We start from the raw sequence: 56,419 nt of genomic DNA, 5'->3' as shown, positions 1-56,419 counted from the left end.
CGATGCGGGCAGGAGCGGGCGGGGCGGGACGTTGGCTACGAAGTCGCTCGGCGCTGCGGCGGCGCGGCTTGCGCGGCGGGCGCGGGCGCACCTCCGACAGCAGCGTCGCCAGCACGCCGGCGTCGATGTTGCCACCGGACACCACCGCGCACTTGCGCTTGCCGGCGACGCGGCGCCCGGCCGCCAGGGCCAGCGCGCCGGCGCCCTCGGCGATGACGTGCTCCTCCAGCGCCAGGCGGACCAGCGTTTCGCGCAGTTCCGCCTCGCGCACGATCACCACATCGTCGAGCAGGCTGGCGCACAGCCGGCGGGTGATGAACCCGGGGATTTTAACCTTGACGCCGTCGGCCAGGGTGGGCACCGGATCCACGGCGCGGACGTCGCCGCGGATCGCCCGCGCCATCGAGTCCACGCCTTCGACCTGGGCGCCGACCACGCGCACGCCCTGCGAGCGCAGCGCCAGGGCCACGCCGGAGGCCAGGCCGCCGCCGCCGATCGGCACGATCACCACGTCCGGGGCGTGCGCGGCCAGCTCGATGCCGACGGTGCCCTGGCCGGCGATCACGTCCGGGTCGTCGAAGGCGGACAGGAAGCGGTAGCCGTTCTGTTCGGCCAGCTCGCGGGCGAAGGCGAAGGCCTCGTCGTAGCTGTTGCCGTGCTGGCGCACCGTGGCGCCCCAGTGCGCGACGCCGGCGATCTTGGTCTGCGGTGCGCCATGCGGCATCACCGTGATCGCCTGCACGCCCAGGCGGTGCGCCGCCCAGGCCACGCCTTGCGCGTGGTTGCCGGCGGAGGCGCAGATCACCGCGCGCTCGTCGCCGCGTTCCAGCCCGGCCAGCAGCGCATTGAGCGCACCGCGGACCTTGTAGGAGCCGGTGCGCTGCAGGTTTTCCAGTTTCAGCCAGACGCCGAAGCGCTCGGCGTAATGCACCGGCGTCGGCGGCAGATAGCGGCGCAGCCGCGCCTGCGCGGCCAGTACGTCGGCCACGCTGACCGCGACATGGCCTACGTCCGGGTCCTGCGGGGCGGGGATGTTAGACATGCGCTCGGGACCCGGGAAAAGCGGGTTCCCGGAGAAGCGACCTCCGTGGAAGAAGACACCTCCGCGCAGTCCTGGCTTTCGCGCGTCTCGCGCTGCGCCTGACGTCCGCGGCGACCGCCACGGGTCCCGAGTCCCGGGCCCCGGGTCCCGACCGCCTCATACCACCCCATCCAGCGCGGTCACGCGCACCGATTCGCAGTCGTAGACCTTCTCCATCTGCAAGCGCAAGGTCTCGCCGGGGCGGTTGCCGTCCACCACCAGCTGCAGGTGCCAGCGGCCGGCGTCCTCGGCCACCGGCGCGCCGCTGATCGAAATCGGCGCGAAGCCGCGGCGTTCGGCCATGCCGATCGCGCGCAGCAGGGCGCCGTCGATCGGTTTCAGCACCAGGTCAAGCTGGTAACGCATGTGTCGTCTCCTGGCGCTGGGCAGCGGGATTGCTTTCCAGCATGGTGCTGTTGGCGGTGTTCGGCGGCACCAGCGGCCACACGTTGGCGCGGGCGTCGATGGCCACGTGCAGCAGCGCCGGGCCCGGCTGCGCCAGCAGCTCGGCCAGCGCGTCGTCGACCTGGCCGCGCGCGGTGATGCGCTTGGCCGGGATGCCGAACACCTGCGCCAGCGCGGCGAAATCCGGGTTGTCCGAGAGGTCGATCTCGCTGTAGCGCTCGGCGAAGAACAGTTCCTGCCACTGCCGCACCATGCCCAGCGAGCTGTTGTCCAGCAGCACGATCTTCACCGGCAGCTTGCAGCGGGCGATGGTGACCAGCTCCTGCACGTTCATCATGAAGCTGCCGTCGCCGCTGACCAGCACCACGGTGCGGTCGGGGCAGGCGAACTGCGCGCCCATCGCCGCCGGCAGGCCGAAGCCCATTGTGCCCAGCGCGCCGCTGGTCAGGTGGTTGCGCGGGTGGTTGAAGCGGCAGTGCTGGGCGACCCACATCTGGTGCTGGCCGACGTCGCAGGCGATCACGGTGTCGGCCGGGGCCAGTTCGCTCAGCCGCTTCAGCAGGCCGGGCGCATAGATGTCCTGCCCGGGCGCGTCGTAGCGCGCGCCGAACTTCTCGCGATGGCCGACGCAGCGGGCGTGCCAGGCCTCGCAGGTGCTGGTCGCCGCGGACAGCGCACGCAGCGCCTGCGCCACGTCGCCGGGCACGGCGATGTCGGCCTGGCGCAGCTTGGAGATCTCGCAGGCGTCGGCGTCCAGGTGGATGACCCGTGCGAACGGCGCGAACTCGGCCAGCTTGCCGGTGGCACGGTCGTCGAAGCGCGCGCCGACCACGATCAGCAGATCCGACTCCTGCACCGCCATGTTGGCGGCGCGGGTGCCGTGCATGCCGAGCATGCCCAGGTAATGCGGGTGCGCGTGCGGCAATGCGCCCAGGCCGCGCAGGGTCAGCACGGTGGGGATGCGGGTGGCGTCGACGAACGCGCGGAACGCGTCCACCGCATCGCCCAGGGCGATGCCGCCGCCGCCGTAGATCACCGGCTTCTCGGCGCCGGCGATCGCCGCCAGCGCCTCGGCCAGCACCGCATCCTGCGGCGCCGGCGGGGTCGGCACCGCCGCTGGCACGTGCGCCGGCAGATGCGCGGCATCGGCCAGCTGCACGTCCTTGGGCAGGTCGATCAGCACCGGCCCCGGCCGCCCTTCGCGGGCGATGCGGAACGCGTCGCGCAGCACCTGCGGCAGGTCGTCCACGTGCCGCACCAGGAAGCTGTGCTTGACGATCGGCAGGGTCAGCCCGAACACGTCCAGTTCCTGGAACGCGTCGGTACCCAGCAGCGGCGTGGCGACCTGCCCGGTCAGGCAGATCATCGGCACCGAGTCGAGCATCGCATCGGCGATGCCGGTGACCAGGTTGGACGCGCCCGGACCGGACGTGGCGACGCACACGCCGACCCGTCCGCTGGCGCGGGCGTAGCCGTTGGCGGCCAGCGCCGCGCCCTGTTCGTGGCGGACCAGGATGTGCTTGAGCTGGCTGTCTACCAGCGCGTCGTAGAACGGCATGATGGTGCCGCCCGGATAGCCGAACAGCGTGTCCACGCCTTCGGCTTCCAGGGCCTGCGTCAGCCAGCGCGCGCCGTTGCGGGGCGTGCCGTGAGCGGAGGAGTTCATACGGTGGCGACCTTTCGGTGGAAGCGGGTGGGGGAGCCGCGGATTACGCGGCCTTGGTGCCGCCGGCGGCCGGTGCGGCAGCGGCGTCGCCGTTGAGCCACACCATCTTGGCGCGCAGCTGCTTGCCGACCGTTTCGATCGGGTGGTCCAGGTCGGCCTGCTTGAACTTCTTGTAGTTCGGCAGGCCGGCGTCGTATTCGGCCACCCAGTTCTTGGTGAAGGTGCCGTTCTGGATGTCGGTCAGCACGTCGCGCATGCGCTCCTTGGTGGCCGCGTCGATGACCCGCGGGCCGCTGACGTAGTCGCCGTACTGCGCGGTTTCGGAGACGAACTCGAGCATGCGGGTGATGCCGCCTTCGTAGAACAGGTCGACGATCAGCTTCAGTTCGTGCAGCACTTCGTAATAGGCGATTTCCGGCTGGTAGCCGGCTTCCACCAGCACTTCGAAGCCGGCCTGCACCAGCGACGAGGCGCCGCCGCACAGCACCGCCTGCTCGCCGAACAGATCGGTCTCGGTCTCTTCCTTGAAGGTGGTCTTGATCAGGTTGGCGCGCGCGCCGCCCAGGCCGGCGGCGTACTCCAGCGCGAACTGCTCGGCCTTGCCGCTCTTGTCCTGGTACACCGCCCAGATGCACGGCACGCCTCGGCCGATCTCGTACTCGCGGCGCACCAGCGCGCCCGGGCCCTTCGGCGCGACCAGCACCACGTCCAGGTCGGCGCGCGGCTTGATCATGTCGAAGTGCACGTTCAGGCCGTGCGCGAACAGCAGGCAGGCGCCCTGCTTCATGTTCGGCGCCAGCACTTCTTCGTACAGCTTCTTCTGCACCATGTCCGGGGTCAGCACCGCGACCAGGTCGGCGTCCTTGACCGCCTCGGCGGGGCTCTTCACCACGAAGCCGTCGGCCTGCGCCTTGGCTTCGGTCGGGCCGCCGGCACGCAGGCCGATGGTGACGTCGAAGCCGGACTCGCGCAGGTTCAGCGCGTGCGCGCGGCCCTGGCTGCCGTAACCGACGATGGCGATCTTGGTGGTGGGCTGGGCGGAACTGGTCATTGTGCGGATGTCCTTGAACGGTGTTGGAGTGGAGAGGGGTCTTGCATTCGTGGTCACTGAAACGAAAAACCCCGCGCCGTTGCCGGTGCGGGGTCTGATCGAATCCTGGCTGCTTGTCGCTTACACGCCGGTTCGTCCCGCACTTGTGGGCGAGGTAATAAGCACGAGTACGAGGAGCGACGCAGCAGCGTCCGCGCGCAACGCGGCGGGCTGGCGGGTCGACTTCGGGCGGGTGTGGCGCTGCAACATGCAGCGAGATAACCATGGGCTTTGCGCGACTGTCAACTGTGTTGCGGGCCTCCGCGGGCGAATGTGCCAAAAGCCGCGCCAGCACTGCATGGTTACGCATGAAACGGAGGTGGGGCAGGCGACGAATGGCGCCAATTGCGCGGAAATCCGGCCTTTGCGATGGCGCGATGTGAGCGCCTGCGCGGCGGCACCCGCCGCACTCGGGTACGGTGGGCGTCCCCTGTTCTCCGGAGAGCCGCGCATGTCCGTTTCGCTTCCTTCCCTGGCGCGCCTGGCGCTCGCGCTGGCACTGGCGACGTCGGTGCCGGCGCAGGCCGCCGACCGCATCACCGGCCAGCCGTTCGCCACGCGCTCGGAAGTGATCGCCCCGCACGCCATGGCCGCCACCTCACAGCCGCTGGCCACGCAGATCGCACTGGAGACCATGCGTGAGGGCGGCTCGGCGGTGGATGCGGCGATCGCCGCCAATGCCGCGCTGGGGCTGATGGAGCCGACCGGCAACGGCGTCGGTGGCGACCTGTTCGCCATCGTCTGGGATCCGAAGACGCAGAAGCTGTACGGCTACAACGGCTCCGGCCGTTCGCCGAAGGCGCTGACCCTGGCCGAGTTCCAGCGCCGCGGGTTGAAGGAGATCCCGGCCACCGGTCCGCTGCCGGTCTCGGTGCCCGGTGCGGTCGATGGCTGGTTCGCGCTGCACGAACGTTTCGGGCGCAGGACGATGGCGCAGAACCTGGCGCCGGCGATCCGCTACGCCCGCGACGGCCATCCGGTGGCCGAGACCATCGCCTACTACTGGGATCGCTCGGTGCCGCGGCTGTCGCAGTACCCTGGCTTCAAGGAGCAGTTCACCATCGACGGCCACGCCCCGCGCAAGGGCGAGCTGTGGAAGAACCCGAACCTGGCCGACACCCTGCAGCAGATCGCCGACGGCGGCCGCGACGCGTTCTACAAGGGCCCGATCGCGCGCACCATCGATGCCTACTTCAAGGCCAACGGCGGCTTCCTGCGCTACGAGGATCTGGCCAGCCACCACGGCGAATGGGTCGAGCCGGTGTCCACCAACTACCGCGGCTACGACGTGTGGGAACTGCCGCCCAACAGCCAGGGCATCGCCGCGCTGCAGATGCTTAACATCCTGGAGGGCTACGACTTCTCCAAGATCCCGTTCGGCTCGGCCGAGCACGTGCACCTGTTCACCGAAGCGAAGAAGCTGGCCTTCGCCGATCGTGCGCGCTTCTACGCCGACCCGGCGTTCCAGCCGGCGCCGCTGGCGCGGCTGATCTCCAAGGACTACGCCGCGCAGCGGCGCGCGCTGATCTCGATGGACCGCGCGCTGAAGGAAGTGCAGCCGGGCACGCCGAAGCAGTTGGAAGAGGGCGACACCATCTACCTGACCGTCGCCGATGCCGACGGCATGATGGTGTCGCTGATCCAGTCCAACTACCGCGGCATGGGCAGCGGCATGGCGCCGCCGGGGCTGGGCTTCATCCTGCAGGACCGCGGCGAGATGTTCGTGCTGCAGAAGGACCATCCCAACGGCTACGCGCCGCGCAAGCGTCCGTTCCAGACCATCATCCCCGCGTTCGTGACCAAGGACGGCAAGCCGTGGCTGAGCTTCGGGGTGATGGGCGGGGCGATGCAGCCGCAGGGCCACGTGCAGATCCTGATGAACCTGATCGACTTTCACATGAACCTGCAGGAGGCCGGCGACGCGCCGCGGATCCAGCACGACGGCTCCACCGAGCCGACCGGGCAGGCCACGGCGATGCGCGACGGCGGCGAACTGAACCTGGAAACCGGCTTCGCCTACGACACCATCCGCGAACTGATGCGCAAGGGCCATCGGGTGATCTTCGCCGACGGGCCGTACGGCGGTTACCAGGCCATCGCGCGCGACCCGGACAGCGGCGTGTACTACGGCGCTTCGGAAAGCCGCAAGGACGGGCAGGCTGCCGGTTATTGAGGGACGCCGCGCGCGGCGGCGTTCATTCCTGTGCGCGGGGCGCCGCCGCGTCTGCGTCGTCCCGCGCCGCCTGTTCGCGCGCGATCCAGGCCTCGATCATGTGCCTGGCGCGCTGCGCCTGGCGGCGTTGGCGGTTGGACTCGGCATCGAGCACGCGGTACAGCGATACGATCACCAGCACCATCAGCAAGGCGAACGGCAGCGCCGCGATGGTGATCACGCCCTGCAGCGCATCCAGGCCGCCGGCCAGCAACAGCACCGCGGCGATCAGCGCCACCGCCACGCCCCACACCAGCTTGCGCGCCAGCGGCGGGTCGCCGGCCTCGTCGGTGGACATGCTGGCCAGCACCAGCACCGCCGAATCGGCGGAACTGACGAAGAAGATCATCAGCAGCAACAACGCCACGCTCGACAGCAGCAGCGACCCCGGCAGGCTGTCGAACAGGGTGAACAGCACCGTCTCGTAGCCGTTGTGCAGCGCCTGCAGCATGTCCACGTGGCCGAACAGCTGCGACCACAGCGCGGTGCCGCCGAACACCGAGAACCACAGGAAGCCGAGCAGGGTCGGCGCCAGCACCACGCCGACGACGAATTCGCGCACGCTGCGGCCGCGCGAGACGCGGGCGATGAACGCGCCGACGAATGGCGCCCAGGCGATCCACCAGGCCCAGTAGAAGATGGTCCAGTCGGCCACCCAGCGGTCGCCGGAGAACGGCGACATGCGCAGGCTCATCGTCACCAGTTGATTGAGGTAGGCGCCCAGCGTGGTGGTGAAGGTGTCGAAGATGAAGCCGGTGGGGCCGAGCACCAGCACCGCGGCCAGCAGCAGTGCCGCCAGCGCCAGGTTGATGTTGGACAGCCACTTGATGCCGCGTTCCACACCGGTGCTGGTGGACAGCATGTACAGCACGAAGGCCACGCCGATCACCGTCAACTGCAACGGCACCCCGGCGTGCACGCCGAACACGCGCTGCACGCCGGCGGCGATCTGGATGGTGCCGAAGCCCAGGGTGGTCGCCACGCCGACCGCGGTGGCCACCACCGCGGCGATGTTCACGCACTGCCCGATCCAGCCGCGGTGATGGCGGCCGATGACCGGCTGCAGGATGTCGCTGATCAGCCCGCGGCCGTTACGGTTGTACTGGAACCAGGCCATCGCCAGGCCGATCAGCGCATACACCGCCCAGGGATGCAGACCCCAGTGGAAGAAGGCGTAGCGCATCGACGCGCGTGCCGCCTGCATGCTCTCCGGCGCCAGCCCCTCCGGCGGTTTGAGGAAATGCGAGATCGGCTCGGCCGCACCCCAGAACACCAGGCCGATGCCCATGCCGGCGGCGAACAACATCGACAGCCAGCTCCCGCGCGAGAAATCCGGCTCGGCGTCTTCGCCGCCGATGCGCAGGTTGCCGAAGCGACCGAACGCCAGGTACAGCAGGAAGCTCAGGGTCAGGAACACGATCAGCAGGTACAGCCAGCCGGCACTGCGGATCACGTCCGTCAGCGCGGTCTGCACCACGTCATTGAAGGGGCCGGGGGCAACGCCGGCGATCAGGACCAGCAGCGCCACCAAGGCGATGGAAATGCGAAACACCATGGGGGCGTGTCTCCAGTCGTGGAACGGATGAGAGGCGCTACGGCCGTCAGACCGACCCACGGCAAACGGGCGGGGAGACGACGCAGCGGGTCTGCACCGGCGTCGCGTCGCGCCCATGGCGTGTGGCCTGCCGCATCGCAGTGCCGGTGCACTGCACGGTCGCGCCACATCGAACGTTTGGCGCCAAATCCAGGAGCGGTCGGGCGTTGCGATGGCCCCATGTTCGCGAAGACGACGTCATGGTCGTGTCGTCGGCAGGTCTGCCGATGCGCATCCCTTGCATGATGGTGATCCCGGTTGGAGCGTGTGTCGCTGCGAGGGCGCGGCAGGAGCCGATACCATGGCCGCAGCACTGAGGAAGACGCCGATGGCCTTGTTCTCACGCAGTCCCGATGCCGACGCCGCGCCCATTGCCGGTTTGCCGGATGCCCCGATCGCGCTGTTGCGGCTGGAGCCCGACGGTCGCGTGAGTGCCGCCAACCGTGCCGCCCTGGACCTGCTGGGCGTCTCGGCCGAAACGCTGCTCGGCGCCGCCAGCGAGGCGGTCTGGGGCTTGCCGCTGTCCGCCCTGGTCGACAGCGAAGGCAGTTGGCAGGCGCCGGGGGGCGATCCCGCGCGCCGCGTGCGCTACCAGCGCGACCGCGATCGTGGCGGTCAAGGCTGGCTGCTGTCGCTGCCGCATCCGGAAACCGCGGCACTGTTGCGCGACGTCGCGCTGCTCGCCGAGGGCCAGCCGCAGGGTGCGACCAGCCCGGCGCTGCAGGCGGTGGCGCAGCGGATCCAGGAGGGCGTGACGGCGCAGGCGCTGCTCGATCGGGTCGGCGAGCGGCTGACCGGCTGCGATCTGGATCTGGGGCTGCACACGCCGCTGTCGGCGCAGGAGGCCGAGGCGATGCCGGGGCGGCGCCTGTCGGCCGGTTTCGGCAACCTGGCCGAGGCGATCCGCCAGGCGGTGGCGCTATCGCTGCAGATCGCCGCCGACGTGCCGCACGTGGTCGCCGAGAACGACGAACTGGCGCGGCAATCGCAGACCCAGCTCGATGCGCTGCAGACGGTGCTCGCCACCACCCGGCAATTGCTGCAGAGCCTGCACGAGATGGATCGCGACCTGCGCGCGGTGATCGCGGTGGCGGCCAGCGCAGACGACAGCGCCCGCCAGGGTGTGGAGGCGGCGCGCATCCTCGGCCAGGCGATGCAGGAGGTGGCGCGGCGTTCGGCGCGCGCCAACCAGGTCATCGAGGTGATCGATGCGGTCGCGTTCCAGACCAACATCCTCTCGATCAACGCCAGCATCGAAGCAGTGCATGCCGGCCCGGCCGGGCGCGGTTTCGCGGTGGTCGCCACCGAAATCCGGCAACTCGCCGAACGCGCTGCCACCGCGGCACGCGACGTGCGCAGCATCATCGGCGAGACCGGCACCGCCCTGCAGGACAGTGCGGCCTCGGCGCAGCGCACCGAGCAGGTGCTGGGCGGCATCGGCGCGTTGCTCGGCCGCGCCAGTGCGGCGATGGAGGCGGTGGCCGGCCGCATCGCCACGCAGAGCGGAGAGATCGGCGGCATCGACCGTGCCATCGAGCACGTGGTCGGACTCAGCCGCAGCAATCTGCAGCACGCCGCGCAGGTGGTGCAGCGCAGCGCCGACCTGGCCGCGGGCAGCGACACCCTGCACGACTGCGTGAATCTGTTCCGGCTGCCCGCCGATCCGATGCGCCAGCCACGGCATGCGCGCGTGCGCGATCTGGCCCAGGCCGCTGCGGTCAGCGTCGGCCTGGCCTTCGAGGCAGCGCTGATGCGCGGGCGCATCGGCGAGGAGGCGTTGTTCTCTACCGAGTACGTGCCGATCCCCGGCATCGACCCGCCCAAGTACCGCACCGCGTTCGATGCGTTGTGCGACGAGCTGTTGCCGCCGCTGCAGGAGCCGCTGCTGGCCGCGCATCCGTGGATCGTGTTCGCGATCTGCGCGAACGTCGACGGTTACGTGCCGACCCACAATCTGCGCTTCAGCCAGCCGCTCAGTGGCGACCGCGCGCGCGACCTGGTCGGCAACCGCAGCAAGCGCATCTTCGCCGACCGGGTCGGCCGCAATGTCGGCCGCCACACCGAGCCCTATCTGCTGCAGGTGTATCGGCGCGATACCGGGCAGATCCTGTTCGACCTGTCGGTGCCGGTGCATGTCCGCGGGCGCCACTGGGGCGGCTTGCGCGTGGCCTACATGCTGGAATGAGCCGGCGCGCGCGTTGGCAAAAAAATGCCGCCGGCAGTGCCGGCGGCGATGAGAGAGAGCTCTGATTCTTGTGCGCGCAGGCTAGGCAGGCCACGTGGCTGCGGTTTGTCGCCGGCGCCGCCGCGTGTGGCGGTGCTGACACATGCGCGCGGCGGCTGTGCCGGCGTTCAGCCGCATTGGTTGGCGGCGAGCGGCGGAAACGGGTCTAATAGCCGCAGAAGCGGGGGTACCGCCGGCGCAGGCCGCGGTTGAGACAGTCCCTTCGAACCTGATCCGGTTGATACCGGCGTAGGGAAGCTTCGCAAGTCCGCTGCGGGCGCGTGCGCGTCCGGGGCGGGCCCGCGCCGCCGCTTCGTCCGAGATGCGAGTCCGCTCGCACCCGTCCCGCTTCCCCTGCGGGTCACTTGAACCAGGACGAACGCCGATGAACGCCGTACCCAATCCGCTGCAGCAGCAGACCGACACCTTGTCCGCGGCGGTGACCCGCCCGATCCCCGGTTCGCGCAAGATCTTCGTGCAGGGCTCGCGCGCCGATCTGCAGGTGCCGATGCGCGAGATCGCGCTGACCCGCACGCCCACCGTGTTCGGCGGCGAGGAAAATGCCCCGATCACCGTCTACGACACGTCCGGGCCGTACACCGACCCGCAGGCGCGGATCGATCTCGGCGCCGGCCTGGCGCCGCTGCGCGCCGCCTGGATCGCCGAGCGCGGCGACAGCGTGGCGCTGGCCGGGCTCAGTTCGCAGTTCGGGCGCGCGCGCGAGGACGATGCGCGCCTGCAGGCGGTGCGCTTCCCGGCACGGCGTCTGCCGCGACGCGCCCGCGACGGCGCCAACGTCACCCAGATGCATTACGCACGGCGCGGCATCGTCACCCCGGAAATGGAGTTCGTGGCGATTCGGGAGAACCAGCGCCTGCAGGACCTGCGCGATGCGCAATTGCGCATGCAGCATCCCGGCGAAGCGTTCGGCGCCGCCATCCCGCAGCAGATCACGCCCGAGTTCGTGCGCGACGAGATCGCCCGCGGCCGCGCCATCCTGCCGTGCAACATCAACCATGCGGAAAGCGAGCCGATGATCATCGGCCGCAACTTCCTGACCAAGATCAACGCCAACATCGGCAACAGCGCGGTCAGTTCCGGCATCGCCGAGGAAGTGGAGAAACTGGTGTGGGCGATCCGCTGGGGCGGGGACACGGTGATGGACCTGTCCACCGGCAAGCACATCCACGAGACCCGCGAATGGATCGTGCGCAACTCGCCGGTGCCGATCGGCACCGTGCCGATCTACCAGGCGCTGGAGAAGGTGGATGGCCGCGCCGAGGAACTGACCTGGGAAATCTTCCGCGACACCCTGATCGAGCAGGCCGAACAGGGCGTGGACTACTTCACCATCCATGCCGGCGTGCTGCTGCGCTACGTCCCGCTGACCGCCAAGCGCGTCACCGGCATCGTCTCGCGCGGCGGCTCGATCCTGGCCAAGTGGTGCCTGGCGCATCATCGCGAGAACTTCCTCTACACCCACTTCGAGGATATCTGCGAGATCATGAAGGCCTACGACGTGGCCTTTTCGCTGGGCGACGGCTTGCGCCCGGGTTGCATCGCCGACGCCAACGACGCCGCCCAGTTCGGCGAACTGGAAACGCTGGGCGAACTGACCAGGCTCGCCTGGAAGCACGACGTGCAGACCATGATCGAGGGCCCCGGCCACGTGCCGATGCAATTGATCAAGGAGAACATGGACAAGCAACTGCGCGAGTGCGGCGAGGCGCCGTTCTACACGCTGGGGCCGCTGACCACCGACATCGCGCCCGGCTACGACCACATCACCTCGGCGATCGGTGCGGCGATGATCGGCTGGTTCGGCACCGCGATGCTGTGCTACGTCACGCCGAAGGAGCATCTGGGCCTGCCCAACCGCGCCGACGTGCGCGACGGCATCATGGCCTACAAGATCGCCGCGCACGCCGCGGACCTGGCCAAGGGCCATCCCGGCGCGCAGGTGCGCGACAACGCCTTGTCCAAGGCGCGCTTCGAGTTCCGCTGGGACGACCAGTTCCATCTCGGCCTGGATCCGGAGAAGGCGCGCGAGTTCCACGACGAGACCCTGCCCAAGGACGCGCACAAGCTGGCGCATTTCTGTTCGATGTGCGGACCGCACTTCTGTTCGATGAAGATCACCCAGGACGTGCGCGACTACGCCGCCGAGCACGGGGTCGACGCGGAAGCGGCGCTGCAGGCCGGCATGGCCGAGAAGTCGGCGCAGTTCCTGGCGGCTGGCGCGCAGGTGTACCGCGCCGAGTGAGCTGTCGAGGTCTGCACGTGTGCGCACGCGCCGGTCCAACGCCAAGCCTGCCGTGCGCTCGCATGGCAGGTGCGGCCGGCATCTTCGGTCGTGACGACGGCGCCATGCACACGCACGTCTATCATGCGCGCTGGTCGCCACAGGGAATGTCTCATGCTGCGCTATGCGTTCGCGCTGCGTCGCCATCCGTCCGCGCTGTTGCTCGCGGTGCAACTGCTGGGCGTGCTGCTGTATCCCTGGATGGAGGACACCGCGGCCGGGCGCGCGCTGTTCGGCGCCTTCGGCATCGTGGTGCTGGCGCTGGCGTTGTGGGTGGTCAACCGCGGACCCTCGGCGCTGTGGATCGCCTGTTGCCTGGCGCTGCCGTCGGTGGCGCTGTCGATCGCCGCGGCCCTGCTCGGCAATCCGGCGATGACCGCCTGGGCGCAGTTGCTGGAAAGCCTGCTGTACTTCTATACCGCCGGCAGCCTGATCGCCTACATGCTGCAGGACCACGTGGTCACTCGCGACGAGCTCTATGCGGCCGGCGCCACCTTCACGCTGCTGGCCTGGGCCTTCGCGTTCGTCTTCGCGGTGTGCCAGCAATGGCTGCCGGGCAGCTTCACCGCGGCCGTGGACGCGGCCTCGCCGCGGACCTGGATGGAATTGCTGTATCTGAGCTTCAGCGTGCTCTCGGGCGTGGGCCTGAGCGATGTCGTGCCGGTGCAGCCGTTCGCCCGCGCGCTGGTGATGATCGAACAGTTCGCCGGCGTGATGTACATCGCCTTGGTGGTGTCGCGACTGATTGGGCTCAGCGTCACACGCTACATGAAGACGTGAACGTGGCGTAAAAAAAGCGCGCCCAGGGGCGCGCAGTCATGGAGCGATTATGTGAATTTCGTCGGCGGAGAGAGAGCCTGAATGCGTCGTCGCGGCTAGCGGCGGCGATGACTAGAGTAGAATCCAGTGACATGCAGTGCTTGGCGGCATCCGCTGCCTCGCTTTGCCGAGTTTGCTCGTTGGCTCTCGCTGCGAGCCGTACGTGGCTGCGTCGCCGCCGCATCTGCGACACTTCCGTCACGGCGTTTTCTTCGTTGTCCAACACCATGTCTTCTTCATCGTCCGCCACATCGACGCTTCCGCAACGGATGCAGGTCGGCGATTGTCTGGTGCTGCTGTCCTTGCGGGAAGTGCATGCGCCGCGCGCGCGCCGGCCGCAACGGCTCACGCCCAAGGCGATGGGTGTGCTGCGGGTGTTGCTGGCGCAGCCGGGTCAAGTGGTGGAGCGCGAGGCGCTGTTGGCGCAGGTCTGGCCGGACACGCAGCCGACCAACGATGTGGTGACGCAGGCCATCACCCAGTTGCGCAAGGCGTTCGCGGCCGGCGCGCGCGGCGAGGCGCCGGTGTACATCGAGACCCTGGCCAAGACCGGCTACCGCCTGGTGGCACCGGTGCAGGCCTTGCCGGATGTCGAGGCCGAGGCGGGCGCGGCGGCGGCTCCATCGCTGGACACGGACGTCGCCGCGGAGACGGCTGCGGCGCGTGTTCCGGCCATCGCCCCTGCGGCGCGGCGGCGCGCGCCGTCATGGCTCGCCGCCGCCGCCGGTGCGGCGTCGATGCTGGTGCTGGCGCTGGCCTGCTGGTGGTGGTTCGCGCGCCCCGAGGCCGTGCCCGCCGACAGTGCCGAGCAGGAACGCGTGCTGGGCAGCCCCAAGCGGCCGTACCGGCTGATCACCGCCATGTCCGGGTTCAAGCTGGAGCCGGCGCTGTCTCCGGATGGCGCGCAGGTGGCCTATGCCGCACGCGCCACCGGCAGCGATGGCACCCAGCTGCTCATCCAGCCGACCAGCGGCGCTGCCGGCAGTACGCCCCCGCGCTCGCTGGGCGTCCCGGCCCGCGGCGCCTCCGACCGCCTGCCCGCCTGGTCGCCCGACGGCACGCACATCGCCTTCGCCCGACTCGGTGCCGACCGCCAGTGCCGGGTGATGCTGGTGCAGACCGACGGGCGCACGCCCGCGCGCGAGGTCGCGCGCTGCGACGACAGCGAATTGCTCAGCTTCGACTGGACGCCGGATGGCCGCGGCCTGGTGTTCGGCAGCATGAACGGGCGTCAGCCGGCGCGCGGCATCCGCGTGCTGGATCTGGGCAGCGGGCGCTGGACGGCGCTGGATTATCCGGTCGCCGCCGGCGATTTCGATTACGCGCCGCGTTACTCGCCGGACGGCAAATGGATCGCCTTCGTGCGCAATCCGCAGATGGGCGGGCTGTGGCGGATGCCGGCGGCCGGCGGCACCGCCGAGCCGTTGACCCATGAATTTGCCGAAATCCGCGGCTGGGACTGGGCGCGCGACGGGCAGGGCATCGTGTTCGGGCGCCGCGTCGATGGCGAGACCCGGCTATACCGGCTGGACACCCAGACCCGGCGCCTGCGCGACCTGGGGTTGAGCGATGCGCAGGCGCCGCGGCTGGCGCGCGACGGCGGCAGCCTGGCGTTCGTGCACCGGCGTCCGCAGTTCGCCGTGTACCGCATCCGGGCGGGAGCGGCGGATGTGCCGCGCGAGCGCCAGCGGCTGTTCGCGTCCACCGGCCGCGACGGCCAGCCGAGCATCGCGCCCGACGGGCGCCAACTCGCCTTCACCTCCGATCGCGACGGCAGCTACGCGCTGTGGTGGGGCGATGTGCGCCAGCCGACCTCGTTGCGGCTGATCGAGGGCGTGCGGCCGGAGACCCGGCAGCCCTTGGCGTGGTCGGCCGACAGCCAGGCGCTGCTGGTCAGCGGCCGCGATGCGCAGGGGCATTCGGCGATCTATGAGGTCCGGCCGCAATCCGGCAGTGTGGCGGCCTTGCCGGTGCCGGCCGGCGAGCCGCTGCAGGCGTTGTACACCGCCGAACCCGGTCAACTGCTGGTCCTGCTGGGCGAGAACGGCCGCACCCGCCTGCAGTTGTACGACCGGCGCGCGGTGCCCTGGCGGCCCTTGGCGACCTTGCCGGATGTTTCCCAGGTCCGCGCTGATCCTGCCACTGGGGAGATCCTGTTCACCCGGCTCGCGCGCAGCGGCCTGTGGCGCGTCGATGCCAGCCTGGACCTGGCCAGCGTGCGTGTCGTGGACGACGGCCTGCCGTCGCTGTGGCGCTACCGCAGTTGGGCGCTGGGCCCCGAGGGTGCGGTGCATTACCTGTTCCAGACCGGCGAATGCGCCAGCCGCATGGCGCGGATCGACGGTGGCCTCGCTGCAAGCGTGTGCCTGGACCGCGACCACTTCAGTGCGGTCAACGGCTTCAGCATCGATCCGCGCAGTGGCGACGCCTATGTGGCACTGGCGGTCGAGGATGGCAGCGAGATCGGCTTCATGCGCGTGCACGAGCAGCCGGAATGGTTCTCGACCATCTCGCACAACTGGCTGATCCGGAAGGAAAAATAGGCTTCGTAAGTTGTTCGTAAGGGCGACGTGGCGATTTCGGACAACTATCGCCAAGACGTCCTGACCTGCGGCCACATTCGGCAAAGACTGCGCACCGGTTTACGTCAAGCAGGTGCTCGGATGCGGCAATCTTTCCTGGTCGATCATGGACAACAACTGGTGCTGGACGCCGACGACGCGCCGGCGGGTCCGGCCTGCCTGGGCGCGGCGCGCCTGGCCAGCGTGCAGGCCTCGGCGAATGCCTTCACGGTCTGGCTGCAGTTGCGTGGCAGCGCCTGGATCGAGGCCAAGGAGGGGCGTTTCGCCCTGCGCCGCGGCCAGTGGCTGGCCTTCGAACGCGACTCGCGGCCGATGCTGCAGACCGACCGCGACGGCCTGTGCATCGGTCTGAGCCTGGATGGCGAGGCGCTGAAGGCCTTGGGCCGGATGGCCGACGAGACCTTGTATGCGGGGCGCGGCGAGTTGTCGCTGCGCGAGACGCGGACCGCCTTGCGCCTGTGGCGACAGGCGGCGGCGCGGCCCGGCGATGCGTTGGCGATGCGGCCGGTGCTGCTGCATCTGGCCTCCATGCAGGGCGAGTTGTCGCGCCGCGTGCAGCGTTGTCCCGGGCGCTCGCGGATGCGCAAGCGCCAGGTGTTCGGGCGCATGCAGCGTGCGCGGCTGTATCTGGACGGCCATCGCGACCGCGTGGTGCGGATCAGCGAACTGGCCGAGCTGACCAACTTCTCCGGCTGGTACCTGTCTAAGACGTTCCAGAGCCTGTACGAGGAAAGCCCGCAGGCGTTGTCGGCGCGCCTGCGCCTGGAGCGCGCGGCGGACCTGTTGCGCGACACCACGATGATGATCGGCGAGGTGGCCGCCGCCAGCGGATTCGACAACTGCTGCAGCTTCGCGCGGGCGTTCCGCGCACGCTTCGGTGTCTCCGCCTCGCAATATCGCCATGGCAGCGCCGTGCCGCCAGAATCGGCAAAGTCTGCAGGCGACAGCGGCAAAGCAGCCGCGCTCACCGGAACGTAACGTGCCGAGGGCGTCTTAACACGCCCCTAACGTTACCCTGGAGAGATTGATGAACCTTCGCACTCCCGCAGTGCGGCTGGGCTTGCTGCCCGCCAGCATCGCGATCGCGTTGACGCCGGCGATTGCCGGCGCGCAAGAAGCCGCCGCCTCGTCCACCACCACGCTGGACCGGATCGAAATCACCGGTTCGCGCATCCGCAGCGCCGACGTCGAAACCCAGCAGCCGATCCTGACCCTGGACCGCCAGGCGCTGGAGCGCCAGGGCTACACCTCGGTCGCCGACGTGCTGCAGAACCTGACCTCGGCCGGCTCGCCGGCGATCTCGCGCGCCGACGCGCTGGCGTCCGGCGAAAACGTCGGCGGTTACTACGTCGACCTGCGCAACCTCGGTGCCGAGCGTACCCTGGTGCTGTTGAACGGCAAGCGCCTGGGCGCGACCACCTCCGGCCTGCAGGACCTGAGCCAGGTGCCGATGGCGGCGATCGAGCGCATCGAAGTGCTGAAGGACGGCGCCTCGTCGATCTACGGCTCCGACGCCATTGCCGGCGTGGTCAACGTCATCACCCGCAAGCGCTTCGACGGCGCCGAAGTCTCGGCCGAGTTCGGCCAGTTCGGCGAAGGCGACGGCAAGACCTCGCAGTACTCCTTCACCATCGGCACCCAGGGCGAGCGCGGTGGCGTGGCGCTGACCGCCGAGTATTCCAAGCAGGATCCGGTGTTCGCCAAGAACCGTTGGTTCAGCCGCGACGGCAGCCGTGGCCCGAACTCGACGCCGAGCGGCTGGAGTCCGATCAGCCAGAACGGCAGCTGGTGCAACCCGCTGACCGTGGATTGCTCGGATCCGGAAGTCGCTGTGTGGCAGACGCTGAACCAGGGCGGCAACCCGAACAATCCGGCCGACTACCACCCGCTGACGGCGGCCGAGCGCGCCAACTCCAACCAGCAGATGATGGTGCAGACCGGCATCGAGCGTAAGTCGGTGTTCGCCAACGCCAACTACGACCTGACCGACTCCATCGTCTTCAACGCCGACGTGCTCTACAACGAGCGCACCACCGATCAGCAGATCGCCGGCTATCCGTACCAGTCCGCCGCGTTCGGCACCCCGCTGGCCGGCGACAGCGCGTTCAACCCGATCGGCCAGGACATCGACTTCCGCCGCCGCCTCTGGGAAGTGCCGCGTACCACCGAGAGCAAGCTGAAGACCACGCGCTTCGCGCCGACCATCAGCGGCTCCTTCGAGTTCGCCGACAAGAGCTGGGACTGGGACGTCGGTGCGCTGTGGAACCGCAACGAGAGCACCAAGACCGGTCACGGCGACATGAGCCTGATCGCGGCGCGCCAGGCGCTGGGTTCGTCCTTCATCAACGCCAATGGCGTCGCCCAGTGCGGTACCGCCGCCGCGCCGGTGTCGCTGAGCGCCTGCCGCCCGTGGAACCCGCTGCTGCCGTACGGCGTGGCTGGCCCGGGTTCGCTGGCCGATGCGGACACCCAGGCGTTCCTGTTCCCGTACTTCACCGATACCGGCCTGACCAAGACCACCAGCTACACCGCCAACCTGAGCGGTACCCTGGCGACGTTGCCGGCAGGCGACCTCGGCATCGCGGTCGGCTACGAGCACCGCAAGGAAGAAGGCCGCTTCTCGCCGGACGCCTTCGCGCAGTCGGGTGAGAGCACCGGCCTGGGCGCCAAGACCACCTCCGGCAACTACGATCTGGACGAGTTCTACCTCGAGTTGAACGTGCCGATCCTGGCCGACATGGCGTTCGCCAAGCAGCTGACCCTGAACCTGGCCAGCCGCTACTCCGACTACAGCAACTTCGGCGACACGGTGAACTCCAAGTTCGGCTTCACCTGGAAGCCGATCGACGAGTTGCTGGTCCGTGGCACCTACGCCGAGGGCTTCCGCGCCCCGACGATCAGCGATCTGTACGGCGGCCTGAACAGCAGCTTCGAGTCGTACATCGATCCGTGCGGCGTGGGTGCGCCGAACAGCGTCAACGGCAATGCGGCGTGCAGCGCGGCCGGCGTGCCGGTCGGCTACACCCAGCTGGGCCAGGGCTACGTGCCGTGTTCGACCCTTCCTTGCCAGACCCCGGACGAGTTCATCAGCGGCTCCAACCCGAACCTGCGTCCGGAGACCTCCACCAGCAAGACCGCCGGTCTGGTGTGGAGCCCGCGCTGGGTGCAGGGCCTGGACATCTCGCTGGATTGGTACCGCTACGAGATCAAGGACATGATCATCGCCGATAGCGTCGACCGCATCCTGCGCGACTGCTACGTGCTGGGCAATGCCGAGCGCTGCGCCGGCGTGACCCGCGCCGCCGACGGCCACATCTCGGCGATGACCTACGGTGTGGCCAACCTCGGCCAGATGGAGACCGAAGGCTACGATCTGGGCATCCGCTACCGTCTGCCGGAAATGGCGTTCGGCAAGATCATGATCGACTGGCAGACCAGCTACGTCAGCAAGTACGACGAAGCCGGCCAGAACGCCGCGGGCGACAACATCACCATCGGCAGTGTCGGTACTCCGGGCATCTTCCGCTTGCGTTCCAACCTGGGCGTGAACTGGACGATGGGCGACTTCGGTGTGAACTACACCCTGCGCTACTACTCTGGCATGAAGGAAAAGTGCATCTCGCGCGCCGCTGACTACTGCGATGCGCCGGACCACTTCGCCAATGGCGAAGCCGATCCGCTGCGTCACACCGGTTCCAACACCTTCCACGACCTGCAGGTCAACTGGAAGGCGCCGTGGGACGCGACGATCGCCATCGGTGCGAACAATGTGTTCGACCACCGCGGTCCGCTGATGTACTCGGCCCCGGACAGCAGCTTCGCCTACTACGGCGGCTTCGACATCGGTCGCTACGTGTACATGAAGTACACCCAGCGCTTCTGATTTGATTGAACTAGCGCATGGCGGGCCAAGGCTCGCCATGCTTTTTTCTTAAAAAAGGATTTTATCGTGATTAGACATTTTCTGATTGGCGTGGTTGCTGTTGGTGCTGGAACGTTCTACGGTCCTTCGGCCGAAGCTGCTGCGATTCGATGTGAAAGCTGTCAGGATGATGGGGATTTTCGCGCAGAAGCCGTAAATCGCGGCGCGGGTACGCACATTGTGTACAGCGTGAGTGGAAACAAGATCCAGCAGTGGTACGTGGGATCTGGTGGCGGCGGTGGTGGAGTTCCGCTCCGCACGACAACTGCGGCGAATCCGGTCGTTCGTAAACAGACGCCGCCGCCGGGTGCTTCCGAGGAAGTGAGACGTGCTCACGAACTTTATGTTAGCGGTGGTGGAACAATACGCCCTACTTACAATGTTCCGGTCAGCATGCTTGGACTTAACCCCGATGCTGCTAGCAAGACCGCATACGAATTCGTTCGGGACGCTAATTTGAGGGCGATGATCGAATCGGCGACCGGTAATGTAAATGTTATATCTTCAGTCGTTGGCGCCAATGTCCTTACGGCAATGACTGACTTGTTGCAGTTGGCATCCAACTACACCGGGCTGCGTGATCAGGCACGGATAATGTACAAGGTGGTTTTCAAGGATGGGTCTTATGTGACAATCATTGTCAATCTTGAAAATCAGAATGGAAATACGGAGCCCGGTAGTGCGCGTACCGGCGCTGGGCAGCTTATTCCCAGTGATATCCAGGAGGTTCAGGGGGATTGGACGGATTATGGTGGTGAAAATTTGAACCGCATGGCCGAGCACATGCAAAGTTTAGGCGCCACAATCAAAGTCGTCGGCTCCCAAGGTGGCTCGGTTCGCGCCATCAGTTGCAGCGGATCCGGCGTGCAGCAAGTTTGCCTCGTTCAGTATAGAACGCAGTAAGTCTTATCCCCTGTTAAAAAAGACGGGCCTTGTGGCCGTTTTTTTGCGTTTATTTTCCGCGGAGATCAAATTTTTCGTGCATAGGATGATGATTCCTACGCCGAGGTCAGTCCCATCAGGTTCTCGGCATGCTCGCGCCAGCTCGGCAGCTTGTTGAGCATGCCGGTCTTGGAGAGGTACTCCTCGTCGACCTCCGAGCCGCTGGCCATCGCCATCGCCACGTGCACCGCGCCGGTGACCCAGAAGCTGCGGGTACTGGAACGCTGTGGCTGGCGATGGAAGGCCACCGCCTCGATGATCGGCATCGGCAGGCCCCACAGGCCCAGCAGGTAGGCACCGGCTTCGGCGTGGCCCGGCCGGGTGTCGTTGGCATCGGTGGGCGGCTCGCGCTCGTCGCGCACGCCCGGCAGCAGTAGGCCGATGTCGGCCAGCAGCGCCGCGGTCGAACCCAGTTCCACGCTGGAGGCCGGCAGCATCTTCGCGGCCAGCTTGGACGCCAGCAGCGAGCGCTGCTGCAGCGCGTTGCGCTCGGCGTTGGACAGCGCCTGCACCGAGAACACTTCGCTGGCCAGGACCAGGTCGCGCAGTGTGGCGGTGCCGAGCCGGGTCACGGCGGTACGCAGGTCGGAAATGGTGCGGCCGTTGGAGAAGAACGCCGAGTTGCACAGCTGCAGCACCTTGGCCGCGATCGCCGGGTCGGCCGAGACCAGCTTGGCCAGGTCGGCGGCGTTGCTGCCCTCGTCCTGCTCCAGCGCATGCATCAGGCTCAGGTACAGATGCGGCGGCGAAGGCAGCTTCTCGATGCGGCCGATGCTGGAACGCAGGCGCGGGTTGCCCAGCAGTTCCTGCAGTTCCTCCAGGCTGGTGACCGCCTCCAGCAGCATTTCCGGGGACAGCGGCAGCGGCAGGAACCGGTGGGCCACGCCGATGATCCGCGCCGGCGGCGCGCGATTGCTCTGTTCGGCCTCGATCAGCGCGATGCGGATGGTTTCCGGGCTCAGCGTGCGGATCTGGCCGAGCAGGGTGGCGGTGGTCAGGTCCGGCAGCGTCGGCGCGGCGATCACCGCATCCAGGCGCACCGTGGCCGCCGCGGCGATCGCGGCATTGCCGTCGGCAACGCTCTGGACCTGCCAGTCGTCGCCAAGATCGCGAATGTATTCAGTGACTTCGGACGGAAGGCTGGCTTCGTCGCCGACGAACAGGATGCGCAAGAGTCTGTCCCCCAAGAAGAGCCGGATCGCGGACGGACCGGGCTCGGTGATGCCATGGCGCAATGTACCGCAAACCCCGAAGGGCGGCGCCCCGGCAACGGCAAAACGTGAAACGGATCAGCCACGGCGGGGCGGCGGCGCCCCGCCGTGGCGGCGGCTCAGGCGCCGGCTTCGAAGCGGGTCACGGACTCGCGCAGGATGCGCTTGGCTTCCTCGGCGTTGCCCCAGCCGTCGAGCTTGACCCACTTGCCCTTCTCCAGGTCCTTGTAGTGCTCGAAGAAGTGGCCGATGCGCTCCATCCAGTGGCCGGACACCTGGGTGATGTCCTCGATATGCGCATAGCCCTGGAACACCTTGGCCACCGGCACCGCCAGGATCTTCTCGTCGCTGCCGGCCTCGTCGCTCATCTTCAGCACGCCGACCGGGCGGCAGCGCACCACGCAGCCGGGCACCAGCGGCAGCGGCAGCACCACCAGCACGTCGGCCGGGTCGCCGTCGCCGCACAGGGTGTTGGGCACGTAGCCGTAGTTGCACGGGTAGCGCATGGGGGTGGAGAGGATGCGGTCGACGAAGATGGCGCCGCTGGCCTTGTCCACTTCGTACTTGACCGGCTCGGAATCCTTCGGGATTTCGATGACGACGTTGATTTCTTCCGGCAGGTTCTTGCCGGAGGTGACCAGTTCCAGACCCATGCGCTAGCTCCAGTGGAGTGGCTTCTAAAGAGGCAGGCATTCTAGTCGGTTGGCTGTTGCAATGCAGCGCACGGCGGTTCGGAGGATTCCTACAGCGGTTTCAGACTCCATACCGGCCCGCATGGGGCGCATTCCGATGGTGCCGGAATCGGGCGGCGGCGACCCTGTGGCCACTGTCCCCACCCAAGGAGCAAGACGATGAACGGAATCCGGCAATCGATGCTGCCGCTGCTGGCGGTGCTGGTCCTGGCCTGCGGCGGTGCGCAGGCGCAGCAGGCGCAACCGGCCTACGTGGATGCGATGGACTATCCCGCCCCGGGCGAGGGCTGGGAGGCGTTCGCCGACCTGGAGCAACGGTTGGCGCACGACTTCGACCAGCTCTGCGGCGACACCTTCTGCGAAGGCGACTACAGCGACTACCGGCCGCTGCGCTATCGCTGCTCGGTGCGCCAGCGCGACGGGGTGATCGGGGAGTGCATCTGGAGCTTCGGCGCCAGCGAGGCCAGTATCGATGCGGACACCGGCCGGGTCGTGGTCGATGCGCGGCTATGGCACTGCCGGACCCCGCTTCAGCCGCAGACCCGGCTGCACGCGCTGTATGCGGCGCTGTCGGGCGAGCGGCCGCTGTTCGCGCCGCTGCCGCACAGCGAGCACAGCATCAACGACGGCCTGATCGACTGCCTGTAGCGGCAAAGGACGCGCAGCAGGCGCCGGCATGTCGCCGATGCCCGCTGCGCGTGTGGCTACAGCAGCGGCACCAGCAGCAACGCCACGATGTTGATGATCTTGATCAGCGGATTGATCGCCGGGCCGGCGGTGTCCTTGTACGGGTCGCCGACGGTGTCGCCGGTCACCGCGGCCTTGTGCGCCTCGCTGCCCTTGCCGCCGAAATGGCCGTCCTCGATGTACTTCTTGGCGTTGTCCCAGGCGCCGCCGCCGGTGGTCATGGAGATGGCCACGAACAGCCCGGTGACGATGGTGCCGATCAGCAGGCCGCCGAGCGCGCGCGGGCCCAGCAACAGGCCGACCACGATCGGCACCGCCACCGGCAGCAACGAGGGCACGATCATTTCGCGGATCGCCGAGCGGGTCAGCATGTCCACCGCGCGGTCGTACTGCGGCTTGCCGGTGCCCTGCATGATGCCGGCGATCTCGCGGAACTGCCGCCGCACTTCCTCCACCACCGCGCCGGCGGCACGGCCGACCGCTTCCATCGCCATCGCGCCGAACAGGTAGGGGATCAGGCCGCCGATCAGCAGGCCGATGATCACCGTATGGTCCGATAGATCGAAGGCGAAGGTTTCGGTGGGGTGCGCGGCGCGCAGGTTGTGGGTGTAGTCGGCGAACAGCACCAGCGCCGCCAGCGCCGCCGAGCCGATCGCATAACCCTTGGTCACGGCCTTGGTGGTGTTGCCGACCGCGTCCAGCGGGTCGGTGACCGCACGCACCTCCGGCGGAAGTTCCGCCATTTCGGCGATGCCGCCGGCGTTGTCGGTGATCGGGCCGTACGCGTCCAGCGCCACGATCATGCCGGCCATCGACAGCATCGCGGTGGCGGCGATGGCGATGCCGTACAGGCCCGACAGCGCGAACGCGCCCCAGATCGCGGCGCACACCGCGATCACCGGCAGCGCAGTGGACTTCATCGAGATGCCGAGCCCGGCGATGATGTTGGTGCCATGGCCGGTGGTCGAGGCCTGCGCCACGTGCTGCACCGGCTTGTACTGGGTGCCGGTGTAGTACTCGGTGATCCACACGATCAGCCCGGTCAGCGCCAGGCCGATCAGCCCGCAGCCGTAGAGCTTGCCGGCACCGGCGGCGGTGTCGCCCATCAGTTGCTGGGTCACCGGCCAGAACGCCAGCGCCGCCAGCACCGCCGAGACCACCACGCCCTTGTACAGCGCGCCCATGATCGAACCGCCCGGGCGCACGCGCACGAAGAAGGTGCCGACGATCGAGGCGACGATCGACACTCCGCCCAGCACCAGCGGATACAGCACCGCGTTGCGCCCGGCCTCGGCGGCCATCAGCCCGCCCAGCAGCATCGTCGCGATCACCGTGACCGCGTAGGTCTCGAACAGGTCGGCGGCCATGCCGGCGCAGTCGCCGACGTTGTCGCCGACGTTGTCGGCGATCACCGCCGGGTTGCGCGGATCGTCCTCGGGAATGCCGGCCTCGACCTTGCCGACCAGGTCCGCGCCGACGTCGGCGCCCTTGGTGAAGATGCCACCGCCCAGGCGCGCGAAGATCGAGATCAGCGAACTGCCGAAGGCCAGGCCGACCAGCGCATGCAGGCTGTCGCCGACGCTGTGTCCCAGCCATTGCAGCAGGCCGTAGTAGCCGGCTACGCCGATCAGGCCCAGCCCGACCACCAGCATCCCGGTGATCGCGCCGCCGCGGAACGCGACCGCCATCGCCGGCGCCAGCCCGCGCCGCGCCGCTTCGGCGGTACGCACGTTGGCGCGCACCGACAGGTTCATGCCGATGTAGCCGGCGACCCCGGACAGCACCGCGCCGATCGCGAAGCCGCCGGCGGTGTACCAGCTCAGGAACACCCCGACCAGCACCAGCAGGACCGCGCCGGCGATGGCGATGGTCAGGTACTGGCGGTTGAGGTAGGCGCGGGCGCCTTCCTGGATCGCATCGGCGATCTGCCGCATGCGTTCGTTGCCGGCGGGCTGCGCCAGGATCCAGCGCGTGGAGACGATGCCGTAGAGCACCGCCAGAGCCGCGCACGCCAGTGCCACGGTGACCGCATATCGTTCCAGCATGACCCCTCCCAAGGATGTGGATGGCGCCCAAGCGCTGGACATACCGGGGGATCACACCGTAGGAGCTGAAGCATGCAACGACTCCGCGGCCACAACGCGCGCCGCTGGTGCGTATCGCAATGTCATCTGGCCTGAACGTGGGCGAGTATGCGCCTGCCTCCGTGATGCCGCCAGCGACCAGGCAGGGCGTCTCACTTTTGGCGTGCGGTTCAGTCTGTGCGTGGCAGCGTGGCGCATCGCTTCCCAGGAGCCCTCCGATGCAATCGACGATTTCCCCAAGGCTGCGCGCACGCGCCTCGATCCTGGCCCTCGGCCTGTGTGCGCTGGCGCCGCTGGCCGCTGCAGCCGCCGACCCGACCCCGGAACTGCAGCGCCCGGCCAGCGCGCCGCAGGCGGTGGGCGTGGTGCATACCATCCGCCAGATCCCCGAGGCCTGCGTGCGCTTCGAGGGCGAGTACACCGGCGATGCGGCGCAGCCCTACCGCTTCTCCGCGGTGCGCAGCAGCCCGACCTGCCAGCCGCGCGCCAGGCTGGTCGAGTTCGACCAGGCCAGGCCCAGCGAGGCCACCGGTTGGAAGTTCAACGATCTGATCCGCGTGCCCAGCGCCGCCTGTCCGTCGCAGCAGGCGGTGGTGCGGGTGTGGCGCAAGCCGGTGGCGCTGAACACCGAGCGCGATGGTCAGGGCCAGTCGCGGATCTATCTGGAAGAGGCCAAGCAGCAGGCGGCCGCCGGCAAGGTCCCGCAGGTGCCGCAGTTCACCGCGCAGATGACGGTGGAAGGCAAGGCCTGCCGCTGAGCGGGAGGATTGTCGAGCCGCCTCGGCCGTCACGCCTGCATCGCGCAGGCAGGGCGGCTGCGATCGGCGGTACGTATGCGCGACGGTGATGTGGCTGTCGTCAGGCCGCACAGGCACGGCGCATGCGATCCCTGGATGCCTGCGTAAAGCAGGATCCAGGACAGGCTTGGCGGCTTTGCGCTTTGCGTTGCTGTCGCAGTTCTTGACCGTCGCCGATCCGTCGCATGCGGCGCGCGCGGTGCCTCAGGTCGGCAAGGTGCCGGTGTGCCGTCGCTGCCATTCGTCGGCGACGTCGCCCATGGTCTTGGCGACGCCATTCCTGATCCAGGCCATGAACGCGCGATCGAACGCGAAGCCGTCGCCGCACATGGTCACGAGGAAGCGGCGCACGTTCTGTGTGTTGCGATAGTGCTCGTCCACCGGCGTCGCACGGGTGATTGGGTCGCTGTGCCAATCGAAGCGCACGTGGCCGCACGCGCTGCTTGGGTCTTCGTGCGTGTCGCGCATCCTGGTGGCCTCGTCTTCTCTCAAGCTGCAGGCAATCCGACATCCGTGGTGGATGCGTCAGGATCCCTGCAGCGTCCTGTCGCGTCCCCCGATCGTCCGGCGCAGCGCCTGCAGAGGCTGGCGCCAACGGCGACATCCCGCGCGCGACGGCATGCGCCGATGACGTCATGCCGATCGTGCGCCCGCGCTGTCAGCCCTCCCAGGCCGGCAGCTTCTTCTTCACCGCCACGTTCTTCAGCGCCACGTACTTGGGCAGCCCATCCGTGCCGTAGGGCAGCGGCGCCTCGCCGCGGATCAGCGGCTGCAGATAGCGGCGCGCCTTCTCGGTGATGCCGAAGCCGTCCTTGCGCAGGAAACCGGCTGGCATCTTCTTCTCGTGGTTGGCGACCTTGTGCAGTGGTGCCGCCTCGATCTTCCAGCGGTACGGCGCATCGCTGCTGCGCACGATCGCCGGCATCACCGCGTTCATGCCCTTCAGCGCGAACTGCACCGCGGCCTTGCCGACCGCCTGCGCCTGCTCCCAGTCGGTGCGCGAGGCGAGGTGGCGGGCCGAACGCTGCAGGTAGTCGGGCAGGGTCCAGTGCACCTTGTAGCCGAGTTCGGCCTTGACCTTGCCGGCCAGGTAGGACGCCACGCCGCCGAGCTGGCTGTGTCCGAACGCATCGGTGCCGCCGCCGGCATCGGCGACGAAGCGGCCGTCGGCGGTCTGGATGCCTTCGCTGGCCACCACCACGCACCAGCCGACCTTGTCCACCACCTTGCGCACCTGCGCCAGGAAGGCGGCCTCGTCGTAGGCGCGTTCGGGGAACAGGATGATCTGCGGCGCGTCGTCCGGCGATTGCGCGGCCAGTCCGGCCGCGGCGGCCAGCCAGCCGGCATGGCGGCCCATGGCCTCGTAGACAAATACCTTGGTCGAGGTCTCCGCCATCGCCGCCACGTCCAGCGCCGCCTCGCGCACCGACACCGCGGTGTACTTGGCCGCCGAGCCGAAGCCCGGGCAGGTGTCGGTGACAGCCAGGTCGTTGTCGATGGTCTTGGGCACGCCGATGCAGTGCAGCGGGTAGCCGAACGCCTGCGCCAGCTGCGACACCTTCCACGCGGTGTCGGCCGAATCGTTGCCGCCGTTGTAGAGGAAGTAGCGCACGTCGTGCGCCTGCAGTACCTGCAGCAGGCGCTCGTACTTGGCGCGGTCGGCTTCCAGCGACTTGAGCTTGTAGCGGCACGAGCCGAACGCGCCGCCGGGCGTATGGGCCAGCGCGGCAATCGCCGCCGCCGACTCCTTGGAGGTGTCGATCAGGTCCTCGCGCAGCGCGCCGAGGATGCCGTTGCGCGCGGCCAGCACCTTGACCTTGCGCGCCCGCGCTTCGCCGATGACGGCGGCGGCGCTGGCGTTGATGACGGCGGTGACGCCGCCGGACTGGGCGTACAGCAGGGTGCCTTGGGCCATGGTCGGGGTTCGCTCCTGGGGTGGGGACATTGCCGGGACATTGCCTGGATGCGGTAAGCTGGGGCTCTAGCGGTGCAGCGCAGGCGTGGCCCCCGAGTCTAACGCCGCCGGCCGCGCACGGTACTTTCCTCGAGGAGTCAGGTTGATGCGATTGGTTCTGTTGGGACCGCCCGGATCGGGCAAGGGCACGCAGGCGGCCCGCCTGAAGGACAAGCTGCAGATCCCGCACATTTCCACCGGCGATCTGCTGCGCGCCGAAGTCGCCGCCGGCACCCCGCTGGGCGTGCAGGCCAAGGAAGTGATGGCGCGCGGCGACCTGGTCTCCGACGACATCCTGCTGGGCATGCTCGAATCGCGCCTCGGCCGCGACGACGTGCGCAATGGCTTCATCCTCGACGGCTACCCGCGCAACCTGGCCCAGGCCGGCGCGCTGGACGAACTGCTGGTCAAGCTCGGCCAGCCGCTGGACGCGGTGGTGCAGCTGGACGTGGCCAACGAACTGCTGGTCGAGCGCATCGCCGGCCGCGCCAAGGCCGAAGGCCGCGAGGACGACAATCCCGAGTCGGTGCGCAAGCGCCTGCAGGTCTACACCGATTCGACCGCGCCGGTGATCGGCTTCTACGACAAGCGCGGCACGCTGGCGCGGGTCGATGGCGTCGGCTCGCTGGACGAGGTGCTCGCCCGCATCCTGGCGGCGATCGGCCGCTGAGGCGGCACGGCACGCCGGCGCCCGCTGCGGGCGCCGGTCGTGCAGACGGCGCCGTACCGGTGGCGGTGCGCCTCCCGTCACGACGCGCCACGTCTGCCCGTACGAGCGGTTTCCGCCGCGACACGCATACCTGCTAAGGCCCGTCGCGGCTGAAGCCGCTCCTGCGGCGCTAAAGCGACGTAAGGACATGTCCTGCTGCGCTGCGCACAGCGAGTAGCCACCGTGGGCGCGCATCCCGCCTGCCAATGGAGGGCCGGGATCGGGGAAAGAAGATGCCAGCGAACGGGCTTGCTCAGAGCCCCACGACATGAGCTCCCTTGGGGATGGTCTCTTGGGGAGTAGAACCACAGGGTGTCGAGGCTGGCCCGTTCATTCTCGGCGTCGGCTCCCGACTTGCCTATCGGGGACTTTCCTCAGTGGATGTGGGGGATTCCCTACTTGACGGCGCCGCGCCACGATTGCCCCGGATCGGTCCCACGGCCTGCCTGCCACGGCCAACGGCCGCACCTGCGCCGGTTTGCGTGCGCCGGGGGATCGGCGACAATCCGGCCATGAGCAAGATCCATATTCTCGGCATCGCCGGTACGTTCATGGGCGGTGTCGCCGCGCTGGCGCGCGAACTCGGCCATGCGGTCGAGGGCAGCGACCAGGCGATCTACCCGCCGATGTCCACACAGCTGGAACACCTGGGCATCGCGCTGAAGCAGGGCTACCTGCCCGAGCACATCGCCGCGGACTGCGACCAGGTGATCGTCGGCAACGCGCTGTCGCGCGGCAACGCGGCGGTGGAGGCGGTGCTCGACGCCGGGCGCGCCTACACCTCGGGTGCGCAATGGTTGAGCGAACAGGTGCTGCCGGGGCGCGACACCCTGGCCGTGGCCGGCACCCACGGCAAGACCACCACCACCAGCATCCTGACCTGGTTGCTGCAGGCGGCGGGGCGCGAACCGGGCTTCCTGATCGGCGGGGTGGCCGAGGATTTCGGCGTGTCCGCGCGGCTGGGGTTGCCGGTCGCCGAACCCTCATCCGGCGCTGCGCGCCACCTTCTCCCGGAGGGAGAAGGACATCAGGGGCCGGCCCTGGCGGGCCGCCCGCTGTTTGTGGTCGAGGCCGACGAGTACGACACCGCGTTCTTCGACAAGCGCAGCAAGTTCGTGCACTACCGGCCGCTGGTGGCGATCCTCAACAACCTCGAATACGACCACGCCGACATCTTCCCCGACGTCGCCGCGATCCAGCGCCAGTTCCACCATCTGGTGCGGACCGTGCCGCGCCGCGGGCGGCTGATCGTCAATGGCGAGGACGCGCACCTGCGCGAGGTGCTGGCGATGGGCTGCTGGACCCCGGTGGAGCGCTTCGGCTTCGATCCCGGCTTCGACTGGAGCGCGCGTCTGATCGCCGCCGATGGCAGCCGCTTCGCGGTGCTGCACCAGGGCCGCGAACTGGGCGAGGTGGACTGGTCGCTGCTTGGCCGCCACAACGTGATGAACGCGCTGGCCGCGCTGGCCGCCGCCCATGCGGTGGGCGTGGCGCCGGCGCAGGTGATGCCGGCGCTGGCGCGCTTCCGCAGCGTCAAGCGGCGCCTGGAAGTGCTCGGCCAGGCGCAGGGCATCACCGTGTACGACGACTTCGCCCACCATCCCACCGCCATCCGCACCACGCTCGAAGGCCTGCGCGCCAAGGTCGGTGCCGCGCGCATCGTGGTGGCGATGGAGCCGCGCAGCAATTCGATGCGGCTGGGTGCGCATGCCGAAGCGCTGGCGCCGTCGCTGGAGGCCGCCGACGCGGTGCTGTTCCTGCAGCGGCCGGAGCTGGCCTGGGATGCGGGCAAGGTGATCGCCGCGGTGCGCGGCGAGGCCTGCGCGGCGCCCGACGTGGACGCCCTGCTGGCCGCGCTGCAGGCACAGGCGCGCACCGGCGACCACGTGGTGTTCATGTCCAACGGCGGCTTCGACGGCGCGCCGCGGCGCTTCCTGGCCGCGCTGCAATGAGCGCTGCCGGGCACGGCGGAGCCGAGGCGTGAGCCCGCAGCGGACCACGCTGCCGCTGTTCCCGCTGCACGCGGTGCTGCTGCCCGGCGCCTCGATCAAGCTGCGGGTGTTCGAGCGCCGCTACCTGGACCTGGTCCGCGAATGTGGGCGCAGCGACAGCGGCTTCGGCGTCTGCCTGATCCTGGACGGCAGCGAAACCGGCGCCCCGGCGGTGCCGGCGGCGTTCGGCACCGAGGCGCGCATCGTCGATTTCGATGTCGGCGCCGATGGCGTGCTGGTGCTGAGCCTGCGCGGCGCGCGGCGCTTCCACGTGCTGCGCAGCCGGGTCCGCGACAACGGCCTGGTGGTCGGCGACGTGGAATGGCGCGAGGCCGATGGCGACGACGAGCTGCGTCCGCAGCATGCGCTGTTGGCGACCGTGCTCGACAGCATTCTCGACCAGGCCGCCGCGGTGTATCCGCTGGCCGGTCCGCGCCAGCTCGACCAGGCCGCCTGGGTCGGCTGGCGCATGGCCGAACTGCTGCCGCTGGACGAGCGCCAGCGCCTGTCGCTGCTGCAGGAAGACGACCCGCACGCGCGACTGGACCAGTTGCTGGCCTGGATTCCCTGAGCGAGGCAGGCGAGGGCGGTGTCGCCGTCCTGGCCTGACGTGGAGCGCGGCGGCCGGCATCCGTGCGGCGCTGCGCCATCATCGCCACGATCGCCGCGCGTTGTTCTCGATGGGTCATGCCACAGGCGGGCCACGTGCGCGCCGCAGCCGGCATTCAGCGCGCCGCTAGCAGGCGCGGGCCACGCTTGGCAGCGATCGGCGGCCGCGCCCGGCCGCCGGCAACGGCATCCCGCCCTGGCGGCCTGACGTCCTATCCACGCACGATCGAGGACTTCGTATGAAGCGTTCCTTCCTGCTGTTGTTGCTGTCCGCCGGCGGCGGTCTGAGCCTGCCCGCCATCGCCGCCGAGACGTCCCCCGCGCCCGCGCCCGCTGCCGCAGCGGGCCAGGCCGACTGCCCGCGCGGTTCCATCGCCCTGGTCACCGGCAATGCCGATCAGGTGTCGCCCAAGACCTGCCTGGCGCCGTCGATGAAGCCGTTCGTCCTGCAGCGCGGGCAACTGTTCGCGGTCACCCTCTCCGAAAACGGGTCGACCGGCAGTGCCTGGGCCTTGCGCAGCTTGCCCGCGCCGCTGGCGCTGCTCGACATCGAGCATGCACCCGGCACGGCCTGCGCCACCGGTCGCATGGGTTGCCCCAGCACTGTTACCTACACCTTCAAGGCCACCGATCACGGCAGCGGCGCGATCGAGCTCGTCTACTCGCGGCATTGGGAGGACCGTGCCACCGACTCGCGTTCGATCCGGGTCGAGGTGAAGTAGCCGCCATCGCCCGCCGCCGGCGCCTGCAGAGCAGCGCAGCGCCGGTGTGGCACCGATCGGTTCGAGAGGGGGTGAGGGGTACCGCCGCCGCCGCTCAGGGCGACGGCGGCGCTTCGCCTTCGCTGCGTACCAGCAGCACCGGGATTTCGCTGCGGCGATGCATGTCCTTGCGCGTGGGCAGCGCGTGCAGCGCCTCGGTCACCGCATTGAGCGCCGGATCTGCGCCGCGCAGCGGCCGCCACAACCCGATCAGGTTGAAGTGGCGCTCGTAGCGCAGGCTCTGCGCGCTGCCCAGCCACAGCGGCACGTTGCCCGGCTGCAGGCGCGCCGGCGCCGGCCACAGCCGCAGCGCGTACAGCTCGTCCGGATTCGGACCGGGGCGCAGCATCAGCAGCGATTCGACCCGCGTGTCCAGCGTCGCCGGCAGCACCGGCACCTGCGCCGGCGTGGCCTTGTAGTCGAGCAACTGCAGCGCCTGCTGCCAGCCGGCCTGCGGCTGCACGCGCCAGCCGGCCGCTTCGAGCTGGCGCTGCAGCGGCGCCAGTGGCCCGGCCACCTGGATGTCCAACGGCCAGCGTTGGTCGTCGTCGAACTCGTTGCGCCGCGACGGCAGGGTGCGCCAGTCGTGCTGCCACCAGGCCGCGTCCGCCAGTTGCGTGACCTGCGGCGGCGGCGGTTCGAACTTGGCCAGCTTGCGTTCCAGCTGGCGCGGCGCGTACCACAGCGCGGCGATCGCGAAGCCGCCGTAGAACAGCCAGGCCAGCGGCTTCATCCAGAACCCGCGGTTGAAGCGGCGGCGGTAGGCGATGCCCAGCACCAGCAGCCAGAAGATGCCGAACAGCATGCCGCCGACCACGTCGCTGAGCCAGTGCGCGCCCAGGTACAGGCGGGCGAAGCCGATCAGGGTCACCACCGCGCCGGACAGCAGGTACGGCCACACCCGCGAGCGCCCGGGCAGCTCGCGCGCGATCAGTACCGCGAAGAAGCCGAAGCTGATGGTGGCCATGGTCACCGCCACCGAGGGGAAGCCGAAACCGCTGCTGGCCGCCGGCGGCCGCACCACGTGCACCGTGGTGCCGAGCAGCTTGGTCAGGGCCAGGCCGAACGCCAGTGCCGCCAGCCAGTGCGCCGCGGCCATCCAGCGTCGGCGCCAGGCCAGGTAGAGCAGGCCCAGCGCGGTCGGCGGCAGCAGCACCTGCCAGTCGCCGAGCGAGGCCAGTGCGGTCATCGGATAGTCGGCCAGTGGGTTGCGCAGGGCCAGCATCAGGTCGTGCACGGCCAGGTCCAGGCGCAGCGGCTCGCCGTGCGCCACCACCACCATCAGCAGCGCGAACCAGCCCCAGCCCAGCGCCAGCAGCATCACCGCCAGCATCGCCAGCGGCACCGATTCGCGGCGCTGCGGGTCGAACACCGCGATCGAGTAGCGGCCCAGCACCGGGTGCCGGCGCGACCAGTCCAGGCCGCGCGCCAGCAGTGCGTCCATGTGCCCGGCCGACCAGCGGTAGCCGTACAGCACGATGGCCCACACCAGGCCCAGCGCCAGCGCCAGCAGGCCCAGCACCAGGAACAGGCGCCCGGCGACCGCGGCCACCGCGTCGTAGGCCTGGCCCAGCAGCCAGCCCGGTCCCAGGAACAGCAGCGACCAGGTCACCGCGGCCACGCTGCTTGGGAGCAGATAGCGCCGCAGCGGCATCTTCATCATGCCCGCCACTGCCGGCACGAACGGACGGATGGCGCCGACATAGCGCGCCACCAGGATGCTCTTGAAGGCGTTGCGGCGGAACATCGCCTCGCCGCGGTCGAGCAACTGCGGATAGCGCTTGAACGGCCAGTAGTTGCGCAGCTGATGGCCCCAGCGATAGCCGACCCAGTAGCTGAGCGCATCGCCGATCAGCGCGCCGAGCGCGGCGCTGACCACCGCGTACGGGCCGGAGATCTGGCCCAGGCCGATCAGCACGCCGATCGCGAACAGCAGCGGCAGCGCCGGCACCAGGGTGCCGAGGATGATGACCGCATCGCAGAACGCGATGGCGAAGATGACCGCGCCGGCCAGGATGGGGTGTGCTGCGATCCACTCCAGCGTGGCATCGGTCCATGAGGCATTCATCGGGCAAGTATAGAGGGAGCACGATGACGGTCCGTTAGCGCCGGGGTGCCGTGTCGGGCGACCGGCCTTGCGCAACCGGGCCGCCCGGCAGACCTGGTCTGCCGTCGGGCGCGTCGTTGTCGCCGTCCCGTGCCGGGGATGGCAGCGCCGCCGCGCCGAAGCCGGTGCGTGACGCCGTCGCTTCGCAGGGCGGCGGCATCACGCACGCGCGGCGTGCGCTGGCGCCTGGCACGACGCCCAGGTGAGCAGCACCGGACCAGGTGCCTGCCTGGAGTGACGGGCGACCGTGCAGACCCGTCAAACCGCGTCGCACGCTCTACACTGGCCGGATGCCTGCCCCCGCTTCCCGCACCGTCCAGATCCTCAAGGCCGACAGCTTCGGCCGCATCCTGCTGCTGGGCGAGGGCGAGGCGCGCTTCGTCCGCCGCGACCTCACCGCCTCGCCGTGGTGGCTGCGGCTGCCCGCATGGTGGCTGGCGCGGCGCGAGGCGCTCGCCTTGCGGCAGCTGAACGGCATGGCGGCGACGCCGCAGCTGCGCGGCTGGGACGGCACCTTCCTGGATCGCAGTTATCTGGACGGCGCGGCGATGTACCAGCGGCCGCCGCGCGGCGACCTGGCCTATTTCCGCGCTGCGCGGCGCCTGCTGCAGCAGGTGCACCGGCGCGGGGTGGCGCACAACGACCTGGCCAAGGAGGCCAACTGGCTGGTGCTGGCCGACGGCAGCCCGGCGCTGATCGACTTCCAGCTGGCCGTGCGCGGCGCGCCGCGTTCGCGCTGGATGCGCCTGCTGGCGCGTGAAGACCTGCGCCATCTGCTCAAGCACAAGCGCATGTACTGCGCGCACGCGCTGACCCCGGTCGAGCGGCGCCTGCTCAAGCGCCATTCCTGGGTGCGCGAACTGTGGTTCGCCAGCGGCAAGCCGGTCTATCGCTTCGTCACCCGGCGCCTGCTCAAGTGGGAAGACAACGAGGGGCAGGGGCCGAAGCCCTGAGGGGCCGGGAGTGGGGAATGGAGAATGGGGAATGGAAAAAACGGAATCCGCGTGCGTCTGGTCTGACGGGCACGCGGCGAGAAGGCGCTAAGCTTTTCCCATTCCCGGTTCCCCATTCTCCATTCCCACTCCAATGACCCTGAAAGGCAAAACCCTCCTAATCACCGGCGCCTCGCGCGGCATCGGGCTGGCGATCGCGCTGCGGGCGGCGCGCGATGGCGCCAATGTGGCGATCGCAGCGAAGTCGGCGGTGCCCAATCCCAAGCTGCCCGGCACCATCCACACCGCCGCGGCGGCGGTGGAGGCGGCCGGTGGGCGCGCGCTGGCGCTGAAGTGCGACATCCGCGAGGAGGAGCAGGTGCGTGCGGCGGTGGCGGCGACGGTGGAGGCCTTCGGCGGCATCGATATCCTGGTCAACAACGCCAGCGCGATCTGGCTGCGCGGTGCGCTGGACACGCCGATGAAGCGCTTCGACCTGATGCAGCAGGTCAACGCGCGCGGCAGTTTCCTGTGCGCCCAGGCCTGCCTGCCGCACCTGCTGCGCAGCGCCAACCCGCACATCCTGACCCTGGCGCCGCCGCCGTCGCTGGACCCGAAGTGGTGGGCGCCGCATACCGGCTACACGCTGGCGAAGATGGGCATGAGCTTCGTCACCCTCGGCCTGGCCGGCGAGTTCGGCCCGCAGGGCGTTGCCGTCAATGCGCTGTGGCCGCGCACGTTGATCGCCACCGAGGCGCTGAACATGATCCCTGGCGTCGAGGCCGGCAACGGCCGCCGCCCGGAGATCATGGCCGACGCCGCGCACGCCGTGCTGACCCGGCCGGCGGCCGGTTTCTATGGCCAGTTCCTGATCGACGACGCGGTGCTGGCCGAGGCGGGCGTGCACGACCTGTCCGGCTACGCGCTGGATCCGTCGCAGCCGATGCTGCCGGATCTGTTCCTGGACTGAGACCCGGCGTGGCCGTGGTGCCGGGTGTGCCGCGGCCGCGCGTTGCGGGCGTTGCGGGCGTTGCGAGGCCATGATCGCAACGCGCCGGCTACGCGCGGCGACGCGTTGCAAAAACGCTCTGTTCCATCCGATCGCGTTCGCTGCCGCGATGACCACGCGCGGCGCGGCTATGCTGCCCGGGTCTTGATGCCACCGCCGCCCATGCCCGCTCCAGTCGCCGTCGCCCTGCCGCGTCTTCCCGAGTCCCGCCACGCCATCCACGCCGATCTCAGCGACAACGAGCGGCACATGCTCGATCGCCTGCGCCTGGCCGGCACCGCCACCCGCGCCGATCTCAGCCGCAGCACCGGGCTGACCGTGCAGTCGGCGGTGCGCCTGGTCGACGCGCTGGCCGAGCGCGGCCTGGTCGCGATCGGTGCCTCGCTGGCGCACGCGGGCCGCGGCAAGCCGGGCGCGGGCATCGCGCTCAATCCCGGCTACGGCCATACCGTCGGCTATGCGATCGCGACCGATGCGCTGTCGCTGGCATTGCTGGATTTCAGCGGGCAGATCCGCGGCACCGCCGAACATGCGCTGCGCTCGACCGAGCCGGCCGCACTGCTGGCGCAACTGCGCGAGGCCGATGCGGCGCTGACCGCGGCGGCCGGCGCCGGGCTGGGTCCGCGCCTGGGCGCGGGGGTGGCGATGACCGGCTTCTTCGTCGAGGACGGTGTGCACATGAATCCGCCCGAGCCGCTGCGCGCGCTGGGCGAGCTGTCGATCGGCGACTGGCTGGCCGAGGCGCTGGGCCTGCCGGTGTGGGTGGACAACGACGGCACGGTGGCGGCGGCGGGCGAGAGCCTGCTCGGCATCGGCCGCCAATACCGCGACTTCGCCTATCTGCACTTCAATTACGGCCTGGGCGGTGGCGTGGTGATCGACGGCACCTGCCTGCGCGGCGCGCACGGCAACGCCGGCGAATTCGCCGGCATGCTGCCGCAGCAGGGGCTGGAGCGCGGCACGCTGGAACTGTTGCGGCAACTGCTGGCCGAGGACGGCATCGCGCTGCCCGACATCCGCGCGCTGCTGGCCGCCTACGATCCGGCGTGGCCGGCGATCGAGCGCTGGATCGCGCGGGTGGCGCCGGGCCTGTCGCTGATCGTGTCGGCGATCGTGGCGATCTTCGATCCGCAGGCGGTGGTGTTCGGCGGGCGCATGCCGCGCGAGCTGGCGACGCGGCTGATTCCGCACGTGCGCATCGACAACCAGCCGCGCCGCGGCCAGGCGCGGCCGTTGCCGCGGCTGCTGCCGGCCGCCGCCACCGCCGATGCCAGCGCGGTGGGCGCGGCGGCGCTGCCGCTGAAGGCCTGCTATTTCCGCTGAACCGGTCCCGCTGCGGCGTCGCCATGCCTGCACGCCGCCGGCGCTACCCTATGCGCCCTTTCCGCGCGCCATTGCGGTACGGCGCGCGTCCCATCCCCCACCCTCGGAGTTGTCACGATGAAATACCTGCACGCCATGATCCGCGTCCACGACCTGGAGAAGACCAGCACGTTCTTCACCGAAGGTCTGGGCCTGCACGAAACCCGCCGCATCGAGAACGAAGCCGGCAAGTTCACCTTGGTGTACTTCGGCGCGCCGGAGAACCCGGAGGCCGAGGTCGAGCTGACCTACAACTGGGGCTCGGACGAGGACTACGGCAGCGCCCGCAACTTCGGCCACCTGGCCTTCGAGGTCGACGACATCTACGCCCTCTGCGCGCACCTGCAGTCGCTCGGCGTGACCATCAACCGTCCGCCGCGCGACGGGCGCATGGCCTTCGTGCGCAGCCCGGACCTGATCTCGATCGAGCTGCTGCAGAAGGGCGAGGCGCTGGCGCCGGCCGAGCCGTGGGCGTCGATGCCGAACACGGGCGTCTGGTAAGGGCTCAGGGCACCGTCTCGGGCAACGCCTGGCCGCAGCCCCGGCAATAGCCGGCGTTGCGGTCGTGGCCGTGCAGGCCGCAGTGCGCGCAGGTGCGTCGATCCGGCGCGCGGCTGCGGTCGGCATCGCGCAGGCTGTTGGCCAGTTCCGCGGTGTAGATGCCGGTGGGCACGGCGATGATGCTGTAGCCGATCAGGATCAGCACCGAGGTGATGGCGCGGCCCAGCGGGGTGAGCGGGGCGATGTCGCCGAAGCCGACCGTGGCCATCGTCACCACCGCCCAATACATCGCGGTGGGGATGCTGGTGAAGCCGTTGGCCGGGCCTTCGACCACGTACATCAGTGCGCCGAAGATCACCACCAGGGTGATCACCGTTAACAGGAACACGAACACCTTGCGCCGGCTGCGCCACAACGCATCGACCAGCAGGCTGCTTTCCTCGACGTAGCGGGTCAGCTTGAGGATGCGGAACAGCCGCAGCACCCGCAGCACGCGCACCACCAGCAGGGTCTGCGCACCGGGCAGCAGAAACGAGATGTAGGTGGGCAGGATCGACAACAGGTCGATCACGCCCCAGAAGCTCAGCGCGTAGCGCAGCGGCCGCTGCACCGTGGCCAGGCGCAAGGCGTACTCGGCGGTGAACAGCACGGTGAAGCCCCACTCCAGCACGTACAGCGCGCCGGCGTAACGGCTGTGCAGCGCCGGCACGCTGTCGACCAGGATCACCGCAACGCTGGCCAGGATCGCCGCGACCAGCAACAGGTCGAAGTTGCGCGAAGGCGTGGTGTCGTGCCGATAGATGATGTCGAACCAGCGGCGCCGCCAGCCGTGCTCGGTCGCCGGGGCGAGCGGGGAATCGAGGAAAAATCGCATGCGCCCATGCTACCCGAGCCGCCTTGCGGTCGCGGGCGCGCGCGCCGCGGCAGGCGGCGTCCTGATCGGATGCGACGCGGCTGCCGGAGAGCCCCCTGTGGGAGGGGCTTCCGCCCCGACGCCGTCGCGCTGACGCGTCGGGACTGAAGTCCCTACCACATGTCGAGCAACGGCCTGGCGGGGTTGCTGTGGCACGCGCGCGGGCGGCGGCGGTGTGGCACAGCAGCCTGCCGCCCCGTCGGTCCAGGCGGCGGCCGGCAGTCCCCGGCCGAGCGCTGCCGGCGGTCTTATAATCGGCGCTTTCCCCGCAGGACTGCCTCGATGACCGCTTCTTCCGCCGCGGAGCTGATCGCCCTCGGCCAACGCTACGCGCTGCCGATCTACCGTCCGCGCCAACTGGTGCTGGAGCGCGGCCAGGGCGCGCGGGTGTGGGACAGCGAGGGACGCGACTACATCGATCTGTCCGCCGGCATCGCCGTGTGCGGGCTCGGCCACAACGATCCGGACCTGCAGGCGGCGCTGCTCGAACAGGCCGGCAAGCTGTGGCACACCAGCAACGTGTTCTACAGCGAGCCGCCGCTGCGCCTGGTCGAGGAACTGGTGGTGGCCTCGCGCTTCGCGGAGAAGGCGTATCTGTGCAATTCCGGCGCCGAGGCCAACGAGGCGGCGATCAAGCTGGTGCGCAAGTGGGCCACCGCCCAGGGCCGTCCGCCGCAGCGGCGGGTGATCGTCACCTTCCGCGGCAGCTTCCACGGCCGCACCCTGGCCGCGGTGACCGCCACCGCGCAGCCCAAGTACCAGGAAGGCTACGAGCCGCTGCCCGGCGGTTTCCGCTACGTCGACTTCAACGACATCGTGCAGCTGGAAACGGCGATGGCCGCCGGCGATGTGGCCGCGGTGATGCTGGAGCCGGTGCAGGGCGAGGGCGGGGTGATGCCGGCGGCGCCGGGCTTCCTGGCGCAGGTGCGGGCCCTGTGCGACCACCACGGCGCGCTGCTGGTGCTGGACGAGATCCAGTGCGGCATGGGCCGCACCGGCACCCTGTTCGCGCACTGGCAGGACCAGGTCGTCCCCGACATCGTGACCCTGGCCAAGGCGCTGGGCGGCGGCTTCCCGATCGGCGCGCTGCTGGCCGGGCCGAAGGTCGCCGAGACCATGCAGTTCGGTGCGCACGGCACCACCTTCGGCGGCAACCCGCTGGCCGCGGCGGTGGCGCGGGTGGCGCTGCGCAAGCTGGCCTCGACGGCGATCGCCGCCAACGTGTCGCGGCAATCGGCGGCGCTGCGTGCCGGCCTGGCGGCGCTCAACGACGAGTTCGCGTTGTTCTCGCAGGTTCGCGGCCGCGGGCTGATGCTGGGTGCGGTGCTGGCGCCGGCGCATGCCGGACAGGCCGGCGCCATCCTCGACCACGCTGCCGCGCATGGTTTGCTGACCCTGCAGGCGGGCCCGGACGTGCTGCGCTTCGTGCCCGCGCTCAACCTCACCGATGCCGAACTGGGCGAAGGCCTGGCGCGCTTGCGCAGCGCGCTGCGCGCCTACCTCGCCGCGCGCTGAGTCGGCGACTCAGCCCAGGCCGTGCCGCGCCAGCGCGCGGCGCAGGGCGCGCGCGCCGCTGGCGGTTTCCGCGGCCATGCCGATCGCGCGGGCGCCGCGCACGTTGACGAACAGGTCGTCGATGAACAGCGCCTGCCGCGGGGCGACATCGAAGTGCGCCAGCGCGTGCCGATACACCGTCGCCTCCGGCTTGCGCCCGCCCAGGTGGCCGCTGCACAGCACGCGCCCGTGCAGCAGCGGGAACAGCGCGGGCACGATCTGCGGCATCGCCTGCGCCATCAGCGCACCGTTGTTGGTCAGCACGCCGATGGCCACGCGCTCGGCCAGTGCCAGCACCTGCGCGACCACACCGGCGTCGGCGCGGCTGGCCGCCACCCGCGCGGCGATCCACGCGTCCGCTTCCACCGCGGCGCCCAGGCCCGCGCTCAATCGCTGCAGGTAGGCGGCGGTGTCGAGTTCGCCGCCGTCGTAGGCGGTCTCCAGTCCGGAACCGAACAGGACCTCGCGGACCTGCGCGGCCTCGCAGCTGCAGTGCGCGGCCAGCGCGGCGATGCGGTCGGCACGCGTGTAGCGCGCCAGCACGCCGTCGAAATCGAGCAGCAGCAGCGCCGGCCGCGCGCGGGTCATTGCGCACATGAGGAGGCCTGGGTGAGTGGCGGCTGGCGTGGCGCGGCAGCAGCGAAGCTCACGCCGCTCTGCGGGGTCGCCGCCGCGAGCCGATGATGCAATGCGCCATCGCTTGTCGTTGACAAGCCATCGCGGGCCGGCGGACAGTCGGGGCACGCCGCCACGCGCGCGACCTGCCGTGGCGCAGTGTTGTCTTTCTTGCCGAGGAACCCGCCTTGAACACCAAGTTTCCATCCCTGCTGCTCGTCCTTGCCGGCCTCGCGTTCGCGCCTGCCGCCTGGGCCAAGACCTGCGCGGTGACCATCACGGGCACCGACCAGATGTCCTACGACCAGACCCAGATCAAGGTCGCGGCCGATTGCACCGAGGTGGCGGTGACGCTCAAGCACAGCGGCAAGCTCGCCGCCGCGGTGATGGGCCACAACTGGGTGCTGACCAAGACCCCGGATTTCCAGGCGGTGGCCAATGCCGGCACCAGTTCCAGTCTGGCCGACAACTACCTGCCCAAGAACGATCCGCGGATCATCGCCCACACCAAGGTGATCGGCGCCGGGCAGTCGGACACGGTCAAGTTCTCCACCGCCAAGCTGAGCAAGGGCGGGGACTACACCTTCTTCTGCTCGTTCCCGGGACACTGGGCGGTGATGAAGGGCAAGTTCGTATTCGGCTGATTCAGCGCAGCGGCGCGGCGCCGGCCGTCGGCGCCGCGCGTTGTCGTCATGCCAGGGTCGTGGCGCCGGCATCTCAGCCGGCGGCGACCACCGCGAACGCCTCGCGCGCCGCGGCCAGGGTGGCCTCCAGCACGTCCTGGTCGTGCGCACTGGAGACGAAGCCGGCCTCGTAGGCCGACGGCGCCAGAAACACACCGCGCTCCAGCATCGCGTGGAAGAAGCGGTTGAACGCGGCGGTGTCGCAGGCGGTGGCCTGCGCATAGGTCTCCACCTTCTCGGTGGTGAAGAACAGCCCGAACATCGCGCCGACCTGGTTGGTGGTGACCGCCACGCCGGCCGCCGCCGCGGCGGCTTCCAGGCCGGCGCATAGCTGCGCGGTGGCCGCGTCCAGGCGCTGGTGGAAGCCCGGTTCCTGGATCAGTTCCAGCATCGCCAGCCCGGCGGCCATCGCCACCGGATTGCCGCTGAGCGTGCCGGCCTGGTAGATCGGCCCGGACGGCGCCACCTGCCGCATCAGGTCGGCGCGCCCGCCATAGGCGCCCACCGGCATGCCGCCACCGATGATCTTGCCGAAGGTGGTCAGGTCCGGCGTGACCCCGTAGTGCGCCTGCGCGCCGCCCAGGGCGACGCGGAACCCGGTCATCACCTCGTCGAAGATCAGCAGCGCGCCGTGTTGCGTGCACAGGTCGCGCAGGTGCTGCAGATAGCCCGGACGCGGCGGAATACAGTTGGCGTTGCCGACCACGGGCTCGATGATGACCGCGGCGATCTCGTGGCCGATCTCCTCGAACAGCGCAGTAGCGCCCTCGGCATCGTTGTAGGCCAGGGTGGCGGTGAGTTCGCTCAAGCCGGCCGGCACGCCCGGCGAGGTCGGCACGCCCAGGGTCAGCATGCCGCTGCCGGCCTTGACCAGGAACGAATCGCCGTGGCCGTGGTAGCAGCCTTCGAACTTGACGATGCGGTTGCGCCCGGTGGCGCCGCGCGCCAGCCGCACCGCCGACAGCGTGGCTTCGGTGCCGGAGTTGACCATGCGCACCATCTCGCAGGACGGCACCAGCCGGGTGATGGTCTGCGCCATCGTCACCTCGGCCGGGCACGGCGCGCCGAACGACAGCCCATCGCCGATCGCGCGCTGCACCGCCTCGCGCACCGCCGGGTGGTTGTGCCCGGCGATCATCGGCCCCCACGAGCCCACGTAGTCGATGTAGCGGTGGCCGTCGACGTCGTACAGGTACGGGCCATCGGCGCGCTGCACGAAGAACGGCTCGCCGCCCACCGACTTGAAGGCGCGCACCGGCGAATTGACGCCGCCGGGAATCAGCGACTGCGCTTGGGCGAACAGGGCATGCGAGCGGGAATGGGACATGAGCGGAAATCCTTGGCGATGCTGGCCAGGCCGACCGGCCGGGCGCGGAGCGAGGCCGTCTATTGTCGCGGCTGCCGCCGGTGTGCGCCATGTCGTCGATCCTGCCGCAGCCGGCGCCACGCCGTGGATTTGCTTCAAGCCCCTCTCCCACCGGGAGAGGGGTTGGGGTGAGGGTCCGGCGCGGAGCGACGCGCGGTGTTTGGGTGCATGAGGCTTCGCCCGTACCCTCATCCGGCCCTGCGGGGCACCTTCCCCCGAAAAGGGGGCCATGGTCCCGCAGGGAGAAGGAAGAGGCAAAAGCCCCTCTCCCGTCGGGAGAGGGGTTGGGGTGAGGGTCCGGCGCGCAGCGACGCGCGGTGTTTGGGTGCACGAGGCTGCGCCCGCACCCTCATCCGCCCCTTCGGGGCACCTTCTCCCACGGGGAGAAGGAACAACGCTAGCCCCTCTCCCGTCGGGAGAGGGGTTGGGGTGAGGGTCCGGCGCGCAGCGACGCGCGATGTTTGGGTGTACGAGGCTGCGCTCGCACCCTCATCCGCCCCTTCGGGGCACCTTCCCCCGAAAAGGGGGCCATGGTCCCGAGGGGAGAAGGGAAGCGCTAGCCTCAGTCGAAACACGCCCTGTACGCGGCCAGCGCCGCGCGCGGATCGGGCGCATCGAACACGCCGCTGATCACCGCCAGCAGATCGGCACCGGCCGCCGCCAGCGGACGCGCGTTGTCCGGCGTGAGGCCGCCGATCGCCACGCGCGGCAGGCCCAGCGCTGCCGCATTGCGCAGCAGGTCAGGCGTGGCGCGGCGCGTGGTGACCTTGCTGCGGGTGGGGAAGAAGGCGCCGAAGGCGACATAGCTGGCGCCAGCCGCCGCGGCGTTGCGGGCCAGGGTCAGATCGTCGTAACAGGAGGCGCCGATCAATGCCTGCGGCCCGAGCGCGGCGCGCGCGGCGGCCAGATCGCCGTCGTCCTCGCCCAGGTGCACGCCGGCCGCGCCCACCGCCTGCGCCAGCGCGACGTCGTCGTTGACGATCAGCGGCACGCCGGCCTGTGCGCACAGCGTTTGCAGCGCCGCGGCCTGCTCGCGCCGTTGCGCCGCGTCGGCGCGCTTGTTGCGGTATTGCAGCCAGGTCACGCCCTGGTCCAGCAGCGGCGCCACCCGTGCCAGCAGACGCGCGCCGTCGGCCTCGTCGGGGGTGATCAGGTACACGCCGCGCGGCGCCGGGGATGCGTTCATGGCCAAGCCTTCCGATGCGTCGGCGGCGATGGGACAATGCCGTTCCGACTGTGACCTGCGATTATCCAATGAGCGACGCCAGCGCCACCACCTATCGCACCTGGATGTGCGTCGTCTGCGGGTTCATCTACAACGAGGCCGACGGCCTGCCGGAAGAAGGCATCGCCCCCGGCACCCGCTGGGACGACGTGCCCGACACCTGGACCTGCCCGGACTGCGGCGTGACCAAGGACGATTTCGAGATGGTGGAGATGGATTGACGGCTGGGATTGGAGAATGGGGAATCGGGAGTGGGACAGCGACTCCCGTGCCTTGTAGGCTTCACGCGGCGGCCAGTTTCAGGGCTGGCAGGCAGACATCGCGAGGCCGGGTTGTCGGATCGCAAGGCCGATACTCGGGAGAGCCGCATGTCCGCCGACGTTCGATGATCGATTCGGTCGGTTATCCATGACGGCTTGATCAGGTCAGCAACCTCTGAGCCTCAGGGCATGCGCTTTTCCCATTCCCGATTCCCCTCTCCCCATTCCCAGCGTCAATGCATCCGCTGCGCGCGCGCGCTCAGTTCCACCAGGCGCTCGCGAATCGGCAAGGCGTCGGAGGCTTCGGGGTTCAATTGCAGGTAACGGCCCAGGTCGCGCCGTGCGCCGGGGACGTAATCCATCTGCAGGTAGGCCATGCCGCGGTCGCGCAGGGCTTCGGGCTGGTCCGGCATCAGCTTGAGCACGCGGTCGGCGCTGCGTGCGGCGCGGTCCCACTCGTCGCGTTCGGCGTACAGGCCATGCAGGTTGCGCAGGACCCGGGCAAGGATCGCGCGGTGCGGCGCCGGGTCCAGGATCTGCAGCAGCGCGCGGTCGTCCGGGCTTTCGCCGCCCATGTGCGGCCGCGCGCGCTCGCGCAGTTCCTCCACCGCCAGCGGACGCCCGCCGTTGAACGGGTCCATCACCAGCAGGCCGTCGTCCACCGGCAGGCGCACCAGGAAATGCCCCGGGAAGGACACGCCGTCGAGCGGGATGTCCAGGCGCCGCGCCACGTCCATCTGCACCAGCGCCAGCGAGATCGGGTTGCCCAGGCGCCGCTCGAACACCTGGTTCATGTAGCTGTTGCGCGGGTCGTAATACTCGTCGTGGTTGCCGCTATAGCCCAGTTCTTCGAACAGGTGGCGATTGATCGCCGCCATCTTCAGCGGCCACTGCTCGATCATCGCCACCTCGTGCCGCAGGTGGTCGGCATGACTCTGCGCCAGGGTGTCGTAATGGGCGGCGTCCAGCTCCGGATACTCGTCGCGGGCGATCAGCAGCGCGGTCGCCAGCAGCGGCAGGGCATCGTCATCCAGCGCGGCCAGGGTATTCCAGCTCGGCAATGTCAATGGGGCGGCCATGGCCCAAGACTGGCGGCAAAGCCGGGTCCGATCAAGTCCGGCCGTTCCCGACAGCGGTGTCGGGTTCAGCGCCGTGGTCGCGGGGCCTTTTCCCGACGCCGCCGGCACCGTTGACGGATCAGTGGCCCTGCGGAATTCCCGGGCCGAAACGCAGTTCGGTGCCGTCCTGCAGCTTCAACTGCTCGGCCTGGCCGGCGTTGAGTTCGAGCACGTAGCGCGCCGGCGCGTTGCTCGGGTAGGGCGGGCAGGCGTCGCCGGCCGAGCACGGCGGCACGTCGCGCTGCTGCGCCACCAGCTTGCGCTGGTTGTCGAAGTACAGGATGTCCAGCGGGATCTTGGTGTTCTTCATCCAGTACGCCTGCGGTTCCTCGCGGTCGTGGATGAACAGCATGCCGTGGTCGGTTTCCATCTGGTCGCGGAACATCAGCCCGCGCGCGCGCGTCGCATCGTTCTGCGCCAGTTCCACTTCGTAGCGATGTCCGCCCAATTCCACCCAATGGTCGCCGCCGGCGCTGGCGCAGCCGCTGAGGGCGAGCAGGAGAAGGACGCAGAGCGCGCGGAAGAGGGACATGGGCGGACCAGGGCAGGGAGGACAGCGCGCACCTTGTTGCAAGGTGCGCGTGGCGTCAAGAGCGGGGAGTCGGGATTGGGGATCCGCCAGAGCCGGGGTTCTCGCTTTTGCGAATCCCCAATCCCGAATCCCCAATCCCGCGCGCGCGCCAGCGCGCGTCAAAAGACGCGCGGCGGCTCGCCACCGACGATCACCACGTCGGCCGGGCGGCGTGCGAACAGGCCGACGCAGACCACGCCGGGGATCTGGTTCAGTTCGCGCTCCAGCGCCACCGGGTCGGTGATCGACAGGTGGTGCACGTCCAGCACCACGTTGCCGTTGTCGGTGACCACGCCGTCGCGCCACACCGGCTGGCCGCCGGTGCGCGCCAGGATCTCGCGGGCGACCAGGCTGCGCGCCATCGGGATCACTTCGATCGGCAGCGGGAACGCGCCCAGGGTCTGCACCTGCTTGCTCGGGTCGACGATGCAGATGAAGCGCTCGCTGGCCTCGGCGATGATCTTCTCGCGGGTCAGCGCGGCGCCGCCGCCCTTGATCAGGCACTTGTTCGGATCGCACTCGTCGGCGCCGTCCACGTACAGCGACAGGTTGCCGGTGTGGTTCAGCTCCAGCACCTCGATGCCGTGCTGGCGCAGGCGCGCGGTGCTCTGCTCGGAACTGGACACCGCACCCTTGATGCGGTGGCCGATGCGGCCGAGCGCGTCGATGAAGTAGGCGACGGTGGAGCCGGTGCCGACGCCGACGATCATCCCGTCCTGGACGTAGTCGATGGCTTTCTCGGCGGCAAGACGTTTGGCTTCTGACATTTGGAGAGCTCGGGAGTGGGGATTCGGGATTGGGGATTCGTGAAAAGCGGGTCGGCGGATGGGGCCGGGCGAATCCCCAATCCCCACTCCCGAATCCCGGCTACTCGAGCGAAAGCAGCAGCTTCCACTGCGCGGCGCTGACCGGGAACACCGACAGGCGGTTGCCGCGGGCGACCAGCGGGAAGCCCTCGCCCAGCGCATCGGCGTGCTGCTTGATCTCGTCCAGGGCGATGGTGCGCGCCAGCTTGCGTTCGAACGCCACGTCCACCAGGTACCAGCGCGGCTGCTCCGGGGTGGCCTTGGGGTCGTGGTAGTCGGAGGACGGGTCGAACTGGGTGGCGTCGGGGTAGGCCTGGCTGGCCACGCGCGCCACGCCGACGATGCCCGGCACCTTGCAGTTGGAGTGGTAGAACAGGATGCCGTCGCCGACCTTCATGCCGTCGCGCATGAAGTTGCGCGCCTGGTAGTTGCGCACGCCGTTCCAGGGTTCGGTGCCGACCCGCTGCAGGTCGTCGATCGAGAAGGCGTCCGGTTCGGACTTCATCAGCCAATAGCGGGTGCGTGCGGTCATGCGGGGGAATCGGGCGCGGTCGACAGGGTGAGGGATTCGGTGCAGACCGCGTCCAGCGCCACATCCCAGGCCGCCAGCGGCAAGGCCGCGACCTGTTGCGCGTCGAAGGCGGCCCCGACCAGCCAGGGCGGCGGAGCCTGCCGCTGGCGGAAAGCGAAGCTGCGATCATACCAGCCGCCCCCCATGCCCAGGCGGCCGCCGGCGGTGTCGAAGCCGACCAGCGGCGTCACCACCAGCGCCATCTGCGCCGGCGCCAGGGTCGTGGCCGGGTCGACGTCGGGTTCGGGGATGCCATAGCGGTTGGCGCGCAGCGGCTGCCCGGGGCGCCACGGCGCGAAGCGCAGGGTGTCGCCGCTGAGCACCGGCAGGCAGTACTGCACCGCCTCCGGCAGCGACAGTTGCCAGCGGTGCAGGGCGATCTCCCCGTCCATCGCCCAGTAGCCGCCGACGTGGCCGTACTGCGGCGCGAACGGCAGGTCCAGCAGTCGCTGTGCCAAGGCGTCGGCGGCGGCCAGGCGCACGGGCGCGGTGAGCGCGCGGCGGCGCGCGCGCAGGTCCTGGCGCAGGGAGTCGCGGTCGTCGGCGGTCATCTGGCAGCGGTGGCGAGAGAGGGCGCTATTGTCGGCGTCGGCGCGCGCACTGACCAGCAGGCGCGCGCCGCTGCCGCGATCACGCGTAGAGCGCCACCGTCTGCCGGCCCCACAGCACCAGCCGCCCGGCGCTGTCCCAGATCTGCATGTCCTGCAGCGAGTAGCCGTCCTCGGCATGCAGGCTGGCCGAGCGCAGCAGGAACCAGTCGCCGGCGCTGGCCGGCTGCGGGAAGTCCAGGGCCCAGGTCATCGAGCTGACCGGTGCGGGTGCGGTGAAGCAGGTCATCGCGGCCGGCGGCAGGCAGTCGCCCAGTGCGACCAGGGCTACGCCCGGGTCCACGCCGGCGGCGTCGCGATGGCGCGCCCAGACCAGCAACTCCGGATCGGCCGCGGCGGACAGCGGCAGCGCGCCGCCGGCCAGGCGCATGTCGAAGTTGGCGACGAAGGCCGGGGTCGCCGTGTTGTCGGCGATCGGCGTCGCGTCATCGGGGTCGACCACCGCCGGCCGTGCCGGCAGGAAGTCGTGGGCGATGCGGCTGGGCCGCGGCTGTGCGAACAGCAAGGCCGCACGCAGGGCGACCTGCCCGTCGGCCAGACAATCGACGCCCACGGAGGTGGCGGACTTGCCCTGGCGCAGCACCTGCGCATCGAAGCGCAGGCTGCCGTCGGCGGGGCCGATGAAGCCGATGTGCGCCGACTTCAGCGGCGGCAACGCGGACGGTGCCGTGCGCAGCGCGGTCTGCAGCGGCGGCAACGCGGACGGTGCCGTGCGCAGCGCGGTCTGCAGCGCCAGCGCCGCGGACAGGCCGCCGAAGGCGGTGCGGCCTTGTCGCCAGCTGGCGGGGACGTCGAATCCCGCGGCGGGGTCGAAGCGGTCGAGGATCTGGGCGAGCGTCGGCAATCCGGGATCTCCGTGATGGGGCGACCAGTATCCCGGGTTTCGGTCGGTGCGAGAACGCGTGGCACCTGCAATGCGCCGGCGGCGACGGCGTGGTGAAGGCACACGCTGCGGGCGCACAAAAGGAAACGGCGCCTTGCGGCGCCGCTTCCTGGAAAAATTGCATTCTCCGCCGTGACGATGCGTGCGAAACGACCTTGAACCCGGGGTTCAAGTGGGATGGCTGGAGAATCATCGGGCTTCCCGCTACGAGGCGGACCTGCACTCCCGATTCCGTCGCCACCCCGTGGTCGTCATTAAGGGACAAGGCGAATGTTTGCACACGCTGTCGTTCACAGCAGAGAACGCAAGTGGAGTATAGCGCCGTGATCGCGCTTGGCTAGTCCGTTCGTCGGTCGTTCGGTACGTTGCAATTCACGTTGATGATCGCAGCGCCACGTGCGGATCAGCGCGTCGTATCGACCACGCTGTCCAGGCGCCGATTGAGATCGGCGAGTGTGCGCGCCATCTCGCGTTCGTGCTTGACCTGTTCGTCGCGCAGTTGCTGCAACTCGTGCGCCAAGTTCAGTGCCGCGAGGACGGCGACGCGGTCCACCGCGGCCATGCGGTTGCTGCCGCGCACCTCGCGCATCTTCGCGTCGAGCAGGCGTGCGGCGGCGAGCAGGCCGTCGCGTTCTTCGGCCTCGACGCCGACGGTGTATTCGCGGTCGAGGATGCGGACGCTGACCGGCTCGCTCACGTGTGCTGCTCCAGGGACTTCAGCCGGGCGATCATCGCTTCCACGCGCGAACGCGCCTGTTCGTTCTTGGTCAGCAACTGCGAGCGCTCGCCGATCAGGTGTTCCTGCTGCTGGCGCAGGCTGCGGTTCTCGTCGGACAGGCGCTGGCAGCGCTCGACCAGCGTTTCCACGCGTGCGGCAAGGGCGCGAAGCTCGGCGAGGGCGTCAGGGCTGTCCATGGCGCTCACGATAGGCATGCGCCCGAGGGGCGGTCAAGACGCCGCGCGGCGGCGCCATGGCCGGCGCTCAGGCAGGCAGCCGCAGCGGTTGCTGCAGCAGGCGCAGGCAGGCGTCCGGCTCCAGCGCCGGCGCCACCAGGTGGCCCTGGATCTCGTCGCAGCCGTGCGCGCGCAGGAACGCCAATTGCCCGGCGTCCTCGACGCCCTCGGCCACCACCTTCAGCGCCAGCGAGTGGCCCATCGCGATGATGGTGCTGGTGATCGCCTCGTCGTCCGGGTCGCGGGTGAGGTCGCCGATGAATTCCTGGTCGATCTTCAGGGTGTTGATCGGCAGCCGCTTCAGGTAGGCCAGCGACGAATAGCCGGTGCCGAAGTCGTCGATGGCCAGGGTCAGCCCCAGCTCGCGGCAGGCGCGCAGCAGCGCGGCGTTCTTGCCGACCTGCGACATCACCACGCTCTCGGTCAGTTCCAGTTCGATGTTGGCCGCCGGCACGCCGGTTTCGGCGAGGATCCCGGCCATCAGTTCCGGCAGGTTGCCGCGCTCGAGCTGGATCGCCGAGACGTTCACCGACATGCACAGATCGGTCAGCCCCATCCCCCGCCAGTCGCGCAGCGCGCCGCAGGCCTGGCGCAGCACCCACTCGCCGATCTCCAGGATCAACCCGGTCTCCTCGGCCAGCGGGATGAACTGGCTCGGCGAGACCGGCCCGAAATCGGCGCTGTGCCAGCGCAGCAGCGCTTCCACGCCGACCACCCGCTGCGTGCGCAGCGAGTAGCGCGGCTGGTAGACCAGCTTCAGTTCCTGATCCAGCGGGATCTTGCGCAGCGTGCTGGCCAGGGTGGCGCGGTGACGGGTGGCCTCGTCCATGCGCGCCGAGTACACCTGCGCGTTGCGGCGCCCGGCGGCCTTGGCCTGGTACATCGCGGTGTCGGCGTGCTTGAGCAACTCGCTCGGCAGCAGCGCGTGCTGCGGGAACAGGGAGATGCCGATGGAGGTGGAGACCGCGACCTCGCGGCGTTCGTCCAGCCGCAGCGGCGCCTCGAACGCGGCCAGCACGCGGGCGGCCACCGCCTCGGCCTCGCCCTGGCTGACGATGTCCTCGACCACCACGGTGAATTCGTCGCCGGCCAGGCGCGCTACCGTGTGCTGCGGTCCCACCGCCTGCTGCAGGCGTTCGGCCACCGCGCGCAGCACGCGGTCGCCGACCGCGTGGCCGAGCGAATCGTTGATGTCCTTGAAGCGGTCCAGGTCCAGGAACAGCACCGCGACCGAGCCGGCCTGGCGCCGCGCCCGCACGATCGCCCGCGCCAGGCGTTCGGACAGCAGCGCGCGGTTGGGCAGGCTGGTCAGCGTGTCGTAGTTGGCCAGATAGCGCAGTTCCTGCTCGGCGCGCTTCTGCTCGGTGATGTCTTCCAGCACCACCACCTGGAAGCTCTGGCGGCCGTCGGCGTCGACCACGGTATTGCGGCGCAGGTGGCAGAGGATCTCCTGGCCGTCCTTGCGCCGTTTCCAGGCCTCGCCGCGCCAATGCCGGCCGTGGTCGGCCACCGGGGCCGACGGCGTTTCCGGCGCGTGGTCGATCAGCGCCATCGGCTGGCCCAGTACCTCGCGCTCGCTGTAGCCGGTGATGCGGGTGAAGGCCGGGTTGACCGAGATGAAGCGGCGGTCCTCGTCGAGCACGGCGACCGCCTCGCCCATGCTGCGCAGCACTTCGGCGGCGATGCGCCGTTCCAGGTCGGCCTGGCGGTGCGAGGTGATGTCGCGTGCGGTGCCGGCGAGGCGGCGCGGCGCGCCGCTGGCGTCGTAGTCGACCACGCGGCCGCGCACCCGCGCCCAGTACCAGACCCCGTCGCCGGCCAGGTCCACCCGGTACTCGGCGGTGTAGATCGCGGTCAGGCCCTGCAGGTGTTCCTGCAGCACCTGCCGCGCCTGCTGCACGTCGTCGGGATGGATCCGCAGCGGCTCGTTCTCGCGGATCACCAGGCCGATGTCCTGCGCGTGCGGCGTGGCCTCGTCGGCGCGCATCAGCCGCAACCTGCGCTGTTGCAGGTCGTAATCCCAGAAGTGCTCGCCCGAGGCCCACAGCGCCAGCTTCAGGTGCTGGTCGCGCTGCTGCAGTTGCGCGTGCCGTTGCAGTTGCTCGCGCAGGCGCCGACGCGAACGCAGCGCGAACAGCGCCGCCACCCCGCCGGCCGCCAGCGCGGCGAGCGCGACCAGCGGCCATGCGGCCAGCAGGGTCTCGCCGAACAAGGCGAGGCCGGTTCTTTCCGCAGCTCCTGCAGCAACGTGCTCCAATGGCATGGCGGAAAGTGACTTCTGTCAAAGAACGGGTGGTGGAGTGTAGGCGCGTGCCGGAAGCCACCACAAGCGGCGGCGCACACGCGGTTGCTACACTGCGCAGTCCCGATTCCGCCGCAGGCCTCGACAGGCCCGCGGCCAGCGCCCGACAGGCTTGCTCCATGACCGAACTTCCCACTGCCGACCAGATCGCCGATGCCAGCCGGACGCTTGGCCTGGCTGCGTCGGCGGCCGAACTGCACGGCGGCCTGTGCGGCTGGCTGGCCGGCGGCGGCGCCGAATTGCCGGCATGGCCGGCGGCCGTGCTCGCCGACGCCAGCCTCGCCGCGCCGCGCCCCGGCGATGCGCTGGACCGCCTGCGCGAGGCCACGACTGCGCAACTGAACGACCGCGATTTCGGCTTCGACCTGGTGCTGGCCGATGCCGGCGCGCCGCTGCCCGAGCGCGCCGACGCGCTGTTCGACTGGTGCCGCGGCTTCCTCGGCGGCTTCGGCCTGGCCGCGGGCGCCGCACCGCCGCTGTCCGAGGAAGGGCAGGAAGCGCTGCAGGACGTAGCGCGCCTGGCCCAGGCCAGCGCCGAAGATTTCGACAGCGGCGACGAGGACGAGGACGCACTGGCCGAGATCGAGGAGTTCGTGCGCGTGGCGGTGCTGCTGCTGCACAGCGACTGCGTGCTCGGCCCGCGCCACCGGCAGCGCCTGAACTGATGAAGCGGCTCACCGGGATTTCCTCCGGCGAGTACGTGCGCCGGCGCCGTCATTTGATGGACATGGCCGGCGAGCAGGCCATCCTGGTGCTGCCCAGCGCACCGGAGCGGGTGCGCAGCCACGACACGCACTACCCGTACCGGCAGGATTCGGACTTCTGGTATCTGTGCGGGTTCGCCGAGCCGGACGCGGTGCTGGTGCTGGTGCCCGGTCGCCGCCATGGCGAGGCGCTGCTGTTCTGTCGCGAACGCGACCCCGAGCGTGAGGCCTGGGACGGCCCGCGGGCGGGCCAGGAAGGCGCGGTCGAGCGCTACGGCATGGACGATGCCTATCCGATCGACGACCTCGACGAGATCCTGCCCGGGCTGCTGGAAGGCCGCTCGCGGGTGTATTACCACTTCGGCCGCGACGTCGATTTCGACCTGAAGCTGATCGGCTGGGTCAAGCGCGTGCGCGAGCAGGTGCGGCACGGCGCCCAGCCGCCGCACGAGTTCCTGGAACTGGGCCATCTGCTGCACGAACAGCGCCTGTTCAAGTCGCGCGACGAGATCGCGCTGATGCAGGTCGCTGCGGACCTGAGCGTGGCCGGGCACCGCGCGGCGATGCGGCTGGCGCGGCCGGGCGTGCACGAATACCAACTGCAGGCCGAGATCGAGCGCGAATTCCGCGCCGGCGACGCCTGGCCGGCCTACGGCAGCATCGTCGGCAGCGGCCACAACGCATGCGTGCTGCATTACCGCGCCAACGCCGCGCGCCTGCGCGACGGCGACCTGGTGCTGGTCGATGCGGGCGCCGAATACCGCGGTTATGCCGCCGATATCACCCGCACCTTCCCGGCCAACGGCCACTTCAGCGCCGAACAACGCGCGCTGCACGATCTGGTCGGTGCCGCGCATGCTGCCGCGCTGGCGCAGGCGCGCCCGGGCGTGGCCTACGAGGCCGGACACCTGACCGCGGTGCAGACCCTGACCGAAGGCCTGCTGCGGCTGGGCCTGCTCAAGGGCAGCGTCGAGCAGAACCTGGCCAGCGGCGACTACCGGCGCTTCTACCGGCACAAGACCGGTCACTGGCTGGGCCTGGACGTGCACGACGTCGGCGACTACCGGCTGGCAGGCGAATCGCGCCTGCTCGAACCGGGCATGGTGTTCACCATCGAACCCGGCCTGTACGTGTCGCCGGACGACAAGGACGTGGACCCGAAGTGGCGGGGCATCGGCATCCGCACCGAGGACGACGTGCTGATCACCGACGACGGCCATCGCGTGCTCACCGATGCCCTGGCGCGCAGCGCCGAGGAGATCGAGGCGTGGATGGCTGGGAATGGGGAATAGGGAAACGGGAATGGGAAAAGCGGTCGCCGTGCGCGGAAAGGTCAGCTAGCGGACCGGGTGCTTTTGCTGTTGCGAATCCCGATTCCCGATTCTCCATTCCCGGCGGCGGCCATCAGGCCGCCGCAAACACCGGCCGCGTCAGGTTCTCGGGCGCGTCCTCGGTGCACACCACTTCGTCCTCGATGCGGATGCCGCCGTAGGGCTTGAACTGCGCCACCCGCGCCCAGTCGACGCTGCCGCCATGGCCGGCCTGCTTGAGGTCGTCGAGCAGCATGTCGATGAAGTACAGGCCCGGCTCGATCGTCACCACCATGCCTGGTTCCAGCGTGCGGGTCATGCGCAGGTAGGGATGGCCGTCGGGGCGTTCGATGCGGCCGCCGCGATCGCTGGCGGCGAAGCCGGCGACGTCGTGCACCTGCAGGCCGATCGGGTGGCCCAGGCCGTGCGGGAAGAACGCGGCGCTGACGCCGGTGGCTACCGCGGTTTCCGGCGACACGGTGAGCACGCCGGCGTCCTTCAGCACGCCCATCAGCGCCAGGTGCGCGTCCAGGTGCAGTTGCCGGTAGTCGACGCCGGCGCGCACGTGCTGGCCCATGCGCTGCTGCGCGGCGTCCACCGCGTCGATCAGTGCCTGGAACTCGCTGCCGCGATCGGCGGCGTAGGTGCGGGTGATGTCGCTGGCGTAGCCGTGCGCCGAGGCGCCGGCGTCGATCAGGAAACTGCGCAGCGGCGTCGGCGCCTGCCGCTGCAGTTCGGTGTAGTGCAGCACGGCGCCGTGTTCGTTCAATGCCACGATGTTGCCGTACGGCAGTTCGTTCGCGTCCTGGCCGACCGCGGCGCAGTAGGCCATGTGGATCTCGAACTCGCTGCGGCCGTCGCGGAACGCGGCCTCGGCGGCGCGATGGCCGCGCACCGCCGAGTACTGCGCCTGGCGCATCAGTGCCAGCTCGTACGGCGTCTTGTAGGCGCGGTGGTATTCCAGGTAGTCCAGCACCGCCGGCGGGTTGTTCGGCACGTAGGCGCCCAGCGCGCTCTGCGGCTCGCCGAGGATCGCGCTGCGCGCGGCATCCGGCAGCAGCGCCAGCGCCTCGTCCGGGGTGCGGATCAGATGGATGTCGCAGTGGTCCACCCACCAGCCGCTGGGCGCATCCGGCACCACGTGCCAGTAGTCGCGCGGCTGGTGGAAGATCACCTGCGGGCGGCGCCCCGGCGTGTACACCAGCCAACTGTGCGGCACCCGCGTCAGCGGCAGCCAGGCCTTGAACTGCGGGTTCACCGCGAACGGATAGTCGCGATCGTCGAACACCTGGTAGTGCAGGGTGCCGCTCGGGACCACCAGGTGGTCGAAGCCACCGCGCGCCAGCGCTTCGTCGGCGCGTCGGGTCAGGGTGCGCAGGTGGTCGGGATACAGGGCGCTTGGATCGTGCTGGGGCATGGCGGCGGACTCGTTCGGCGATGCGGAAACGGGGGCGCCAAGTGTGCCGGAAACGGTGCAGGCGTGTGGACGTGCACGGATGGTCTATCCATGGCATGCGATGCCGAAGCTACGCCGGCGATGCGGGGCTTTGTCGATCCGCCGGAGACTCTTTGCGGCCGATCGCGCAACGGTCGCGAATGGCCGTCGCAGGAGCGGCTTCAACCGCGACCGAGGCGTTCCCGGGAATGCCGGTCGCGGCTGATCCCGTCACAGGGATCAGTAGCCGCACCTGCGAGGTTGATGCCGCTAGCTGTGTAAACCCACTACGTTGT

48 protein-coding genes, 1 other RNA gene and 1 riboswitch (1 of these 50 cut by a window edge) are annotated in these 56,419 nt (G+C 69.6%); of the genes, 23 read left to right on the top strand and 26 right to left on the bottom strand.

What is annotated here, in order from left to right; genetic code table 11:
* The 4 genes from CEK66_RS02560 to ilvC form a co-directional block, all read right to left on the bottom strand.
* On the bottom strand, positions 1-1,042 hold the 5' portion of the coding sequence (locus tag CEK66_RS02560; RefSeq protein WP_152235849.1) for a threonine dehydratase. 59 nt of this gene lie to the left of the window's left edge; 1,042 of the gene's 1,101 nt are visible here — the first part of the coding sequence; its start codon is at positions 1,040-1,042; its stop codon lies beyond the left edge, outside the window.
* 156 nt (positions 1,043-1,198) lie between these two features.
* Positions 1,199-1,447 carry an ACT domain-containing protein gene (locus CEK66_RS02555; protein WP_017910519.1) on the bottom strand — a complete coding sequence of 83 codons (249 nt, stop codon included), beginning with the start codon at positions 1,445-1,447 and terminating at the stop codon, positions 1,199-1,201.
* Positions 1,431-3,152 carry an acetolactate synthase 2 catalytic subunit gene (ilvG, locus tag CEK66_RS02550; RefSeq protein WP_148829587.1) on the bottom strand — a complete coding sequence of 574 codons (1,722 nt, stop codon included), beginning with the start codon at positions 3,150-3,152 and terminating at the stop codon, positions 1,431-1,433. Before ilvG ends, CEK66_RS02555 begins: the two co-directional genes overlap by 17 nt.
* A 43-nt stretch (positions 3,153-3,195) precedes the next feature.
* A complete protein-coding gene (ilvC, locus tag CEK66_RS02545; protein ID WP_010343386.1) occupies positions 3,196-4,203 on the bottom strand; it encodes a ketol-acid reductoisomerase in 1,008 nt (335 codons plus the stop codon).
* A 490-nt stretch (positions 4,204-4,693) separates the two neighbouring features.
* Between ilvC and ggt the strand changes: the two genes are divergently transcribed.
* A complete protein-coding gene (ggt, locus tag CEK66_RS02540; RefSeq protein ID WP_226978470.1) occupies positions 4,694-6,415 on the top strand; it encodes a gamma-glutamyltransferase in 1,722 nt (573 codons plus the stop codon).
* A 22-nt stretch (positions 6,416-6,437) separates the two neighbouring features.
* Here ggt and CEK66_RS02535 read toward each other — a convergent pair whose 3' ends face one another.
* The gene (locus tag CEK66_RS02535) at positions 6,438-8,009 is read right to left on the bottom strand and encodes a BCCT family transporter (RefSeq protein ID WP_017914891.1); all 1,572 of its coding nucleotides are present in this window, start codon (positions 8,007-8,009) and stop codon (positions 6,438-6,440) included.
* Between the two features lie 367 nt (positions 8,010-8,376).
* Here CEK66_RS02535 and CEK66_RS02530 point away from each other — a divergent pair, with 367 nt between their 5' ends.
* The 7 genes from CEK66_RS02530 (at position 8,377) to CEK66_RS20520 (ending at position 20,800) form a co-directional block, all read left to right on the top strand.
* A complete protein-coding gene (locus CEK66_RS02530; RefSeq protein ID WP_152235848.1) occupies positions 8,377-10,233 on the top strand; it encodes a methyl-accepting chemotaxis protein in 1,857 nt (618 codons plus the stop codon).
* 212 nt (positions 10,234-10,445) lie between these two features.
* Positions 10,446-10,546, top strand: a riboswitch (TPP riboswitch).
* A 111-nt stretch (positions 10,547-10,657) separates the two neighbouring features.
* Positions 10,658-12,535, top strand: coding sequence for a phosphomethylpyrimidine synthase ThiC (gene thiC / locus CEK66_RS02525; protein WP_152235847.1), 1,878 nt, complete (start codon positions 10,658-10,660; stop codon positions 12,533-12,535).
* 153 nt (positions 12,536-12,688) lie between these two features.
* Positions 12,689-13,354, top strand: coding sequence for an ion channel (locus tag CEK66_RS02520; protein WP_152235846.1), 666 nt, complete (start codon positions 12,689-12,691; stop codon positions 13,352-13,354).
* Between the two features lie 266 nt (positions 13,355-13,620).
* The gene (locus CEK66_RS02515; RefSeq protein ID WP_193312544.1) at positions 13,621-15,936 is read left to right on the top strand and encodes a winged helix-turn-helix domain-containing protein; all 2,316 of its coding nucleotides are present in this window, start codon (positions 13,621-13,623) and stop codon (positions 15,934-15,936) included.
* A 120-nt stretch (positions 15,937-16,056) separates the two neighbouring features.
* Positions 16,057-16,953: a helix-turn-helix transcriptional regulator gene (locus CEK66_RS02510; RefSeq protein ID WP_017914327.1), complete on the top strand. Its 897-nt coding sequence runs from the start codon at positions 16,057-16,059 to the stop codon at positions 16,951-16,953.
* A 49-nt stretch (positions 16,954-17,002) separates the two neighbouring features.
* Positions 17,003-19,858: a TonB-dependent receptor gene (locus tag CEK66_RS02505; protein ID WP_152235844.1), complete on the top strand. Its 2,856-nt coding sequence runs from the start codon at positions 17,003-17,005 to the stop codon at positions 19,856-19,858.
* A gap of 66 nt (positions 19,859-19,924) precedes the next feature.
* Positions 19,925-20,800, top strand: coding sequence for a hypothetical protein (locus CEK66_RS20520; RefSeq protein ID WP_226978469.1), 876 nt, complete (start codon positions 19,925-19,927; stop codon positions 20,798-20,800).
* A 95-nt stretch (positions 20,801-20,895) separates the two neighbouring features.
* Here CEK66_RS20520 and CEK66_RS02495 read toward each other — a convergent pair whose 3' ends face one another.
* Together CEK66_RS02495 and ppa are read right to left on the bottom strand one after the other, a co-directional pair.
* Complete coding sequence (locus tag CEK66_RS02495; protein ID WP_152235843.1) at positions 20,896-22,011, bottom strand: HDOD domain-containing protein; 1,116 nt, start codon at positions 22,009-22,011, stop codon at positions 20,896-20,898.
* Between the two features lie 158 nt (positions 22,012-22,169).
* Positions 22,170-22,703 carry an inorganic diphosphatase gene (ppa, locus tag CEK66_RS02490; protein ID WP_017917485.1) on the bottom strand — a complete coding sequence of 178 codons (534 nt, stop codon included), beginning with the start codon at positions 22,701-22,703 and terminating at the stop codon, positions 22,170-22,172.
* Between the two features lie 198 nt (positions 22,704-22,901).
* Here ppa and CEK66_RS02485 point away from each other — a divergent pair, with 198 nt between their 5' ends.
* Complete coding sequence (locus CEK66_RS02485) at positions 22,902-23,390, top strand: hypothetical protein (protein ID WP_152235842.1); 489 nt, start codon at positions 22,902-22,904, stop codon at positions 23,388-23,390.
* A 56-nt stretch (positions 23,391-23,446) separates the two neighbouring features.
* On the opposite strand, the gene CEK66_RS02480 is transcribed toward CEK66_RS02485, so the two are convergent.
* Positions 23,447-25,474: a sodium-translocating pyrophosphatase gene (locus CEK66_RS02480; RefSeq protein WP_152235841.1), complete on the bottom strand. Its 2,028-nt coding sequence runs from the start codon at positions 25,472-25,474 to the stop codon at positions 23,447-23,449.
* 257 nt (positions 25,475-25,731) lie between these two features.
* On the opposite strand from CEK66_RS02480, the gene CEK66_RS02475 reads away from it, so the two are divergent.
* Positions 25,732-26,271: a hypothetical protein gene (locus CEK66_RS02475; protein ID WP_152235840.1), complete on the top strand. Its 540-nt coding sequence runs from the start codon at positions 25,732-25,734 to the stop codon at positions 26,269-26,271.
* Positions 26,272-26,514: 243 nt separating this feature from the next.
* Here the strand turns inward: CEK66_RS02475 and CEK66_RS02470 are convergent, their stop codons facing one another.
* On the bottom strand, positions 26,515-26,778 hold the full coding sequence (locus CEK66_RS02470) for a DUF6434 domain-containing protein (RefSeq protein ID WP_152235839.1): 264 nt from the start codon (positions 26,776-26,778) through the stop codon (positions 26,515-26,517).
* 190 nt (positions 26,779-26,968) lie between these two features.
* On the bottom strand, positions 26,969-28,225 hold the full coding sequence (locus tag CEK66_RS02465) for a 6-phosphofructokinase (RefSeq protein WP_152235838.1): 1,257 nt from the start codon (positions 28,223-28,225) through the stop codon (positions 26,969-26,971).
* A gap of 145 nt (positions 28,226-28,370) precedes the next feature.
* Between CEK66_RS02465 and CEK66_RS02460 the strand changes: the two genes are divergently transcribed.
* From CEK66_RS02460 to CEK66_RS02445, 4 genes are all read left to right on the top strand, one after another.
* Positions 28,371-28,934 (top strand): adenylate kinase, encoded by a 564-nt coding sequence (locus CEK66_RS02460; protein WP_152235837.1) that lies wholly within the window; start codon positions 28,371-28,373, stop codon positions 28,932-28,934.
* A gap of 551 nt (positions 28,935-29,485) precedes the next feature.
* A complete protein-coding gene (mpl, locus tag CEK66_RS02455; protein WP_152235836.1) occupies positions 29,486-30,925 on the top strand; it encodes a UDP-N-acetylmuramate:L-alanyl-gamma-D-glutamyl-meso-diaminopimelate ligase in 1,440 nt (479 codons plus the stop codon).
* A 28-nt stretch (positions 30,926-30,953) separates the two neighbouring features.
* Positions 30,954-31,535, top strand: coding sequence for an LON peptidase substrate-binding domain-containing protein (locus CEK66_RS02450; protein WP_152235835.1), 582 nt, complete (start codon positions 30,954-30,956; stop codon positions 31,533-31,535).
* A 277-nt stretch (positions 31,536-31,812) separates the two neighbouring features.
* On the top strand, positions 31,813-32,295 hold the full coding sequence (locus CEK66_RS02445; protein WP_152235834.1) for a protease inhibitor I42 family protein: 483 nt from the start codon (positions 31,813-31,815) through the stop codon (positions 32,293-32,295).
* Positions 32,296-32,389: 94 nt separating this feature from the next.
* Here CEK66_RS02445 and CEK66_RS02440 read toward each other — a convergent pair whose 3' ends face one another.
* The gene (locus CEK66_RS02440) at positions 32,390-34,402 is read right to left on the bottom strand and encodes a bifunctional DedA family/phosphatase PAP2 family protein (protein WP_017910496.1); all 2,013 of its coding nucleotides are present in this window, start codon (positions 34,400-34,402) and stop codon (positions 32,390-32,392) included.
* 329 nt (positions 34,403-34,731) lie between these two features.
* Here CEK66_RS02440 and CEK66_RS02435 point away from each other — a divergent pair, with 329 nt between their 5' ends.
* The 4 genes from CEK66_RS02435 (at position 34,732) to CEK66_RS02420 (ending at position 38,245) form a co-directional block, all read left to right on the top strand.
* On the top strand, positions 34,732-35,394 hold the full coding sequence (locus CEK66_RS02435) for a serine/threonine-protein kinase (protein ID WP_017913428.1): 663 nt from the start codon (positions 34,732-34,734) through the stop codon (positions 35,392-35,394).
* A gap of 133 nt (positions 35,395-35,527) precedes the next feature.
* Positions 35,528-36,343, top strand: a complete 816-nt coding sequence (locus CEK66_RS02430) for an NAD(P)-dependent oxidoreductase (protein WP_152181002.1) — start codon at positions 35,528-35,530, stop codon at positions 36,341-36,343.
* Between the two features lie 201 nt (positions 36,344-36,544).
* Positions 36,545-37,705, top strand: a complete 1,161-nt coding sequence (locus CEK66_RS02425; protein ID WP_193312543.1) for an ROK family transcriptional regulator — start codon at positions 36,545-36,547, stop codon at positions 37,703-37,705.
* A gap of 117 nt (positions 37,706-37,822) precedes the next feature.
* Positions 37,823-38,245 carry a VOC family protein gene (locus CEK66_RS02420; protein ID WP_017910492.1) on the top strand — a complete coding sequence of 141 codons (423 nt, stop codon included), beginning with the start codon at positions 37,823-37,825 and terminating at the stop codon, positions 38,243-38,245.
* 4 nt (positions 38,246-38,249) lie between these two features.
* Here CEK66_RS02420 and CEK66_RS02415 read toward each other — a convergent pair whose 3' ends face one another.
* The gene (locus tag CEK66_RS02415) at positions 38,250-39,119 is read right to left on the bottom strand and encodes an ion transporter (protein WP_152235833.1); all 870 of its coding nucleotides are present in this window, start codon (positions 39,117-39,119) and stop codon (positions 38,250-38,252) included.
* A gap of 321 nt (positions 39,120-39,440) precedes the next feature.
* On the opposite strand from CEK66_RS02415, the gene CEK66_RS02410 reads away from it, so the two are divergent.
* Complete coding sequence (locus CEK66_RS02410; RefSeq protein WP_043094856.1) at positions 39,441-40,673, top strand: acetylornithine transaminase; 1,233 nt, start codon at positions 39,441-39,443, stop codon at positions 40,671-40,673.
* Between the two features lie 9 nt (positions 40,674-40,682).
* On the opposite strand, the gene CEK66_RS02405 is transcribed toward CEK66_RS02410, so the two are convergent.
* A complete protein-coding gene (locus CEK66_RS02405) occupies positions 40,683-41,300 on the bottom strand; it encodes an HAD-IA family hydrolase (RefSeq protein ID WP_152235832.1) in 618 nt (205 codons plus the stop codon).
* A 215-nt stretch (positions 41,301-41,515) separates the two neighbouring features.
* Here CEK66_RS02405 and azu point away from each other — a divergent pair, with 215 nt between their 5' ends.
* Complete coding sequence (gene azu, locus CEK66_RS02400) at positions 41,516-41,971, top strand: azurin (protein WP_017910448.1); 456 nt, start codon at positions 41,516-41,518, stop codon at positions 41,969-41,971.
* A gap of 73 nt (positions 41,972-42,044) precedes the next feature.
* Here the strand turns inward: azu and hemL are convergent, their stop codons facing one another.
* Complete coding sequence (hemL, locus tag CEK66_RS02395; protein ID WP_152235831.1) at positions 42,045-43,337, bottom strand: glutamate-1-semialdehyde 2,1-aminomutase; 1,293 nt, start codon at positions 43,335-43,337, stop codon at positions 42,045-42,047.
* A 601-nt stretch (positions 43,338-43,938) separates the two neighbouring features.
* Complete coding sequence (gene thiE, locus CEK66_RS02390; RefSeq protein WP_152235830.1) at positions 43,939-44,562, bottom strand: thiamine phosphate synthase; 624 nt, start codon at positions 44,560-44,562, stop codon at positions 43,939-43,941.
* Between the two features lie 14 nt (positions 44,563-44,576).
* Between thiE and CEK66_RS02385 the strand changes: the two genes are divergently transcribed.
* The gene (locus CEK66_RS02385; RefSeq protein WP_223875626.1) at positions 44,577-44,822 is read left to right on the top strand and encodes a rubredoxin; all 246 of its coding nucleotides are present in this window, start codon (positions 44,577-44,579) and stop codon (positions 44,820-44,822) included.
* 272 nt (positions 44,823-45,094) lie between these two features.
* Here CEK66_RS02385 and CEK66_RS02380 read toward each other — a convergent pair whose 3' ends face one another.
* The 10 genes from CEK66_RS02380 to CEK66_RS02335 all read right to left on the bottom strand — a co-directional run bounded on the left by CEK66_RS02380 (position 45,095) and on the right by CEK66_RS02335 (position 52,584).
* Positions 45,095-45,940 (bottom strand): SirB1 family protein, encoded by an 846-nt coding sequence (locus tag CEK66_RS02380; protein WP_026143558.1) that lies wholly within the window; start codon positions 45,938-45,940, stop codon positions 45,095-45,097.
* Positions 45,941-46,058: 118 nt separating this feature from the next.
* Positions 46,059-46,511, bottom strand: coding sequence for a DUF192 domain-containing protein (locus CEK66_RS02375; protein ID WP_017910443.1), 453 nt, complete (start codon positions 46,509-46,511; stop codon positions 46,059-46,061).
* Positions 46,512-46,669: 158 nt separating this feature from the next.
* Positions 46,670-47,317: a ribose-5-phosphate isomerase RpiA gene (gene rpiA / locus CEK66_RS02370; protein WP_152235829.1), complete on the bottom strand. Its 648-nt coding sequence runs from the start codon at positions 47,315-47,317 to the stop codon at positions 46,670-46,672.
* Between the two features lie 100 nt (positions 47,318-47,417).
* Positions 47,418-47,888 (bottom strand): EVE domain-containing protein, encoded by a 471-nt coding sequence (locus tag CEK66_RS02365; RefSeq protein ID WP_017915860.1) that lies wholly within the window; start codon positions 47,886-47,888, stop codon positions 47,418-47,420.
* A complete protein-coding gene (locus CEK66_RS02360) occupies positions 47,885-48,478 on the bottom strand; it encodes a 5-formyltetrahydrofolate cyclo-ligase (RefSeq protein WP_152235828.1) in 594 nt (197 codons plus the stop codon). Before CEK66_RS02360 ends, CEK66_RS02365 begins: the two co-directional genes overlap by 4 nt.
* A 79-nt stretch (positions 48,479-48,557) precedes the next feature.
* The gene (locus tag CEK66_RS02355; protein WP_152235827.1) at positions 48,558-49,379 is read right to left on the bottom strand and encodes a thioesterase family protein; all 822 of its coding nucleotides are present in this window, start codon (positions 49,377-49,379) and stop codon (positions 48,558-48,560) included.
* Between the two features lie 159 nt (positions 49,380-49,538).
* A non-coding RNA gene (gene ssrS, locus CEK66_RS02350) (6S RNA) lies at positions 49,539-49,723 on the bottom strand.
* Positions 49,724-49,821: 98 nt separating this feature from the next.
* Complete coding sequence (locus tag CEK66_RS02345; RefSeq protein ID WP_152235826.1) at positions 49,822-50,115, bottom strand: cell division protein ZapA; 294 nt, start codon at positions 50,113-50,115, stop codon at positions 49,822-49,824.
* Entirely contained in the window at positions 50,112-50,333 is a 222-nt protein-coding gene (locus CEK66_RS02340; RefSeq protein WP_017910437.1) for a TIGR02449 family protein, read from the bottom strand. Before CEK66_RS02340 ends, CEK66_RS02345 begins: the two co-directional genes overlap by 4 nt.
* Positions 50,334-50,400: 67 nt before the next feature.
* Complete coding sequence (locus tag CEK66_RS02335) at positions 50,401-52,584, bottom strand: GGDEF and EAL domain-containing protein (protein WP_193312542.1); 2,184 nt, start codon at positions 52,582-52,584, stop codon at positions 50,401-50,403.
* A 209-nt stretch (positions 52,585-52,793) separates the two neighbouring features.
* On the opposite strand from CEK66_RS02335, the gene CEK66_RS02330 reads away from it, so the two are divergent.
* Positions 52,794-53,339, top strand: coding sequence for a YecA family protein (locus CEK66_RS02330; RefSeq protein ID WP_152235824.1), 546 nt, complete (start codon positions 52,794-52,796; stop codon positions 53,337-53,339).
* A complete protein-coding gene (locus CEK66_RS02325) occupies positions 53,339-54,670 on the top strand; it encodes an aminopeptidase P N-terminal domain-containing protein (protein ID WP_152235823.1) in 1,332 nt (443 codons plus the stop codon). The genes CEK66_RS02330 and CEK66_RS02325 overlap by 1 nt, the downstream gene beginning before the upstream one ends.
* Positions 54,671-54,782: 112 nt before the next feature.
* Here CEK66_RS02325 and pepQ read toward each other — a convergent pair whose 3' ends face one another.
* Complete coding sequence (gene pepQ / locus CEK66_RS02320; RefSeq protein WP_152235822.1) at positions 54,783-56,105, bottom strand: Xaa-Pro dipeptidase; 1,323 nt, start codon at positions 56,103-56,105, stop codon at positions 54,783-54,785.
* Positions 56,106-56,419: the final 314 nt, after the last annotated feature.

It is taken from the genome of Xanthomonas sp. LMG 12460 (assembly GCF_009192895.1).
Taxonomy (GTDB): Bacteria; Pseudomonadota; Gammaproteobacteria; order Xanthomonadales; family Xanthomonadaceae; genus Xanthomonas_A; species Xanthomonas_A sontii.
This window is presented reverse-complemented; position numbering and strand designations above follow the sequence as displayed.

What these genes read in the sequence shown, in the direction of transcription:
- CEK66_RS02505 (WP_152235844.1), top strand. Translation starts at nt 17,003, where the DNA reads ATGAACCTTCGCACTCCCGCAGTGCGGCTGGGCTTGCTGCCCGCCAGC.
- CEK66_RS02410 (WP_043094856.1), top strand. Translation starts at nt 39,441, where the DNA reads ATGACCGCTTCTTCCGCCGCGGAGCTGATCGCCCTCGGCCAACGCTAC.
- CEK66_RS02555 (WP_017910519.1), bottom strand. Translation starts at nt 1,447, where the DNA reads ATGCGTTACCAGCTTGACCTGGTGCTGAAACCGATCGACGGCGCCCTG.
- CEK66_RS02465 (WP_152235838.1), bottom strand. Translation starts at nt 28,225, where the DNA reads ATGGCCCAAGGCACCCTGCTGTACGCCCAGTCCGGCGGCGTCACCGCC.
- CEK66_RS02425 (WP_193312543.1), top strand. Translation starts at nt 36,545, where the DNA reads ATGCCCGCTCCAGTCGCCGTCGCCCTGCCGCGTCTTCCCGAGTCCCGC.
- CEK66_RS02325 (WP_152235823.1), top strand. Translation starts at nt 53,339, where the DNA reads ATGAAGCGGCTCACCGGGATTTCCTCCGGCGAGTACGTGCGCCGGCGC.
- CEK66_RS02445 (WP_152235834.1), top strand. Translation starts at nt 31,813, where the DNA reads ATGAAGCGTTCCTTCCTGCTGTTGTTGCTGTCCGCCGGCGGCGGTCTG.
- CEK66_RS02430 (WP_152181002.1), top strand. Translation starts at nt 35,528, where the DNA reads ATGACCCTGAAAGGCAAAACCCTCCTAATCACCGGCGCCTCGCGCGGC.
- CEK66_RS02480 (WP_152235841.1), bottom strand. Translation starts at nt 25,474, where the DNA reads ATGCTGGAACGATATGCGGTCACCGTGGCACTGGCGTGCGCGGCTCTG.
- pepQ (WP_152235822.1), bottom strand. Translation starts at nt 56,105, where the DNA reads ATGCCCCAGCACGATCCAAGCGCCCTGTATCCCGACCACCTGCGCACC.
- ppa (WP_017917485.1), bottom strand. Translation starts at nt 22,703, where the DNA reads ATGGGTCTGGAACTGGTCACCTCCGGCAAGAACCTGCCGGAAGAAATC.
- CEK66_RS02475 (WP_152235840.1), top strand. Translation starts at nt 25,732, where the DNA reads ATGCAATCGACGATTTCCCCAAGGCTGCGCGCACGCGCCTCGATCCTG.
- ilvC (WP_010343386.1), bottom strand. Translation starts at nt 4,203, where the DNA reads ATGACCAGTTCCGCCCAGCCCACCACCAAGATCGCCATCGTCGGTTAC.
- CEK66_RS02460 (WP_152235837.1), top strand. Translation starts at nt 28,371, where the DNA reads ATGCGATTGGTTCTGTTGGGACCGCCCGGATCGGGCAAGGGCACGCAG.
- CEK66_RS02520 (WP_152235846.1), top strand. Translation starts at nt 12,689, where the DNA reads ATGCTGCGCTATGCGTTCGCGCTGCGTCGCCATCCGTCCGCGCTGTTG.
- CEK66_RS02385 (WP_223875626.1), top strand. Translation starts at nt 44,577, where the DNA reads ATGCGTCGGCGGCGATGGGACAATGCCGTTCCGACTGTGACCTGCGAT.
- CEK66_RS02435 (WP_017913428.1), top strand. Translation starts at nt 34,732, where the DNA reads ATGCCTGCCCCCGCTTCCCGCACCGTCCAGATCCTCAAGGCCGACAGC.
- CEK66_RS02440 (WP_017910496.1), bottom strand. Translation starts at nt 34,402, where the DNA reads ATGAATGCCTCATGGACCGATGCCACGCTGGAGTGGATCGCAGCACAC.
- CEK66_RS02360 (WP_152235828.1), bottom strand. Translation starts at nt 48,478, where the DNA reads ATGACCGCCGACGACCGCGACTCCCTGCGCCAGGACCTGCGCGCGCGC.
- hemL (WP_152235831.1), bottom strand. Translation starts at nt 43,337, where the DNA reads ATGTCCCATTCCCGCTCGCATGCCCTGTTCGCCCAAGCGCAGTCGCTG.
- ggt (WP_226978470.1), top strand. Translation starts at nt 4,694, where the DNA reads ATGTCCGTTTCGCTTCCTTCCCTGGCGCGCCTGGCGCTCGCGCTGGCA.
- thiC (WP_152235847.1), top strand. Translation starts at nt 10,658, where the DNA reads ATGAACGCCGTACCCAATCCGCTGCAGCAGCAGACCGACACCTTGTCC.
- CEK66_RS02330 (WP_152235824.1), top strand. Translation starts at nt 52,794, where the DNA reads ATGACCGAACTTCCCACTGCCGACCAGATCGCCGATGCCAGCCGGACG.
- CEK66_RS02530 (WP_152235848.1), top strand. Translation starts at nt 8,377, where the DNA reads ATGGCCTTGTTCTCACGCAGTCCCGATGCCGACGCCGCGCCCATTGCC.
- CEK66_RS02380 (WP_026143558.1), bottom strand. Translation starts at nt 45,940, where the DNA reads ATGGCCGCCCCATTGACATTGCCGAGCTGGAATACCCTGGCCGCGCTG.
- mpl (WP_152235836.1), top strand. Translation starts at nt 29,486, where the DNA reads ATGAGCAAGATCCATATTCTCGGCATCGCCGGTACGTTCATGGGCGGT.
- CEK66_RS02510 (WP_017914327.1), top strand. Translation starts at nt 16,057, where the DNA reads ATGCGGCAATCTTTCCTGGTCGATCATGGACAACAACTGGTGCTGGAC.
- CEK66_RS02515 (WP_193312544.1), top strand. Translation starts at nt 13,621, where the DNA reads ATGTCTTCTTCATCGTCCGCCACATCGACGCTTCCGCAACGGATGCAG.
- CEK66_RS02365 (WP_017915860.1), bottom strand. Translation starts at nt 47,888, where the DNA reads ATGACCGCACGCACCCGCTATTGGCTGATGAAGTCCGAACCGGACGCC.
- CEK66_RS02420 (WP_017910492.1), top strand. Translation starts at nt 37,823, where the DNA reads ATGAAATACCTGCACGCCATGATCCGCGTCCACGACCTGGAGAAGACC.
- rpiA (WP_152235829.1), bottom strand. Translation starts at nt 47,317, where the DNA reads ATGTCAGAAGCCAAACGTCTTGCCGCCGAGAAAGCCATCGACTACGTC.
- CEK66_RS02375 (WP_017910443.1), bottom strand. Translation starts at nt 46,511, where the DNA reads ATGTCCCTCTTCCGCGCGCTCTGCGTCCTTCTCCTGCTCGCCCTCAGC.
- CEK66_RS02340 (WP_017910437.1), bottom strand. Translation starts at nt 50,333, where the DNA reads ATGGACAGCCCTGACGCCCTCGCCGAGCTTCGCGCCCTTGCCGCACGC.
- CEK66_RS02415 (WP_152235833.1), bottom strand. Translation starts at nt 39,119, where the DNA reads ATGCGATTTTTCCTCGATTCCCCGCTCGCCCCGGCGACCGAGCACGGC.
- CEK66_RS02485 (WP_152235842.1), top strand. Translation starts at nt 22,902, where the DNA reads ATGAACGGAATCCGGCAATCGATGCTGCCGCTGCTGGCGGTGCTGGTC.
- ilvG (WP_148829587.1), bottom strand. Translation starts at nt 3,152, where the DNA reads ATGAACTCCTCCGCTCACGGCACGCCCCGCAACGGCGCGCGCTGGCTG.
- CEK66_RS02535 (WP_017914891.1), bottom strand. Translation starts at nt 8,009, where the DNA reads ATGGTGTTTCGCATTTCCATCGCCTTGGTGGCGCTGCTGGTCCTGATC.
- CEK66_RS02470 (WP_152235839.1), bottom strand. Translation starts at nt 26,778, where the DNA reads ATGCGCGACACGCACGAAGACCCAAGCAGCGCGTGCGGCCACGTGCGC.
- thiE (WP_152235830.1), bottom strand. Translation starts at nt 44,562, where the DNA reads ATGAACGCATCCCCGGCGCCGCGCGGCGTGTACCTGATCACCCCCGAC.
- CEK66_RS02405 (WP_152235832.1), bottom strand. Translation starts at nt 41,300, where the DNA reads ATGACCCGCGCGCGGCCGGCGCTGCTGCTGCTCGATTTCGACGGCGTG.